The organism is Nonomuraea sp. NPDC048882, assembly GCF_040649755.1.
GTDB classification, from domain to species: Bacteria; Actinomycetota; Actinomycetes; order Streptosporangiales; family Streptosporangiaceae; genus Nonomuraea; species Nonomuraea maheshkhaliensis.
In genome coordinates, this window is sequence record NZ_JBEZGB010000001.1 from 1 (window position 1) to 56,599 (window position 56,599).

Annotated in this window: 55 protein-coding genes (1 of these 55 cut by a window edge); 20 read left to right on the plus strand and 35 right to left on the minus strand. The window is 70.2% G+C overall.

Going from position 1 to position 56,599, the window contains the following annotated elements; translation table 11 throughout:
* Positions 1-221: hypothetical protein (locus tag AB0C27_RS00005; RefSeq protein ID WP_357835251.1), on the plus strand; the 221-nt coding region annotated here is incomplete at its 5' end.
* Positions 222-237: 16 nt separating this feature from the next.
* On the opposite strand, the gene AB0C27_RS00010 is transcribed toward AB0C27_RS00005, so the two are convergent.
* Entirely contained in the window at positions 238-1,335 is a 1,098-nt protein-coding gene (locus tag AB0C27_RS00010; protein ID WP_357835254.1) for an AI-2E family transporter, read from the minus strand.
* Positions 1,336-1,536: 201 nt separating this feature from the next.
* Positions 1,537-2,382, minus strand: a complete 846-nt coding sequence (locus tag AB0C27_RS00015) for an alpha/beta fold hydrolase (protein ID WP_357835257.1) — start codon at positions 2,380-2,382, stop codon at positions 1,537-1,539.
* 192 nt (positions 2,383-2,574) lie between these two features.
* On the opposite strand from AB0C27_RS00015, the gene AB0C27_RS00020 reads away from it, so the two are divergent.
* On the plus strand, positions 2,575-2,877 hold the full coding sequence (locus tag AB0C27_RS00020) for a hypothetical protein (protein ID WP_357835260.1): 303 nt from the start codon (positions 2,575-2,577) through the stop codon (positions 2,875-2,877).
* Between the two features lie 31 nt (positions 2,878-2,908).
* Here AB0C27_RS00020 and AB0C27_RS00025 read toward each other — a convergent pair whose 3' ends face one another.
* The 4 genes from AB0C27_RS00025 to AB0C27_RS00040 form a co-directional block, all read right to left on the minus strand.
* Complete coding sequence (locus AB0C27_RS00025) at positions 2,909-3,883, minus strand: LysR family transcriptional regulator (protein WP_357835263.1); 975 nt, start codon at positions 3,881-3,883, stop codon at positions 2,909-2,911.
* 100 nt (positions 3,884-3,983) lie between these two features.
* On the minus strand, positions 3,984-4,985 hold the full coding sequence (locus tag AB0C27_RS00030; RefSeq protein WP_357835266.1) for a fatty acid desaturase: 1,002 nt from the start codon (positions 4,983-4,985) through the stop codon (positions 3,984-3,986).
* Positions 4,986-5,003: 18 nt separating this feature from the next.
* Entirely contained in the window at positions 5,004-5,315 is a 312-nt protein-coding gene (locus AB0C27_RS00035; protein ID WP_357835269.1) for a UBP-type zinc finger domain-containing protein, read from the minus strand.
* A 168-nt stretch (positions 5,316-5,483) separates the two neighbouring features.
* A complete protein-coding gene (locus AB0C27_RS00040; RefSeq protein WP_357835272.1) occupies positions 5,484-5,840 on the minus strand; it encodes a hypothetical protein in 357 nt (118 codons plus the stop codon).
* 364 nt (positions 5,841-6,204) lie between these two features.
* On the opposite strand from AB0C27_RS00040, the gene AB0C27_RS00045 reads away from it, so the two are divergent.
* From AB0C27_RS00045 to AB0C27_RS00060, 4 genes are all read left to right on the plus strand, one after another.
* A complete protein-coding gene (locus tag AB0C27_RS00045) occupies positions 6,205-7,212 on the plus strand; it encodes a glycosyltransferase family 4 protein (RefSeq protein ID WP_357835275.1) in 1,008 nt (335 codons plus the stop codon).
* Between the two features lie 198 nt (positions 7,213-7,410).
* Complete coding sequence (locus AB0C27_RS00050) at positions 7,411-8,541, plus strand: glycosyltransferase (RefSeq protein WP_357835278.1); 1,131 nt, start codon at positions 7,411-7,413, stop codon at positions 8,539-8,541.
* A gap of 35 nt (positions 8,542-8,576) precedes the next feature.
* Positions 8,577-9,542, plus strand: a complete 966-nt coding sequence (locus tag AB0C27_RS00055; protein WP_357835281.1) for a glycosyltransferase — start codon at positions 8,577-8,579, stop codon at positions 9,540-9,542.
* On the plus strand, positions 9,539-11,014 hold the full coding sequence (locus tag AB0C27_RS00060) for a glycoside hydrolase family 130 protein (RefSeq protein WP_357835284.1): 1,476 nt from the start codon (positions 9,539-9,541) through the stop codon (positions 11,012-11,014). The genes AB0C27_RS00055 and AB0C27_RS00060 overlap by 4 nt, the downstream gene beginning before the upstream one ends.
* A 34-nt stretch (positions 11,015-11,048) precedes the next feature.
* Here AB0C27_RS00060 and AB0C27_RS00065 read toward each other — a convergent pair whose 3' ends face one another.
* From AB0C27_RS00065 to AB0C27_RS00100, 8 genes are read right to left on the minus strand one after another with little or no spacing between them, the layout of a single operon-like run.
* A complete protein-coding gene (locus tag AB0C27_RS00065) occupies positions 11,049-12,131 on the minus strand; it encodes a hypothetical protein (RefSeq protein ID WP_357835287.1) in 1,083 nt (360 codons plus the stop codon).
* Positions 12,128-12,973, minus strand: coding sequence for an acetylxylan esterase (locus tag AB0C27_RS00070; RefSeq protein WP_357835290.1), 846 nt, complete (start codon positions 12,971-12,973; stop codon positions 12,128-12,130). The genes AB0C27_RS00065 and AB0C27_RS00070 overlap by 4 nt, the downstream gene beginning before the upstream one ends.
* Positions 12,974-12,977: 4 nt before the next feature.
* Positions 12,978-13,904 carry an acetylxylan esterase gene (locus AB0C27_RS00075; RefSeq protein WP_357835293.1) on the minus strand — a complete coding sequence of 309 codons (927 nt, stop codon included), beginning with the start codon at positions 13,902-13,904 and terminating at the stop codon, positions 12,978-12,980.
* An 18-nt stretch (positions 13,905-13,922) separates the two neighbouring features.
* Complete coding sequence (locus AB0C27_RS00080; protein ID WP_357835296.1) at positions 13,923-15,014, minus strand: ABC transporter ATP-binding protein; 1,092 nt, start codon at positions 15,012-15,014, stop codon at positions 13,923-13,925.
* 3 nt (positions 15,015-15,017) lie between these two features.
* Positions 15,018-15,911, minus strand: a complete 894-nt coding sequence (locus tag AB0C27_RS00085; RefSeq protein ID WP_346106721.1) for a carbohydrate ABC transporter permease — start codon at positions 15,909-15,911, stop codon at positions 15,018-15,020.
* On the minus strand, positions 15,908-16,813 hold the full coding sequence (locus AB0C27_RS00090; RefSeq protein WP_357835300.1) for a sugar ABC transporter permease: 906 nt from the start codon (positions 16,811-16,813) through the stop codon (positions 15,908-15,910). The genes AB0C27_RS00085 and AB0C27_RS00090 overlap by 4 nt, the downstream gene beginning before the upstream one ends.
* 2 nt (positions 16,814-16,815) lie before the next feature.
* Positions 16,816-18,153 (minus strand): extracellular solute-binding protein, encoded by a 1,338-nt coding sequence (locus AB0C27_RS00095; RefSeq protein WP_357835303.1) that lies wholly within the window; start codon positions 18,151-18,153, stop codon positions 16,816-16,818.
* Between the two features lie 10 nt (positions 18,154-18,163).
* Positions 18,164-19,468, minus strand: a complete 1,305-nt coding sequence (locus AB0C27_RS00100; RefSeq protein WP_346106716.1) for a hypothetical protein — start codon at positions 19,466-19,468, stop codon at positions 18,164-18,166.
* Between the two features lie 258 nt (positions 19,469-19,726).
* On the opposite strand from AB0C27_RS00100, the gene AB0C27_RS00105 reads away from it, so the two are divergent.
* Together AB0C27_RS00105 and AB0C27_RS00110 are read left to right on the plus strand one after the other, a co-directional pair.
* On the plus strand, positions 19,727-20,689 hold the full coding sequence (locus AB0C27_RS00105; RefSeq protein WP_357835306.1) for a peptidoglycan DD-metalloendopeptidase family protein: 963 nt from the start codon (positions 19,727-19,729) through the stop codon (positions 20,687-20,689).
* A gap of 157 nt (positions 20,690-20,846) precedes the next feature.
* Positions 20,847-23,240, plus strand: coding sequence for an NACHT domain-containing protein (locus AB0C27_RS00110; RefSeq protein ID WP_357835309.1), 2,394 nt, complete (start codon positions 20,847-20,849; stop codon positions 23,238-23,240).
* A 42-nt stretch (positions 23,241-23,282) separates the two neighbouring features.
* On the opposite strand, the gene AB0C27_RS00115 is transcribed toward AB0C27_RS00110, so the two are convergent.
* The gene (locus tag AB0C27_RS00115; protein ID WP_357835312.1) at positions 23,283-24,101 is read right to left on the minus strand and encodes an aminoglycoside phosphotransferase family protein; all 819 of its coding nucleotides are present in this window, start codon (positions 24,099-24,101) and stop codon (positions 23,283-23,285) included.
* A gap of 32 nt (positions 24,102-24,133) precedes the next feature.
* Complete coding sequence (locus tag AB0C27_RS00120) at positions 24,134-24,874, minus strand: DJ-1/PfpI family protein (RefSeq protein WP_357835315.1); 741 nt, start codon at positions 24,872-24,874, stop codon at positions 24,134-24,136.
* A gap of 72 nt (positions 24,875-24,946) precedes the next feature.
* On the opposite strand from AB0C27_RS00120, the gene AB0C27_RS00125 reads away from it, so the two are divergent.
* The 3 genes from AB0C27_RS00125 to AB0C27_RS00135 all read left to right on the plus strand — a co-directional run bounded on the left by AB0C27_RS00125 (position 24,947) and on the right by AB0C27_RS00135 (position 28,936).
* A complete protein-coding gene (locus AB0C27_RS00125; protein WP_357835318.1) occupies positions 24,947-25,915 on the plus strand; it encodes a helix-turn-helix domain-containing protein in 969 nt (322 codons plus the stop codon).
* Between the two features lie 406 nt (positions 25,916-26,321).
* The gene (locus AB0C27_RS00130) at positions 26,322-27,431 is read left to right on the plus strand and encodes a hypothetical protein (protein WP_357835321.1); all 1,110 of its coding nucleotides are present in this window, start codon (positions 26,322-26,324) and stop codon (positions 27,429-27,431) included.
* A gap of 107 nt (positions 27,432-27,538) precedes the next feature.
* Complete coding sequence (locus AB0C27_RS00135) at positions 27,539-28,936, plus strand: hypothetical protein (RefSeq protein WP_357835324.1); 1,398 nt, start codon at positions 27,539-27,541, stop codon at positions 28,934-28,936.
* Between the two features lie 205 nt (positions 28,937-29,141).
* Here AB0C27_RS00135 and AB0C27_RS00140 read toward each other — a convergent pair whose 3' ends face one another.
* Complete coding sequence (locus AB0C27_RS00140) at positions 29,142-29,519, minus strand: hypothetical protein (RefSeq protein ID WP_357835327.1); 378 nt, start codon at positions 29,517-29,519, stop codon at positions 29,142-29,144.
* Positions 29,516-29,758 (minus strand): hypothetical protein, encoded by a 243-nt coding sequence (locus tag AB0C27_RS00145; RefSeq protein WP_357835330.1) that lies wholly within the window; start codon positions 29,756-29,758, stop codon positions 29,516-29,518. Before AB0C27_RS00145 ends, AB0C27_RS00140 begins: the two co-directional genes overlap by 4 nt.
* Before the next feature lie 224 nt (positions 29,759-29,982).
* Between AB0C27_RS00145 and AB0C27_RS00150 the strand changes: the two genes are divergently transcribed.
* From AB0C27_RS00150 to AB0C27_RS00160, 3 genes are all read left to right on the plus strand, one after another.
* On the plus strand, positions 29,983-30,231 hold the full coding sequence (locus AB0C27_RS00150; RefSeq protein WP_357835333.1) for a type II toxin-antitoxin system CcdA family antitoxin: 249 nt from the start codon (positions 29,983-29,985) through the stop codon (positions 30,229-30,231).
* A complete protein-coding gene (locus tag AB0C27_RS00155; RefSeq protein ID WP_357835335.1) occupies positions 30,228-30,629 on the plus strand; it encodes a DNA-binding protein in 402 nt (133 codons plus the stop codon). Before AB0C27_RS00150 ends, AB0C27_RS00155 begins: the two co-directional genes overlap by 4 nt.
* A 205-nt stretch (positions 30,630-30,834) precedes the next feature.
* A complete protein-coding gene (locus AB0C27_RS00160; RefSeq protein ID WP_357835338.1) occupies positions 30,835-31,671 on the plus strand; it encodes an SAM-dependent methyltransferase in 837 nt (278 codons plus the stop codon).
* Between the two features lie 16 nt (positions 31,672-31,687).
* Here AB0C27_RS00160 and AB0C27_RS00165 read toward each other — a convergent pair whose 3' ends face one another.
* The 7 genes from AB0C27_RS00165 to AB0C27_RS00195 all read right to left on the minus strand — a co-directional run bounded on the left by AB0C27_RS00165 (position 31,688) and on the right by AB0C27_RS00195 (position 41,344).
* Positions 31,688-32,584 (minus strand): helix-turn-helix transcriptional regulator, encoded by an 897-nt coding sequence (locus AB0C27_RS00165; RefSeq protein WP_357835342.1) that lies wholly within the window; start codon positions 32,582-32,584, stop codon positions 31,688-31,690.
* Between the two features lie 138 nt (positions 32,585-32,722).
* Positions 32,723-33,604 (minus strand): aminoglycoside phosphotransferase family protein, encoded by an 882-nt coding sequence (locus tag AB0C27_RS00170; RefSeq protein ID WP_357835345.1) that lies wholly within the window; start codon positions 33,602-33,604, stop codon positions 32,723-32,725.
* A 205-nt stretch (positions 33,605-33,809) separates the two neighbouring features.
* Positions 33,810-35,861 carry a right-handed parallel beta-helix repeat-containing protein gene (locus AB0C27_RS00175; RefSeq protein ID WP_357835348.1) on the minus strand — a complete coding sequence of 684 codons (2,052 nt, stop codon included), beginning with the start codon at positions 35,859-35,861 and terminating at the stop codon, positions 33,810-33,812.
* A 190-nt stretch (positions 35,862-36,051) separates the two neighbouring features.
* The gene (locus AB0C27_RS00180) at positions 36,052-36,528 is read right to left on the minus strand and encodes a (2Fe-2S)-binding protein (RefSeq protein ID WP_357835351.1); all 477 of its coding nucleotides are present in this window, start codon (positions 36,526-36,528) and stop codon (positions 36,052-36,054) included.
* Positions 36,529-36,543: 15 nt separating this feature from the next.
* Positions 36,544-38,832: a molybdopterin cofactor-binding domain-containing protein gene (locus tag AB0C27_RS00185; protein ID WP_357835354.1), complete on the minus strand. Its 2,289-nt coding sequence runs from the start codon at positions 38,830-38,832 to the stop codon at positions 36,544-36,546.
* Between the two features lie 8 nt (positions 38,833-38,840).
* Positions 38,841-40,052: an oxygenase MpaB family protein gene (locus AB0C27_RS00190; protein ID WP_357835357.1), complete on the minus strand. Its 1,212-nt coding sequence runs from the start codon at positions 40,050-40,052 to the stop codon at positions 38,841-38,843.
* Between the two features lie 44 nt (positions 40,053-40,096).
* A complete protein-coding gene (locus tag AB0C27_RS00195; protein WP_357835360.1) occupies positions 40,097-41,344 on the minus strand; it encodes an oxygenase MpaB family protein in 1,248 nt (415 codons plus the stop codon).
* 181 nt (positions 41,345-41,525) lie between these two features.
* Between AB0C27_RS00195 and AB0C27_RS00200 the strand changes: the two genes are divergently transcribed.
* On the plus strand, positions 41,526-42,215 hold the full coding sequence (locus AB0C27_RS00200) for a helix-turn-helix domain-containing protein (protein WP_357837977.1): 690 nt from the start codon (positions 41,526-41,528) through the stop codon (positions 42,213-42,215).
* Here the strand turns inward: AB0C27_RS00200 and AB0C27_RS00205 are convergent.
* The gene (locus AB0C27_RS00205; protein WP_357835364.1) at positions 42,184-43,137 is read right to left on the minus strand and encodes a LacI family DNA-binding transcriptional regulator; all 954 of its coding nucleotides are present in this window, start codon (positions 43,135-43,137) and stop codon (positions 42,184-42,186) included. The two genes, AB0C27_RS00200 and AB0C27_RS00205, sit on opposite strands and share 32 nt — an antisense overlap.
* 166 nt (positions 43,138-43,303) lie before the next feature.
* On the opposite strand from AB0C27_RS00205, the gene AB0C27_RS00210 reads away from it, so the two are divergent.
* Genes AB0C27_RS00210 through AB0C27_RS00230 form a run of 5 tightly spaced genes read left to right on the plus strand, consistent with a single transcriptional unit; the run spans position 43,304 to position 48,040 of the window.
* Positions 43,304-44,095, plus strand: coding sequence for an ABC transporter permease (locus AB0C27_RS00210; RefSeq protein WP_357835367.1), 792 nt, complete (start codon positions 43,304-43,306; stop codon positions 44,093-44,095).
* Positions 44,092-44,883 carry an ABC transporter permease gene (locus AB0C27_RS00215; RefSeq protein ID WP_357835370.1) on the plus strand — a complete coding sequence of 264 codons (792 nt, stop codon included), beginning with the start codon at positions 44,092-44,094 and terminating at the stop codon, positions 44,881-44,883. The genes AB0C27_RS00210 and AB0C27_RS00215 overlap by 4 nt, the downstream gene beginning before the upstream one ends.
* Positions 44,880-45,857, plus strand: coding sequence for an ABC transporter ATP-binding protein (locus tag AB0C27_RS00220; protein ID WP_357835373.1), 978 nt, complete (start codon positions 44,880-44,882; stop codon positions 45,855-45,857). Before AB0C27_RS00215 ends, AB0C27_RS00220 begins: the two co-directional genes overlap by 4 nt.
* Positions 45,858-45,917: 60 nt before the next feature.
* Positions 45,918-46,970 (plus strand): polyamine ABC transporter substrate-binding protein, encoded by a 1,053-nt coding sequence (locus AB0C27_RS00225; RefSeq protein WP_357835376.1) that lies wholly within the window; start codon positions 45,918-45,920, stop codon positions 46,968-46,970.
* Positions 46,967-48,040, plus strand: coding sequence for a hypothetical protein (locus AB0C27_RS00230; RefSeq protein ID WP_357835379.1), 1,074 nt, complete (start codon positions 46,967-46,969; stop codon positions 48,038-48,040). Before AB0C27_RS00225 ends, AB0C27_RS00230 begins: the two co-directional genes overlap by 4 nt.
* A 64-nt stretch (positions 48,041-48,104) precedes the next feature.
* Here AB0C27_RS00230 and AB0C27_RS00235 read toward each other — a convergent pair whose 3' ends face one another.
* The 9 genes from AB0C27_RS00235 to AB0C27_RS00275 form a co-directional block, all read right to left on the minus strand.
* Positions 48,105-49,025, minus strand: coding sequence for an acetamidase/formamidase family protein (locus AB0C27_RS00235; protein ID WP_357835382.1), 921 nt, complete (start codon positions 49,023-49,025; stop codon positions 48,105-48,107).
* Entirely contained in the window at positions 49,022-49,978 is a 957-nt protein-coding gene (locus AB0C27_RS00240; RefSeq protein WP_357835385.1) for a PDR/VanB family oxidoreductase, read from the minus strand. The genes AB0C27_RS00235 and AB0C27_RS00240 overlap by 4 nt, the downstream gene beginning before the upstream one ends.
* Entirely contained in the window at positions 49,962-50,744 is a 783-nt protein-coding gene (locus tag AB0C27_RS00245) for an MOSC N-terminal beta barrel domain-containing protein (RefSeq protein WP_357835388.1), read from the minus strand. The genes AB0C27_RS00240 and AB0C27_RS00245 overlap by 17 nt, the downstream gene beginning before the upstream one ends.
* Positions 50,745-50,754: 10 nt before the next feature.
* Positions 50,755-51,375, minus strand: a complete 621-nt coding sequence (locus AB0C27_RS00250; RefSeq protein ID WP_357835391.1) for a DedA family protein — start codon at positions 51,373-51,375, stop codon at positions 50,755-50,757.
* Between the two features lie 40 nt (positions 51,376-51,415).
* Entirely contained in the window at positions 51,416-53,176 is a 1,761-nt protein-coding gene (locus tag AB0C27_RS00255; RefSeq protein ID WP_357835394.1) for an AMP-binding protein, read from the minus strand.
* 93 nt (positions 53,177-53,269) lie between these two features.
* Entirely contained in the window at positions 53,270-53,584 is a 315-nt protein-coding gene (locus tag AB0C27_RS00260; RefSeq protein ID WP_357835397.1) for an NIPSNAP family protein, read from the minus strand.
* A 6-nt stretch (positions 53,585-53,590) separates the two neighbouring features.
* On the minus strand, positions 53,591-54,094 hold the full coding sequence (locus AB0C27_RS00265; protein ID WP_357835400.1) for a nuclear transport factor 2 family protein: 504 nt from the start codon (positions 54,092-54,094) through the stop codon (positions 53,591-53,593).
* Complete coding sequence (locus tag AB0C27_RS00270) at positions 54,091-56,151, minus strand: CocE/NonD family hydrolase (RefSeq protein WP_357835403.1); 2,061 nt, start codon at positions 56,149-56,151, stop codon at positions 54,091-54,093. The genes AB0C27_RS00265 and AB0C27_RS00270 overlap by 4 nt, the downstream gene beginning before the upstream one ends.
* Positions 56,148-56,599: the 3' portion of an FAD-dependent monooxygenase gene (locus tag AB0C27_RS00275; protein WP_357835406.1), read on the minus strand. Its footprint extends 655 nt past the window's final position; 452 of the gene's 1,107 nt are visible here — the last part of the coding sequence; the start codon falls outside the window, past its right edge; its stop codon occupies positions 56,148-56,150. Before AB0C27_RS00275 ends, AB0C27_RS00270 begins: the two co-directional genes overlap by 4 nt.

A 56,599-nucleotide genomic window follows, 5' to 3' on the forward strand; every position in this document is an offset into this window, starting at 1 on the left:
AGCAGCTGCTGGCCGACCGCGGCTACGACCCCGTCATGGGCGCCCGGCCGCTGCGCCGGACGATCCAGCGCGAGCTGGAGGACTCCCTGTCGGAGCAGATCCTCTACGGCGATCTCCGGCCCGGTCACATCGCCAAGGTCACCGTTGACGCACTCGGGTTCGTCTTCACCACCGAGGACGAGCCCAGCAGGCCGGATCGGAAGGTGACGGCCCCCGCTTGAGATCGCGGCGGGCCCGTCAGCCCTTCTGCTCGGGTTCCTTCCCCTGAGGCACGGCCCGCGCCGGCGGTTCTGGGGGTGGTCCTGGGGGCGGTCCTGCCGGAAGGGGGATCGGATCGTCCTTGAAGAGCTCGGGCACGGCGCGGTAGAGGATGGCGGTGATCGGCACGGCCACGACGGCGCCCGCGATCCCGGCGAGGATGCCGCCGACGGCCAGCACGATGATGATCGCCAGCGGGTGGAAGTGCAGCACCCGGCCCACGATCAGCGGCTGGAGCACGTGGTTCTCCAGTTGCTGCTCGACGATCAGGATGCCGATGAAGATCAGCGCGTAGATCGGGCCCTTCGCGCCGAGCGTGACCAGCGTCGCGACCGCGCCGGCGAACAGGATGCCGACGATCGGGATGAAGCTGGCCAGGAAGATCAGCACGGCGAGTGCCGCCCAGAGCGGGACGCCCATGACGGCCAGCACCACGCCCATGAGCACGCCGTGCACCGCGGCCACGGCCACCGTGCCCTGCACGTAGTGCGACAGCGTGGTCCAGGCGGTCCGCCCGGCCCGGTCGACCCGCGGCGCCATCCGGCCGAACGCCTTGAGGAACCAGGACCAGATCTGGTCACCGTCCTTGAGCAGGAAGAACGTCACGAACAGCAGGAGCACGATCGAGGCCAGCACCTCCACCACGACCACGGTGCCCGCCAGGACCGTCGAGGTGATCTGCTGCTGCCGCTCGGTGACGAACTTGGCGATCTCGTCCACCCAGCCGCTGAGCTGGATCGGCTCCAGGTGCAAAGGACCGGTGTAGAGCCAGCCCTCCACCGTCTTGGCCGTCTGCCTGACCTGTGTCACCAGGCCGGGGAACTCCTCGTTGGCCCGGACGCCGACGATCCAGCCCGTCCCGCCCAGCACGGCGAAGGCGACGAGCATGGTCACCCAGGTGGCGTAGATCGGCCGCAGGCCCGACGCGTGCAGGCGCCGGGTGAGCGGGAACAGCAACGCGGTCAGCAACAGGGCGACCGCCACCGGCAGGGCGACGATGCGCATCGTCGCCACGAAACCGAACACGTAGTTGGCCACGATGCCGATGACGATCAGGCACGCGCACCACGCGGCCATCCTCGCCAAGGTCGCAGGAACCAACCGCAACAGGCGCTCCTGACGTGGATCCATATCCGTGAACTTCCCCACCGGCCGGAGATAGGCACTCTTTCAAGCTTCAAACAAGGGAAATGCCGGAGAGCAGCCCGGCAGGGGCCGCGCTCGCCGGGGCCGCCCTTCCGGCGGTCGGCGCGTGCCTCGCCGGCCGCCGGGGCCGCATCATCCGTCGTGCTTCGCCGGGTTGTTTCTGGCCTGTCGCGTGATGTGCCGTTGCGCCCAGTAGACGACGTGGTCGGCGACCTTCTCCCATTGGGGGGCACCGAGGGAGAAGTGCGGCATGCGGGCGAACTCCTGGTAGTCGGTGACCGCACGGGACTTGCGGTAGAGCTGGTAGATCGCCCGTACCAGCGTGACGGGGACGGTGTGGTCGGCGCCGCCGGCGATCAGGAGGAGCGGGGCACGCGTGTCGTTGCGCACATCGACCCGGGTGGCGGCATGCCGCCGCAGGTTGGCGGTGGCGGCCTGGAACAGCGGCCGGCCGGGGGCCGGCACGTGGTAGCGCTGGTAGATCGCCTCGGACTCCTGCGCGGTCAGGGTGTTGGTGAACGCGTAGTGGAACTGTTCGGCGCTGAGCGCCACGGTCCTGGACCGGTTACGGGGGTTGGCCAGGACCGGGAGGGCCGAACGCAGGCTGCTGAGCGGCAACCGCAGCACGCCCTTGATCGGGGCGGAGGAGATCGCGACGCCGGCGACGCCGAGGCCGCGATCCAGCAGGATCTGCGTGATCAGGCCGCCGAAGGAGTGGCCGACGATGATGGGTGGCCGCGTCTGCTCGCGGACGACCTTCTCGTAGAAGTCGGCCACTTCGGTCACGCCCAGGCCGTTCATGACGGAAGGATTCTTGCGCAGGGCTTCGACCTCGATCTCCATGCCCGGCCAGGCCGGAGCGGACACCTGGTGGCCGAGCGCGGTGTAGCGGGCTATCCAGTGTTCCCAGGCACGCGGGGTCAGCCACAGCCCATGAATGAGGACGATGGGACACTTGCTGTCTGTGCTCTCGTTCATGGGGTTTCTCCTGCCAGGTCATCGATAGGACAGCCGGTAGAGATCGGGATCCGCGCTGTCCCCTTCAGCGCACAGGAATGGACGGCCGAAGGAAACGGGCAATTCATGCACTGCTCATCTCCTGAGCTGATAACCGGAGCCTCGGATGACGAGACCGGACCTGCTCAGAGTTCAAGGACGGCAAGGTGAATGATGTCGAACACGCGACCTCCGCGGTGGGCGGATCCCGCCAACGGCGCGGACCAGGCCCTGGCCGGCGTCCTGAAGGCGATCGGCGAAGCCTCGCGAGCCCTCACCCTGCGGAACGCGATCGGCCTGGCCCGCACCGCCGACCGGCAGCGGCTCGCCGTCTACCTGGAGACGATGACGACTGACCAGCTCGCCGGAATGGCCGACGCCGCACAACTGCTCAGCGTCGAGGCCGGCCGGGCGCTGGCCAGGAGGGCCCGGGACGGGGGCGCGTCACCGGCCGGCGCGGCCTCCGGCGACCTCTGACCGCCTGCCCCTTCGTGACCGGGCGGCGGCGTCAGGCGGGAGCGTCCGTGGGGCCGATGGCGGCGCCCGGAGCGCCTTCGACGGATGCGGGCCCGGTGGCCGGGCTGACGGGTTCGAGCCAGCCGAGCCGCCCGGCCAGGTTCCGGGCGCTCTCGATGACGGCGGCGATGTGAGGTGAGGGGTTGTCCTGGTGCCACAGCAGTGACCAGGGATAGTGCGTGGCGGGCTCGATCAGGGGCCGCCAGGTGGTGCCCGGCCGGTTGGAGGTGCGGAAGGAGGAGGGGACGCAGTGCACGCAGCGATGCTGGAGGACGAGATCGGCGGCGGCGCGGCTGCTCTGCACCGTGCCCTCGTAGAGGGTGGGGGCGAACCCGGCCGAGCGGCACAGCGTGAAGACGAACTGGTTGAGCTCCGGCGTCTGTGACTCCTCACCGAGCAGCAGAAGCTCATCGGCCAGAGCGGCCACGGGTACGCCGTCGGACTCGGCGAAGCGGTGCTCGTCGGGCACCAGCACACCGAGCGGATCGAGCCTGATCAGCTTGGAGGTCACCTCGCCCGGAGCCTGGGATGCCTGCCCGATGGCGATGTCCAGGCGGCCGTCGGCCAGTTGCCGGTACTGCTCGGGGGTACCCGCTTCGACCTGGTGGATCGTGATGCCGAGATGGGTGCGCTGCAGTTCGCGCAGGATCTGCGGCATGGTGTCGTAACCCGCGTCGATGATGCCGGCGCGCAGCGTGGGTACGGGCGCGGCGGCGTTGCGAGCCACCTGCGCGGCCCTGCCCATGCGATCGAGGATCTGCCGGGCTTCGACGAGGAAGGCGGCACCGGCCGGGGTCAGGTCGACGTGGTGTGTGCTGCGGTCCAGCAGCCGCACCCCCAGCTCGCGTTCCAGCCGCTGGATCTGCTGGCTCAGCGCGGACTGCACGATGTGCTCGCGCTCGGCTGCCCGGCCGAAGTGCAACTCCTCGGCTAGCGTGACAAAATAGCGCAACTGCCGAAATTCCATACACACCACCCCTTCCCGGCCGGGCGGCGACTATCCGGGCCTTCTCCTCCCACTCTAAGTGCCACGGGAGGGCGTGGCCCGTGCGGACAGAGGCCGTCCGTCAGTCTCCAGCCGGGGCGCGAGCCTGATCCCGCCGGGCGACGCGGCGGCGTTCGAGGCGCTCCTGATCGGGCCAGTGCACGTTGCTCACCCAGCCCAGCCGTTCGAACAGGCCGATCACGGCGGCGGACGGGTCGAGCTGGCCGCGATCCACGCCGTGGCGGGCGCAGGAGGGCTCGCTGTGATGACCGTTGTGCCAGCTCTCCCCGAAGGACAGCAGCGCCAGCGGCCACAGGTTGGTGGAGCGGTCGTGCCGGCGCGTCTTGAACGGCCGGTTGCCGAGCACGTGGCACAGCGAGTTCACGCTCCAGGTGACGTGCTGCAGGAGCGCGACCCTGATCAGGCCGGCCCAGAGGAAGGCGGTCAGGGCGCCGTACAACGTGCCGGTGATCGCCCAGCCGGCCAGGAACGGCAGCGCCAGCGACAACGCGCACAGCGCGGGGAAGGCGCGCGCCACCCGCGTCATGGCCGGATCGTCCAGCAGATCAGGGACGTAGCGCTGGGCCGGGGTCTGGTCGTCGATGAACAACCAGCCCAGATGGGCGTGGGCAAGCCCCCGAAGCTGCCCGCGCAGGCCCGTGCCGTACCGGTAGGGAGAGTGCGGGTCGCCCGGCCGGTCGGTGAAGGCGTGATGACGGCGGTGCACCGCCACCCAGTCGATCACGTTCCCCTGAAAGCCCATCGATCCGGCGACCGCCAGCGCCACGCGCAACCATGGCCGGGCCGTGAAGGAGGCATGGGTCAGCAGCCGATGGAAACCGACCGTCACCCCCAGGCCGGTCACCGTATAGAGCACCACGGCGAGCAGGAGGTCGGTGAGCGTCAATCCCCGCCCCCACGCCAGGAAGATCGCGACGCCGAGCGCGAGGAACGGCGCCACCACGATCGCCCCTGTCAGTCCCACCTGGAGCCTGCCTGCCGGAACGTGCTCTTCCGCCTCGGGGAAGGGCGATGCGCCGTCGTAGTCCTGACGGCGTTCCACCGCCTGTTCGGAAATGGTCATAAGTCTCTCTCGTCTCGTCTACACGGTGCGGCGGTGCACGTAGCACCAGCGCCAGTTCGATCGCGATGCCAGGGTGGCGACGACCGGATGGTCGGTCTCCTCGTAGTGGGCGCGGGAGTGACCGCCTCGTGCATCGTCGGAACAGGCCACCCACCCGCAGGTCAGGCACACCAGCAACCGCGCCCACGCGCGGCCCAGCTCAAGGCATCCCTTGCATTCGGGCGGCCCGGGCTCCACTGTCGGAAGCTGGTCGATGTGATCACAGCGCGGGGCCTGACCGTTCAGGCCGGCGCGGTCGGTCGCGTTCGCTCCTTGTGCGTCCAGGGCCATGACGACCCCCTCACGATGACAGCGACGCAAGCTGCGCCGTCTGTTCATCCACCAGTCAAGGCGACCGGCGAACAGGCGGAAACGCGCAATCGCAGCAAGGCTCATCATCTGCCGCGATAAAGGGCCTCCCGGTGGACGTCGTCCGGTCCGGCCCCAGCACCGCCCGGCTCAGTCCTCCGGCTTCTCCTCGGGCGATTTCCCGTCGGCTCCGGAGTCGAGGAGATGGGCCCCGGCGTCGTGCAGGGTGATGCCGTGACCCAGCACGTGGCCGGAACCCGGCCCTTCGGATGTCACGCCGGTCGCCTTGAAGCGGGTGTCGCGGGTCGGGCCGTCGCCGACGAGGTGACCGCGCAGCCGATGGGCGCGGTCGTACACGGCCCACCGACCTGCGCCCACCTGAGGCATGGAGTCCGGATTGTCCTTGAGCCACTGCGCGTTGGCCGCGTGATCGGGCCGCTCGTCAGCTTCTTCCTGCTGGGAGGGGGCCTCTGTGGCATGATCTTCGATCCTGCGAGCACTGCTCATGTCGCGTCTCGCTCTCTGGTGATGGCTGTCGCCTCCGAGACGTCGAAGGAGCGTTCTCAGCCTTGCACCACAGGGTATGGCACTCGCCCGCCCCGCACAGGTGATCACGGGTGATGCGTGGCCGTGGAGCCTCTTGCCGCAGCTCCCCGGTCATCAGCCGTGGTGATGACCGCTTGCCGCATCAGCGGTTACCGGCCGGCGCACCGTGGCGTTGACTCGGCTGGGACAGGGCAGGAAGCCGAAGCGTGGGACGCGTCCGCGGTGGTCCTGCTGTCACTGCCATCGAGGGTTCTCGCGGAACCGCACCCCAGGGAGAGAAGGCGCCAAAAATGCCGGACATACGCCGGAGCGAAACCTCCGTCACGTGAGGATAGCGCTGCTGGGACCGATCGCCTGGCGCACGCCTCCACGTCATTACGGCCCATGGGAGCAGGTGACGAGCCTGCTCGCCGAGGGGCTCAGCGCCGCCGGGGCCGATGTGACGCTGTTCGCCACCTTGGACTCCGTCACCTCCGGGGCACTGGACGGTGTGTGCCCGCGCGGGTACGCCGACGATCCGTCGCTCGACGGGCGGGTGTGGGAGGCGATGCACGTCGCGCACGCGTTGGGCCGTTCCGGCGAGTTCGACGTCGTCCACAGCCATCTCGACTGGCTGCCGCTGGCCTTCGCCGAGCACTGCCGGGCGCCTCTGCTCACCACGGTCCACGGATTCTCCGGCATGGGCATCCTGCCCGCCTACGCCCGCGCCCGGTCCGCCTACGTGTCCATCTCGGACGCGGACCGTGCCCCTGAGCTGGACTACGTCGCCACCGTGCACCACGGCATCGAGCTGGACGCGTTCCCCTTCGACCCCGTGGGCGGCCGGCGACTGGTCGCGTTCGGCCGCGTTCATCCCGACAAGGGAACGCACACGGCCATCGAGATCGCCCGGCGGTCCGGGATGCCGCTGACGATCTGCGGCATCGTCCAGGACGAGCGGTACTTCGAGGAGGAGATCGTGCCGAAGATCGACGGCGAGCGGGTCAGCTTCCTCGGCTCCGTCGGGCCGGAGTCGCGTGGCCGGATCCTCGGCGGCGCCGCCGCGCTGCTGCATCCCATCGCGTTCGACGAGCCTTTCGGCCTGTCGGTGGTCGAGGCAATGGCCTGCGGCACTCCCGTCGTCGCCTACCGGCGCGGGTCGATGGCCGAAGTCGTGGATCCGGGCGTGACGGGTTTCCTGGTGGACTCACTCGACGAGGCGGTCACCGCCGTGGCACGCGTCGCGACGATCGACCGTGCGAGCTGCCGCGCGCAGGCGCGACGCAGGTTCAGTGCCGATCGAATGGTGGGGAGTTATCTGAGCATTTATCGCGAAATGTTAGGACAAAGTTAGCGACTGATAGTGTCGGGCGTACGCGAACCACGCCATCAGCTGATCGGTCGCGTCGGCCGGGCCCCCGAATGAGGACGGGCCCCCGGTGAAGTCTCCAGGTTCCCCCGCAGACGCGCAGGCAGACGGGTAGCCGTCTTCACCGAGCGAGCAGCACCCGAGTCCATCTTGGTGCGGCCGGATGACCGAAAGGCGAGACAGTTGGCCCTCACATACGGGTTTCTCAGCACCCACCCGCCCACCCAGTGCGGGCTCGCGACCTTCAACTCCGCCCTGGCCGCGCAGCTGGCCAGGGGCGAAAGGTCCGGCGGGATCGTCCGGGTCACCACGGAAGGTGACGACGAACGGCCGCAGCCCGGAGTCGTGCACACCTGGACTCCCGGCGGGCTCGGCGGCTGGCAGGGGGCGGCGACCGCTCTCGAGGACTTCGACGTGGCCATCGTGCAGCACGAGTACGGCATCTACCCCGGACCGGACGGTCAGGACGTCCTGCCGTTGCTGCGCTCCCTCACCGTGCCGAGCATCGTGGTCCTGCACACCGTCCTGGTCCGGCCCACTCCCCCGCAGAAGGCCCTGCTCGAAGAGATCGCGGACGCCGCCGGCGCGATCGTGACCATGACCGGCACCGCTCGTGACCGGTTGACGGCCGGTTACCGGGTGGATGCCGGCAAGGTGTTCGTCATTCCGCACGGGGCCGCCGACCACTTGCGAGTCCCGGCGCGGCGGCGCGCCCGTCCGCACCTGCTCACCTGGGGGCTGCTCGGCCCCGGCAAAGGGATCGAATGGGCGGTGCGCGCACTCGCGCTCCTGGCCGGCCTCGACCCCGCACCGAGCTACACGATCGCCGGCAAGACCCATCCCAAGGTGCTGGAGTTCCAGGGCGAGGCCTATCGCGAAGGCCTGCACGATCTCGCCGCCCGGCTGGGAGTGTCCGCGGCCGTGCGGCACGACCCCGTCTACCGGGATCAGGACTCGCTGAGCCGGCTGATCCGCTCGGCGGACGTCGTCGTCCTGCCTTATGACTCGGCGGAGCAGGTGACGTCCGGTGTCCTCATCGAGGCCGTGGCCGCCGGCGTGCCGGTCGTCGCCACCTCCTTCCCGCACGCCGTGGAACTGCTCACCAACGGGCCGGGGTTGCTCGTTCCCCACGGCGACCCCGCCGCGCTCGCCTCCGCCATCCGCCGCGTCCTCACCCAGCCCCGGCTGGCCCAGCACCTCACCGGGCGTACCCGCGCCCTGCTCCCGACGCTGCTGTGGCCGTCGGTCGCGGCCCGGTACGACGGGCTCGGCCGCTCGCTCGTCGCCGCGCGACCGGCCGCGATGCTGCCGTGAGCGCCGGCCCACCGGGTTTCGGGCATCTGCTCAGGATGAGCGACGACACCGGCCTGTTCGAGCACGCCCGGCACGCCGTCGTGCGCCGGGAGCACGGCTACTGCACCGACGACGTCGCCCGCGGCCTCGTCGTCGCCAGCCGCGAGCCCCACCCCGGCCGGCCACTGGCCCGGCTGGCCGAGTGCTACCTCGCGTTCCTCACCCACGCGCAGGATCGTTCCGGCGCGTTCCGCAACCGGCTCACCTTCGGCCGTCGCTGGATCGAGCCTCCGGGTGTGGGCGACTGGTGGGGACGGGCGATGTGGGGTCTGGGCACCGCGGCGGCCCGCAACGCCATGCCCTGGATCAGGGAGGAGGCGCTGCACACCTTCGTGCGCGGCGCCGAACAGCGCTCCCCGCATCCGCGCGCCATGGCCTTCGCCGGGCTCGGCGCGGCGGAGGTCCTGCGCACCACCCCGGACAGCACGGTGGCCGCCTCCCTGCTGATGGACGCCGTGGCGGCGATCGGCACACCCTCGGAGCAGCCCACCTGGCCGTGGCCGCAACCCCAGCTGACCTACGCCAACGCCGCCCTCGCGGAAGTGATCATCGCCGCCGGGGAGCTGAGCGATGACCGGCAACTGCTCACCACCGGCCTGCGCATGCTGACCTGGCTGTCGGACCTCCAGACCGAGGACGGCCGGCTCGCCGTCGTGCCCGCCACCGGCTGGCGGCAGGACGCGCCTCGGGCCCGCTACGACCAGCAGCCGATCGAGGTGGCCGCGCTCGCCGACGCCTGCGCCACCGCGGCCTGCGTGACCGGCGACGACGCGTGGCACGAGCGGGTACGACGGTCGGTCGCCTGGTTCGAGGGAGCCAACGACGCCCACGTCCCGATGTGGGACCCGGCGACCGGCGGCGGCTACGACGGCCTGACCGAGCACGGTCCGAACCTCAACCAGGGAGCGGAGTCCACCATCGCGCTGATCTCCACCATGCAGCATGCCAGGCGGCTCCCGTGACCATCAGGGATCTGGCCACCCGGCTCGGCCCGGCCCTCACTCCCGACCCGCGCCGAGTGATCATCAAGCTCTTCGTGCCCGGCGAGGACGCCGCGCTCACCCGTACCAGGGCCGCCGCGCTGATCGACCGCATCATGCTCCTCGACGAGGACCAGACCGCCGACATGCTCCAGGAGACGCTGCGCCGGTTCGGCGATCGGCACCACGACCTCGAAACGACCTTCGCCCATCACCACGACCTGGTCCGCCATCGCGTCCCGCGCGACGTCGGCCTGTCCCTGCCGGCCCGCCTCCTCGTGGGCGCCTACTTCAGTCACGAGTACGCCGTGGAGGGCGCGGCGGTGTGCAACCCCTCCATGGTCCCTCATCCCGACCAGTCCGGCCTGCGCCCCGGTCAGCTCCGTGTGGCGATCAGCCTGCGGCAGATCGGGGAGGGGCACCTGTCCTCGATCGGCTTCGCCACGGCGGTGCTCGGCCCCGGCTCCGAGCTGGCGATCGCCGACCGCTCGGGGACGCTGTCCGTCGGATGCCGGCGCCGCATCCGCCATCGGCGCGACCTGCTCGCCGCCGGGCTCAGCGACGGCGCCCGGGACAACGAGGTGACGGCCGCCGTCCTGCGGTCCCTGCCGGAACGCTTCGACGACGACGACTTCGAGCACGCGATCGCCCGGCTTCCCGGCGACCTGCTCACCCGCACCTCCACGCAACCGACCCTGGAAGAGATGCGCCGCGCTACGCACTCCGACTACGCCGTGGTCTTCCCTGCCGACCTCCCCCTGCACCGGCGCGTGCTCTGGCCCTCGACCGCGGCCGAGTCCAACGGCATGGAGGACGCGCGATTCGTCCGGATCGTCGACCGGGACGGCGCACCTTCGTACCGGGCCACCTACACCGCCTACGACGGGCGGCACATCCGCTCGCACCTGATCGCCAGCGACGACCTGCGTCACTTCGCGATCACTCCCATGCGCGGCCCGGCCGCCGTCAACAAGGGCATGGCGCTCTTCCCGCGACCGGTCGGCGGGCGGACGCTGGCGCTGTGCCGCTCCGACGGCGAGACCATCGGGCTCACCGCCCTCGACCGGCACAACAGCTGGCAGCCGCCGACGCCCCTGCACAGTCCCCGCCGGGACTGGGAACTCATCCAGGTGGGCAACTGCGGATCCCCCATCGAGACCGGCGCCGGCTGGCTCGTCCTGACCCATGGCGTCGGCCCCATGCGCGACTACTCCATCGGCGCCCTGCTGCTCGACCTGGACGAGCCGCACCGTGTCATCGCCGAGCTTCCCGGAACGCTCCTCACCGCCGACGGCACCGAGCGCGACGGCTATGTGCCCAACGTCGTGTACTCCTGCGGCGGCCTGCTGCACGATGACGCCGTGTGGTTGCCCTACGGGGCGAGCGACACCCGCGTCGGATTCGCCCGGGTGCCGCTCGGCACCCTCGTCAACGCGATGCGTCCACCGTGGTGAGCCACTGCGGTGATTCCACTGCGGTGAGCCACCGTCATGAGCGCAGGTGCCGGAGCAGGGTGTCGAGGACGACCGCGTCCTCCCCCGGCTCCAGCGTCTGCGGGTTCAGCGCGATCGCGTCGTCGGGGACGCCGGACACGCCGACCGCGATCCGCGGGTCCCCGTCCCACAGGGCTCGCACCAGCGCGTCCCTGGTCCAGCCGCTGGCCGGCCGCAGCCGGACGATCGCTCGCCCGTGCGGCTGGCCCGCCTCGCTCGGGTAGCCGCGCTCGGCGACGACGCCCGGCAGGCCGCGCAGGCCGGCGATCCACCGGTCGACGATCTGCTCGTAACCCGCCAGCAGGGCCCGCTCGTCCTGCTCCAGGGTCCATTCGACGGCGGCGTACAGTGCGAGCAGCTCTTCCTTGCCGACCTTCATGCCGCGCCCGATCTCCTGGTTCGGCGAGGCGTGGGCCCGGCACCGGTCGACGATCCAGCGCCTTCCCAGCACCAGCCCGCTGGCCTGGGGGCCGCGGAGTCCTTTGCCGCCGCTGAAGATCACGGCGTCGGCGCCGAGGTCCGTGGTGAAGTGCCACAGCGAGGAGACGGGCGGGATCTGGGCCGCCGCGTCCACGATCACCGGTACGGCCGGGTCGAGCTCCCGCGCGGCTCGGAGCACGTCCGCGATCGGCAGCGCGCCCGCCGCGTAGTGGGCGCCGGCGAACCACAGGACGCAGGCGGGGCGGCGGGCCAGGGCCGCCCTGAGCTCCGCGATCGACGGGCCGATCTCGACGACGCGGGCGCCGGTCAGGCGGGCCGCGTAGTCGTAGCCGTTGCGCTGACCGGTGAACATGACGACCTCGGCCTCGGCCGGGAACGCCTGCGCCGGGCCCCCGACGCAGGAGGCGACCGTGAGCGTGATCCCCGCCGCCGCGCCGGACGTCACGCAGGCCGCCTCGTTGCGGGTGAGCGCGGCCAGGCGCTCGCCGACCCGGTCGTGCAGTTCGGGCAGGTCGACGAAGCAGGCCGCGGCCTGCGTCATCGCCTTCAGCGCCGGGGGCGGCATCAGCGAGCCGCCCAGCGCGGTGAGCGTCGCGGAGGCGTTGACGACGGGCCGGACGCCGAAGGGGTTGCTCATCTGACGAACTTCGACATCGCCGGGACGCCGCAGAGCTCGGCCATCCAGGCGTCCAGGTAGTCGTTGTCGGTGCCGTCGAGATGGGTCAGCCGGTAGACGGTCGCGGCGGGCAGGGCGTCGATGAGGTCCGCGCACCAGCCGGGGTCGTCCACGGCGAGCAGCGTGCGGGCGGTCACGGCGGGGGCGTGCCGTACCGGGTCGAAGTAGGACAGGGTCTCGCCGATGGTCCGCTCCGACGAGCCGGCCCGCAGGTGGTCGTTGAGCTCCTCCAGCGGGTAGTGGCTCGACTTCAGCCGGGCCTCCATCGCCCGGTGGAACAGCAGCTCCGACAGCCGGACCGCGCTGAACCCCGGCCGCCTGGCGGCCGTCAGCAGGGCCAGGTCGTCGCCGCGCACGGCCACCCGCGCCGGATCGACCTCGGCCAGGCTCATCAGGAACTCCGCGGCCCGCAGGCAGTCCGCGGCGATCGCGCGATAGACGTACGATGCCGGGTCGTCGATGCCCATCGTGAGCAGCCCCGGGTACGCCGCCGCGAAGCCTTCGTCGGCCAGCCGCTGGCCCCGGTGCATCAGGCCGAACAGCACGTACCGGCTCCGGTCGTTCGGATGTGGCATGTCGTTGACGCTGCCGTGGCGCGGTATCTGCAGCAGCGCGGGGAACGGCCCGTCACCGGCCGGGATGCTCAGCCAGCCGGTGACGCGGTACGGCCCGACGCTGGTGAGCCGGACGGTGTAGCTGGTCGCCTCGTCCGTCGTCCGAGCAGGCACCGGGTCGAGCACGGGCCGGGCCGGGATCGCGGCCAGTTCCTCGTCCACGGCGGACCAGTAGGCGTCGAAGGTCATCGGTTCACCGTCCCGGGGTGAGGTGTGCGGCAAGGAAGTCCTCCACGATGCGCATCACGCCGGGCAGCCCGGCGTGATGCGCGCAGTGCGGGTAGGCGTGCAGGGTGGTCTCGCAGGTCAGCGCCCGGCGCAGCGCGAACCCGGTCTCCGGCGGGCACACGTCGTCCTCCATCCCGACGTAGAGCAGCGTCGGCGCCTGGACCTTGGGCGCGAAGTTGAGCCCGTCGTAGTACGCGACCGTCTCCCGCACCCGGCCGGCGTCCTCCGGGTGCAGCCGCAGGTACTCGTTGATCTCCTCGTACGGGTACGACCGGGTCAGCGTCGTCGCGGCCATGATCCCGCACAGGTACGGCGCCCCCGCCGCGACACACCGGATCACGTCCGGCATGAGCGCGGCCGTCGAGATCCCGAGGCCGCCGCCCTGGCTCGACCCCTGCAGCCCGATCCGCGAGCCGTCGACCTCGGGGCGTTCCAGCAGCACCTCGACCGCCCGCACCACGTCGAGGTAGAACCCGCGGTACCCGTAGGTCTGGGGGTCGGCGATGTTGTGCGTGAGCAGGCCCGGATAACCCGGGTTGAACAGGTCGTTCGAGCGCAGTTTCCCGCGCGGCGCCACCGCGAGCGCCGCGTACCCCAGCTCGGACCACTCCTTCGGGATCGTCGGCTCGGAGATGTAGCCGGGGATCGTGACCAGTGCCGGATACGGGCCGGAAGATCCGCGCGGCACGGTGTACCAGCCGGCCACCCGCAGCCCGCCGTAACTGGTGTACCGCAGGTCGTAGACGGTCACCTTGTCCGTGGACAACGCGGGCAGCTCGGTGAGGACGGGGTCCAGCGGGTACGACGCGCAGTCCGCCAGCCCGGCCGCCCAGAAGTCGTCGAAGTCGTCCGGCAGCTCGACCTCGACGACCGCGTTCTCAGGGTCTCTCAAAGTGGTCCTTTCCATCAGTCAAACGCGCTGCGGCGCATGCAGCGCGGTGCCGTCGGAAGCCTTGAACAGGTGCAGGCGCTCCTGGTTGAAGCCGACGTACACCGTGCTGTCATGACCCAGCCGGAACGGCACCGGCACCCGGGCCTTCAGCAGCTCGCCACCGATCCGGACGGTGACGAGAACGTCCGGGCCGAGCGGCTCGGACACGAACACCTTCCCGGGCTGGTACCCCTCGACCGGCGTCGGCGACAGCGTCACGTCCTCCGGCCGCACGCCCAGGACGACGGCCGGGTCGTCCGGCGCGGCCTCGTACGGTCCCAGCTCCTGGGTCAGCGCGCCGCTGCGGAAGACCCGGACGCCCTCGACGTCGGCCAGCTCACCGGTGACGAAGTTCATCGGCGGCGAGCCCATGAACGAGGCCACGAACCGGTTGGCGGGGCGTTCGTAGATGTCCCCCGGCGTCGCGCACTGCTGGACCACGCCGTCGCGCATCACCGCGATCCGGTCCGACATCGTCATCGCCTCGACCTGGTCGTGGGTGACGTAGATGAACGTGCGGGCGACGTCCACGTGCAGCCGCTTGATCTCCGCCCGCATCAGCACGCGCAGCTGCGCGTCCAGGTTGGACAGCGGCTCGTCGAGCAGGTACGCCCCGGCGTCCCGCACGATCGCGCGGCCGAGCGCGACCCGCTGCCGCTGCCCGCCCGACAGCTCGCGCGGCTTGCGGTCCAGCAGGTCCTCGATGTCCAGCGTCCTGGCCGCCTGCAGCACCTGCTCGTCGATCGTCGCCTTGGGCACCCGCATCATCTTCAGCGCGAACCCGATGTTCTGCCGCACCGTCTTGTGCGGGTAGAGCGCGTAGCTCTGGAACACCATCGCGACGTCGCGCTTGTTGGCCGGCAGCCAGCTCACCGGCTTGCCGTCGAAGAAGACGTTCCCCTTCGTGGGCCGTTCCAGGCCGCAGATCATCCGCAGGGTCGTCGACTTGCCGCAGCCGGACGGGCCGACCAAGGTAAGGAACTCCTGGTCCTCGATGGTCAGATTCAGGTCGTCCACCACGGTCTTGCCGCCGAACGCCTTGGTGATGCCTTCGAGTCGTACCTCTGCCATCTGTCAGCCCTTCACGGATCCGGCGGCCATGCCCTGGACCAGCTTGCGCTGGAAGAGCAGGGCCAGCACCAGGGGTGGGACGACCGCGAGCACGCCGGCCGCGGCCATCACGGTGAACTGGGTGTTGAAGTCGGTGGCGAAGTTCGCCGCCACAACCGGGATCGTCTTCGCCGCCTCGGTGCTGGTCAGGAACAACGCGAACATGAACTCGTTCCAGGCGGTCATGAACGCGAACACGGCGGCCGCGACCAGCCCAGGCGCCGCGACCGGCAGGAACACCGACCACATGGTGCGGAACCAGCCGCACCGGTCCACCCTGGCCGCCTCCTCCAGCTCGCGCGGCACCGAGCGGAAGAAGTCCTTCAGGATCCAGATCGTGATCGGCAGCGCGAACGTCGTGTACGACAGGATCAGCGCCAGATAGGTGTCCAGCAGCCCGAACGTCCGCATCAGCAGGTAGAACGGGATGATGATCGCGATGCCCGGCACCATCCTGGTGAGCAGGTAGAGCACCAGCAGCACCTGGCTGCCGCGGAACTTCAGCCGCGAGAACGAGTACGCCGCGAACGTGGCCAGCACCAGGTTCAGCACCGCCGTCGAGGTGGCCACGATCAGGCTGTTGCGCAGCGAGTACGGCGTCTCGTCGATCGCCCGGCCGCCGACGAGCTGCTGCGCCTCGTTCGGATTGACGAAGCCGAGATAGTTCTCCAGCGTCGCGGGATTCGGGATCCAGTGCGGCGGGACGGAGATCGCGTCCACCTCGCGCATGAAGCTCATCGCGACGATCCAGTAGAACGGCAGCACCAGGTACAGCCCGAACGCGACCGCCAGCACGTACAGGACGATCTTCTTCCAGGGGATGCGGTACCGCAGGGGGACCTTGACCACGGTGCTCATACCTCGAAGTTCCCCTTCCGGTAGAGCAGGCCGATGTAACCGATCGAGATCAGCAGGGTGATCGCGGTGATGACCCAGGCGTAGGCGCTGCCCAGGCCGAAGTCGGTGAAGGTGAGCACGGTCTGCACGTCGAGCAGGGCGATGGTGGTGGTCGCGTCGCCGGGGCCGCCGCCGGTCAGCACGTAGATGGTGTCGAAGGCGCGGAACGCGTTCATCGTCTCCAGGATCAGCACGATGAGCAGGGGGTGCAGCAGCCACGGCAGGGTCACGTGGACGAAGCGCCGCAGCCCGCCCGCGCGGTCGACGGTGGCGGCGTCGTACAGCTCCGCGGGGATGGTCGACAGCCCGGCGAGCAGGATGATGACCGAGAACGGGAGCGTGTTCCACACCTGGGCCAGCGCGGTGAACAGGAACGCGCCGGTCCCGGAGGTCAGCCAGGCGTGATAACTGTCGATCAGCCCGAGCTGGGTCAGCAGGCCGTTCAGCGCGCCGGTCTTGGCGTCGAAGATGGTCCGCCACATCAGGCCGTTCACCACGCCGGGCATCGCCCACGGCAGCAGCGCCAGGCTGAGCAGCAGGCCGCGGCCGCGGAACCGCTCGTTCAGCACCAGCGCGAGGATGAGCGCGAGGACCACGGTCATCCCGAGCACGAGGAGCACGAACAGGGCCGACACCTTGAGCGCGGACAGGAACGCCTGGTCGCTGAGCAGGCCCGTGTAGTTGTCGAGGCCGACGAACTTGGTCGCCCGCGGGCGCTTGAGATTGTGCCGCTGCAGGCTGACCCAGAACGAGTACGCGATGGGGTAGGCGATCAGCAGCGAGATGACGATGATGGCCGGCGCGTTCAGGGCCCACGCCTTGGCGTTGTCGCCCAGAGGCCGGCGTTCGGCGAGTGCGGCCATCCTCAGTTGTACTTCTTCTTCAGCGTCTCGACGGTCTGCGCCAGGCCCGCCACCGCCGCGGCCGGCTGCACCTGGTTGCTGAGCACGCCCTGCACGACCTTGTGCATCTCGATCTCGAACTCGGTGTACCAGGGCACGCCGAGCACGTTGCGCGGGGTGGCGATCTCGCCGAGGTGGGCGTAGACCTTCGGGTCGGCGAACTTCTCCAGCGCCGCGGTGACCTCCGGGTCGGTCGCCATCGACTTGTAAGCGAACCCGAGGCCGCGCTGCAGGAACCAGAACTTCGCGGTGTACGGCTGCTTGTTCGCGTCCAGCCCGCCCAGGTAGGTGAGCAGCTTGAACGCGTTGTCCTTGACCTCGGTGTCCTTGGCCAGCGCGTAGAGCCGGGTGTTGCTGACCGTCCCGTGTTCCTTTCCGTCGAGGCTCGGCACGAGCGCCAGCCGGATCTTGCCCGCGGCCTTGGACTTGGCGGCGTCGTTGTAGTCGCGGCTGGCGTAGCGGGCGCCGATCGTGTACGCGTACCGGTTGGCCTTCATCGCGTTGTCGACCGGGATCGCGAGCAGTTGCAGGCAGGCCGGGTCGATCACCTTCGACTTGGTCGCCGCCTGCTGCAGCCAGGCGAAGACGTCCTTCACCACGGTGTCGGTGGTGTTCATGATCGGCGCCTGCCGCTCGTCGAACATGTTGCCGCCGCTGCCGAAGATCAGCGCCCACACCCAGGCCCACCAGGTGTCGGACAGCTGCGCCGGCACGCCGATGGGGTATTCGAGCAGGCCCGCCTCCTTGATCTTGACGGCCTGCGCCTCCAGCTCCTCCAGGCTGGCCGGAGGCTTCTTGATGCCGGCCTTCTCCAGGATCTCGGTGTTGTAGAGCAGGCAGTTGGAGTCGGTGTAGTACGGCAGGCCGTAACGCTTGCCCTGGTACGTCATCGCGGCCGCGTTGCCCGGGTAGATGGCGTCGTACACCTCGTCCACGCCGGGCAGGCCGTCGAGCGGCTGCAGGTAGTCGCCGTCGACCCAGGCCGCCAGGGAGTCGTCGTAAACATAGAGGGCGTCGGGGCCGCCGCCCGCGGTGAATTCGGCCACTACCTTCTGCACGTACTGCGCGCTGGTGATGGGGGTGTAGTCGACCTTGATGTTGGTGGTCTTGGTGAAGTTGTCCAGGTTCTGCTGGACGAGGGCGGCCTCGTAGTCCCAGCCCTCGAACTTCACGGTGCCGTCGCCCGACCCGCCCGAGCCGCCTGAGCCGCCGCCGGAGCAGGCGGCCAGCAGGGGCGATACGGCGGGCAGGGCCAGCCCGAGTCCTGCGTACTTCAGGATCTGGCGGCGGTTGAGCTCCATGGTTGTCCCTTCAACGCGATGAGCGCAGTAACGCTTGGGCGATGCGTAGCCGGTACAGACGCGTCGGCCGTCCCTTGGGGTGGTGCTGGGCGGTGCCTTCGACGCTCACCAGGCCGCCGGCGTCGAGGGTGCGGATCAGCCGCCGGCCGCTCTGATCCGTGATGCCGAGATGCCCGGCGAGCTCGCCGGGGGAGATCGCGCGGCCTTCCAGTTCGTGGTCCAGCGCCGCCAGGCGGGAGACGGTGGCGGCGCTGAGGCCGACGGACTTCGCCAGCCGTTCGACGTGGTCGCCGTGCTCGCGGTAGGAGTAACTGAGCGCGGCCCGGACCGGGCCCATCGGCCCGATGATCACCCCGCTGTCCTCGATCAGGTAGCCGCACGGCTCGCTCTCCCGCTCCGCGCGGGCGGCGGCCTGCTCGGCCAGGGCCACGCAGTTGCGGGCGGACGCGCCGACGCCGAACCCGGCCGAGACCTGCGCGCCGAGCGCCGCGGCCGCCTCGGCCAGTGCGGGCACGGCCACCCAGTTGCGGGTGATGCGCTCGAACAGGGCCTTGTGGGCGAAGACGACGACGCCGCGCCGGCCGCGGTCCTCGATCCAGGCGCCGGCGAACTCGGGGGTGTTGAGCAGCAGATTCATCAGGCCGATCCGGGCCCGTTCCTCGTCCTGCGAGTGCGAGATGAGGAAGACTCCGGCGGCGAAGCGTTGTGCGCTCGCGCGCTCGGACTCGATCCTGAGCGCGAGCTCGTGCAGCTCGGTCCTGATCGTGGCCGGCACCGGCATGCCACTCATGATCGGCAGCTCGCCGGACAGCAGCTCGCGGGCGGCGGCGCGGACGCTGATCACGTAGCCGCGGCCGCCGAAACGGCGGTGGGCGGAGCGGTGGAACTCGACGATGTCCTCCACGGATTGCGTGGGGGCGTACGGCAGGAATTCGATGGCGCCGGTGTCGAGTTCGAGCGCGGTGGCGACCGCCTCGACCGCCTCGGCGGGAAAGGTGTCGATGCTGACCGGGGTCCGGCCCCAGCCGCGTTCCTGGGCGCGGTAGAGCGCGAGGGTCAGGTCGAGCGCCGACGAACGGATCACGCCGACGGGAAGGCCGGGCGGGAGCAGCTCGCGGCTGGCCGTGTACGGGACCGGGCCCGCCAGGAAGCCGTCCAGCCGGGTGGTGCTGAGGAACTCGGCGACCTTGGCGTGGATCTCGTCCTCGTGGTCGTAACTGACCCATTCCAGGTCGACTCCACCGAGTGTGTTCGCGGCTTCCCGGAACAACTCACCGTGCAGCGAGTGGGTCACCACTCCGATCACAATGGCCACGACACCCCTTTACGAACCATGTTCGTAAATGACTCGTAAATCCGATGCTGACAAACTTCCCCCTCCCGGGGGCCCAGGTCAAGAGCGCGGCCGAAGAAATTCGCCGGTAACAAACCGGGAGGTCCAGGAAAACGGCGCCACCGAACCGGCTTATCGGGCCATCCAGTCCGATTTATGTAGATATCTTTCATTGGCGCTCGCGTCTTGGTTAGATACTTTCGTCCGTGCTTCCCCTCGACCCCCAGGAGGGATCAGCTCGTGAACGTCATCACTCGCTTATCGGCCGCCGTCGTGGCGGCCTGTCTGGCCCTGCTCGGCACGACGGCCCCCGTTTCTGCCGCGACCACCACGGTCGACAACGCCACCGCCGGCCGGTTCACCGCCGGCCCCGACTGGGGCACCTCGGCCTGGTCGGCGCAGCGGTACGAGGCGGACTACCGCTTCGCGAACCCCAACACCACCGCGAGCGACGCCGCCTGGTTCAAGGCCGCCATCGCGGCGGCCGGACCCCACCTGGTCGAGGTCTGGTATCCAGCCGATCCCGGCTACAACAGCGCCACCCCGTTCCTGGTGGCGAGCGCCGACGGCACCCGCAGCGTGGTCGTCGACCAGCGCGCCAACGGGGGCCGCTGGGTCAGCCTGGGCACATTCACCCTGGCCGCGGGCGACTACAACGTGGTCGGCGTCAGCCGCTGGACCAGCCAGCCGGGCTACGTCGTCGCCGACGCCGTCCGGATCACCTCGTCCACCGGATCGCCCGCCTTCTCGCTGCCCCTTCCGCGCACCGCGCTGCCGCGCGGTGAGTACGACGACCCGCACCACGACTATCCCGCGATCGACCTGCCGGTCGGCACCGGCACCCCGGCCTACGCGGTGCGCCCCGGCACGGTGACGATCATCGACGACAGCCTGTGCGGGCGCGGCATCAACCTGACCGGGAACGACGGCGCCATCTACACCTACTGTCACTTCTCGTCGTGGTCGGTCGCCAACGGCGCGTCGGTCGGCACCGGGCAGCAGATCGGGCTGACCGGCAACACCGGCAACTCGACAGGCCCGCACCTGCACTTCGGCATCCGCACCGGCAGCACCCGCCGGTGCCCGCAGAACTTCCTGCTCGCCCTGTACGACGGCGTCAACCCGCCGGCGGCGAGCAGCCTGCCCACCTCGGGCTGCTCCTACGTCAGCCGGTCGGCCGAGCCGGTCATCCCGCTCGGCTGAGGCCGGGGCTCGGCCCTGGGCTCTTCGCCCGCCGGCGTCGTACGGCGCCGGCGGGTCCGATCCGCCCCCCGCCGGTTGCGCTTTCCGCGCCGGTCGAAGGTCGCGTACAGGAAGATCTGCCTCCTGGAGATGACGCGAAGTTGCCATGATATGACGTGTGGCGAAGAGCGATGGGCCGCAGCGGCGCAGGCGCCTGGGCGCGCTGGCGCTGACCGTGCTCCTGTTGGGCGTCGGGTTCGGCCTGGCCGCCATCCTGCAGCGGCAGGGACTCCAGACCGCGGCGAACTGGGCCCAGCTCGCCTCGATCGTGTTCGCCGCCGCGCCGTCACTCCCGCTGATCATCCGGGCCTGGCGACCGCCCGGCGTCCACGAGCAGGCGGTGTGCTCGCGCGAGCAGCTCGACCAGGCCCAGCAGATCCTCGCCCGGCTGGTGCTGAAACAGTGGCGTGAGGAGATCGGCATCCGCCGGCTCGACGACCCCGCTCCGCTCGCGGTGCGCTGGCGCCTCACCGAACTGCCCGTCATGGACCATCCCGGTCACCTCGTCCGGCCCATGACCCTGCAGTCGCTGCTCGCCCGGGGCCGGCCGCGCTTCACCGGGCGTACCGACCGCATCTCCGACCTGGCCGCCGCCTTCCGCGGCCTCACCCGCCGGCGGCTGGTCATCGCCGGTGATCCCGGCATGGGCAAGACCACCCTGGCGGTCCTGCTGCTGCGTCAGCTCCTGCAACATCCGCTGCCGGGCGAGCCCGTTCCCGTCATGGTCCCGCTGACGGGATGGGATCCCGCGACCGAGCGCTTCCGCGACTGGCTGGCCCGCGGCCTCGCGAAGACCTACCCTGCGCTGTGCTCCCCCGCCCTGGGCCCCGACCTGCCCCTGGCCCTGGTCACCGAACGCCGCGTCCTGCCCATCCTCGACGGCCTCGACGAACTCCCGGAACCCTTACGCCCGCAGGTCCTCAGCGCGCTGAACGACACGTTCATGGACCCCCTCATCCTCACCTGCCGCATGACCGAGTACCGCGCGGCGGTGCACTCCCCCGGCGGTGACGTCCTCACCGCCGCGGCCGTCATCGAACCCCGGCCGCTTCGTCCGGCCGACGCCGCCGCGTACCTCACCCGAGTGCTGCCGCCGCGGCCCGCGGGCGCCTGGCCCGCCCTGCTCGACGTCCTCGCCCGGGACACGACCGCGCCGCTCACCCGGGCCCTGGCCACGCCGCTGACCCTGTGGCTGGTGCGGCGCGTCTACGTCGACACCGGTACGGATCCCGCGCCGCTCCTGTCGCCCGGCCGCTTCACCACCCCTGGCGAGATCACCGACCACCTCTTCGACCACCTCGTCCAGGCCGTCATCACCACGAACCGGCCGCAGCACCTCGCCGACGCCCAGCCGCACCACCCCTTCCGGCCGCACCGGAGCTGGGCGCCCGAGGACGCCCGGCGCTGGCTGTCCTTCCTCGCCGACCACCTCGACACCGGTGACACGACCGACCTCGCCTGGTGGCGGGTGCACCAGACGCTGCCTCGCCGGACGCTCAGGCTCCTCATCGCGATCACCGGCGGGCTCACGTACGGGTTCGCCTTCGGGCTCGTGTTCGGGTCGGAGGGCGGGGCCGCGTACGGGATCACGTTCGGGGTCGCGGGCGGGCTCACGGTCGCGCTGCTGCACTGGCCGGCGACGTCCACCCCCACCGGGCCGAATGCCGAGCCCGCCTATGCGGACCTGCGGTTGCGGGGCCGGATCCGCTCGCTGATCGGCCATCTCGCCGCGCGGCTCGCCTTCGGCCTCGTCTTCGGGCTCATGGGCGGGCTGGTGGGCGGGCTGGTGGGCTGGCTCGCGGGCGGACTCGTCCCCGGCTCGGCGGGCGGACGAGGCCTTTCGGGTGGGCTCGTCCCCGGCCTCACGGGTGGGCTCGTCGTCGCGCTCGCGGGCGGGCTCGCCTTCGGACTGTCGGAATGGGCGAAGAACTCCCAGGCCAGCGAGACCGCGCAGACCCCGCCCGACTCCCTGCACCGCGACCTGCGCACAGCGCTGCTCAACGCGCTCGCGTTCGGGCTCACCGGCGGGCTGGCGGGCGGGCTCGTCGTCGGCGTCACCTCGGGGCCCGCGGTCGGCCTGGCCGTCGGGCTGGCGTTCGGGCTCACCGTGGGGCTCTCGTTCGGCCGTACGGTCTGGCTCGTGTCCGGCCTCGCGGGCGCGTGCGCCGGCGGGCTCGCCGGGGGACTCACCTCGAAGCTCTCGGTGGGCCTCGCGGTCGGGCTGATGTCGGGGCTCGCCAGCGGCCTCGCCGGTGGCCTGGCGAGCTCCAGCGTCATCTATCTCATCACCCTGACCTGTCTGTCCGTCCGCCGCAGAACGCCGGTGCGGCTGATGGCGTTCTTGCAGGACGCCCACCGGCTCGGGCTGCTCCGGCAGACCGGGGCCGTGTATCAGTTCCGGCACATCGACCTGCAGAAACGCCTCGCCACCCTGAACACGTCGCCGCCGAAACGTCATGCCGTACGAGAGCCGTACGCGACCGATCGAGCCGCGGACGACACGACTAACTGATCACCCCAAACCAGAACCGACCCCGACACTCCTCCTCCGACCTCACAACCGGGACCTCAGCACATCCACCTCACAACCCGGTGCGAACGGGTCGAAACCATGCTCGACCAGCCAGCGAATCGCCAGCAGGCTCCGCATCGACCACCACCCGCGAATCACGTCGAGATCGTCGTCGCCGCCATAGCCGGCCACGAGGTCACCGAGGTGCCTCTCATGCCCAAGCGTCAGAATGGCCAGGTCGAACAGGCCATCGCCCCGGCCCGCCTCGGACCAGTCGATGATGCCCGTGACCTCGTCGTCGCCGTCGACGAACACGTGCGAGATCTGCAGGTCGCCGTGCGTGAACACCGGAGTCCACGGCCGGAGCGCGGCCTCGGCGACCTGCCGGTTGCGGGTGACCAGGTCGGCGGGCAGGACGCCGTTCGTCACGAGCCACCCGCACTCCTCGTCGAGCTCCGCCGCCAGCTCCTCGACACTCCGGCCGGCCCGGCCGAGCCGGGGCGGCAACGGCGCGTCATGCAGCTTCCGGACGGCGGCGCCCGCCGCGGCCCACGCCGCCGGGGACGCGGGCTCCGGCTGCCCGAGGCGACCGAGCGCCGTCCCCGGGACCGCGGCGATGGCCAGTACGGGCGGCCGGTGCCACAGGACCTCCGGGGTCGGGACCGGCGCCAGGGCCATCGCCTCGACCTCGGCCTCGATACGCGCCCGATCGGCGTCGACCTTCAGGAACACGTCGCCGACGCGCAGGGTCGCCCGCTCGGAATGCGCGACGATCACTTCGACCTCATCCATGGCCGACCAGTATTCCCGGGGACGATCGCCGACGTCACCGGGTTTTTCGCAGGTGGCGCCCAGCCACAACGCCCCGGATTCAGCACACTCGCGCACACCGCTCAGCGGCTTCGGTAGACCAGGCCGCGGCGTTCGTACTCCAGGACCATTTCCACGTTCATCGACATCTCGGGCCCGTAGGTGCGTTCGACGAACCACAGGGCCAGCTCCAGCCCGCTGGTGATGCCGGCCGAGGTGAGCAGGTCGCCGTCGTCGACCACCCGCGGTCCCGGCGTGCTGGGGCCCGGCGCGTTGATGACCTTCCCGCCCTGCTCGGCCAGTTGCTCCTTGGCGCCGTGGTGCGTGGTGCACGGGCGGCCACGGACCAGCCCGGCGGCGCCGAGCAGCAGCGCGCCGGTGCACACCGACGCCATGATCAGTCCCGGCCGGCGGGCGGCCCGCAGCGCGGCGGGGATCGTTCCCCGCCGGATCTCCGCCGCGACGCCGGGCTTGTCGGGGTCCCTGCCGGTCCCGCCGCCGGGCACCAGGATCAGGTCGGCCGCGTCGGGGGCCCAGGCGCCGTCCGCCTTGATCTCGGTGCCGTGGCTGGCCCGTACGCTGCGCGGCCCGTCCACGGCGACCAGGGTGATCTCGATCGGCGCGCCGAATCGGCCCGCGATGCCCAGGGACTGCAGGGGCGCCGCGAAGTCCAGTTCCTCGACGCCGTCGAAGAGCACGATGTGCACGCGTCGCCTTCCACCGGGCGCCGTCCGTCCGGCCGCCTGTGCGGACGCGTCGTCGGACAGGGCGATGGCTCCGGCCGCCGCCGCGGCGGTCGCCTGAATGAGGTGTCTGCGTTTCATGATCGGAAGTGTCGGCCCACGGCGACGCCCCGGACCAGCGGCGGCCGTGCCGATCTCCGCTACATTCTGGTCATGCTGCACAGCGTGGCCGTCCTCGCCTTCGACGGGGTGGTGGCCTTCGATCTGGTGGTGCCGTGTCAGGTCTTCTCCGCGGCCAGGCCGGGTGGAGAACCCCGGTACGAGATCAAGGTGTGTGGTCAGCAGGAGGTCAACGCCCACGCCGTGCAGGCATCCTGTTTCCGGATAAGCTGCGATTTTCCCCTCGAAAGCGCCCTCGATGCCGACAGCATCGTGATCCCCGGCCTCTCCCCGCCCACCCAGCCGCCACCGCCACCGGTGCTGGACCTGCTGCGCGACGCGGCCGCCCGGGGCGTCCGCATCGCCTCCATCTGCACGGGCGCGTTCGTCCTCGGCGCCGCCGGCCTGCTGGACGGCCGCCGGGTCACCACCCACTGGAGTTTCGCGGACCAGCTCGCGCGGGCTTTCCCCCTTGCGACGGTCGACCCGTCCGTCCTGTACGTCGACAGCGGCCAGGTGCTGACCTCCGCGGGCGTCGCGGCGGGCCTCGACCTGTGCCTGCACATGATCCGCGCCGACCACGGCGCCGCCGTCGCGGCCGAGGCCGCCCGCGCCGTGGTCATGGCACCCCATCGGCAGGGCGGCCAGGCCCAGTTCATCCACCACCCCGCCCCCGAGCCCGACGGCGCCGCGCTCCAGCCGCTGCTCCAGTGGATGCAGCACAACCTGCACCACCCGCTGACCCTGGCCGACCTGGCCGGCCGGGCCCGGGTGAGCGTCCGCACCCTCAACCGCCAGTTCCGCGCCCAGACCGGCACGACCCCGCTGCAGTGGCTGCTGGCGGCGCGCCTGGACCGCGCCCGGGAGATCCTGGAAACCTCAGACGCTCCGATCGACCGCGTCGCCGACCTGACCGGCTTCGGCTCCCCGGTCACTCTGCGCCGCCACTTCACCGAACGCCTCGGCGTAAGCCCCAGCGCCTACCGCGCCGCACACCGGCAACAGCACCACCCACTCCACTGAGCCCCCGCACTCCATGCGCCATCACCGCTCGCGGCAGCTCCGCAGCAGAAAGGCCCGCTCCGCGTATCACCCCGCTCGGCCGGTCATGCCGTCCCGTGAGTGGCCAAGCCCATGTGGTCGAGTTTGCCTACCTCGACCACTCGCGGACGTGAAATACGGCCTTAGTCAGGACAATGGCGGAAAATGACCGAATTGCCGACTAAGCAGACCCCTCCCGCAAGCCGACTCCACGACCCCAACCCGAAGGAATTATGCCGCGTCTCTGAGCAAAACCGCTGATCAGGCACCGGCAACAACGTCAAAAAGGCTCCACCTGAGCGGCGAATCCAGCATCCTGGGCACAACCAGAAACTGGCCCGAGCAGAGTTCTCCCTCTCCGGTTCCCCCTTTCTTTGAAGAGGTCTCCGTGACTCGGTATGCCATCGACCGTGCCCACAACACGCTCCTCGCCCAGTGGAGCACCGGCATCGGCGACACCGCCATCGTCGTGGCGAGGCTCACCCACGACCAGCTGCACCGCAACACCTGCCGGCTCGCCGCCGAGCTCACCCGCCTGTCGCACATCTGCTGGCGCTCCTACACCCACCCCCCGAGCGCCGCCGACCGGCACGGCCCCAACAGCCTCGGCTGGCACCGCCAGCAAGAACGCGACGCGTTCGACAAGATCCTCCCCGCCCTCACCGAGTCCAGCAACAAACTCCTCAACACCAAGGTCGAACAGAGCGCCCACGCCGTCGCCCGTACCCTGCGCACGCTCGACAGCTCCCAGCTCACCACCCACATCACCACCGACGTCGCCGCCGAACTGGCCGCCATCGAACGGGCCGAACGCGGCGACCTGTCCGAACGCGCCCAGCAGGCCACGGCCCTCAGCCGCGAAGACGCCTCACCCCTGCAAATCTCCCAAGCCGACCGCCTCCTCCGCGACAGCCCTTTCGGCAGCCACGACCTCTTCACCCAAGTGGACCCCACAGCAGCCGCCATCGCCGCCGCCCACTGGTATTACGCCGCCGTCACCATCACCGCCCAGCGCACCGGCATCCACCCCGTCCACATCGTCGCCAGCGCCGAACAACACGACAAACCTCTCACCCTCGAAAGCCTCACCGACATCACCACCGCCATGGACGCCGGCATGCGAGCCCGCCACGTCGTCATGCCCCTCATCCGCAACGCCCTCCACGTCGCCGACGGCCACCTCCATGGCATCCAGGAAATCGAGCAACGCCTCACCGCCGCCCACGAAATCATCTCCAGAGCCCACGCCGACCACCCAGAAATCGACATCACCCCCGACACCATCTACCTCCCCCTCACCTCCCTCGACCCCACCCGCCCCGCCCCCGACCTCCTCGACGCCCTCCTCCACGGCATCCACATCTGCTGGAACCTCTACTACCACCACCACACCAGCCCCACCCTCGAGCATCCTCGAACACCACACCAACAACTACGCCAAGAATTCCTCACCGCCACCCGCCACGAAACATCCGCCAGAAGCGAACGACTGCTCTAGCAGCCCATTCGCCGAAAACCGCCGCATGACAGAGATCAACCCGGTGACCGACGAGTTGATCCCCCAGGCCGCTCATTTCCTCGGCATGACCAAAAGAGATCAACCCGGTGACCGACGAGTTGATCCCCCAGGCCGCTCATTTCCTCGGCATGACCAAAAAGGCCCTCGTGTCCGAAGCCGTCAGAGATCACCTGGAGCAGCGCCGTGAGGAGATCCGCAAAGGCATGATCGAGTCGATGAGGGTACTGGACGGCTCGCTCAGTTCAAGTGTCGCCGCACTCACCGGACTGTCACGCGAGAAGATCGAAGAACTCGGCGGCGTCGGCGAGTGGGAGGACCGATCTCACGACTCGCTGCAGGGTGCCGGCATGGTCAGCATCCTCAGCCAGCTGCGCGACGGGCACAACGCCCGGCATGAAGGCCGTCCGTTCCCCGCGTCCGTGGTGCTGTGCGGGGTGCGCGACATGCCCGACTACAGGGTCACCTCCGGAGGCAACCCCGATTGGTCGGATCCGGCCAGCCCGTTCACCGTCATCACCAAGTCGCTGCGCCAGAATGATTTCACCGCCGATCAGATCGCCGAACTGTACGACCAGCACACCCAAGCAACCGGCCAGGAATTCACCAAAGACGCGGTCGACCGAGTCCACGAGCTGACCCAAGGACAACCCTGGCTGGTCAACGCCCTCGCCTACGAAATCACCTTCAAGATGCGAGTGACCGACACCATCACCGTCGAGTCGGTGGACGTTGCCAAGGAACGGCTGATCCGAGCTCGCAGCACCCACCTCGACTCCCTGGCGGCCCGGCTGCAGGACCCCCGAGTCATGCGGGTCATCGAACCGATCGTGGCCGGCATGTCGCCGGACACGGACATGTCCTTCGACCACGCCGTCTCCTACGTCCACGATCTGGGCCTCATCCGAGACACCCGAACCCTGGACATCGCCAACCCCATCTACCGGGAGGTCCTGCTCCGGGTAGTGGGCGATCGCACGGAGCGGTTCATACGCGCCGACCCGCGCAGTTTCGTCCCGCCCGACGGCCGGTTCGACCTGACGCGCGTACTTGAAGAGTTCGTCGTGTTCTGGCGCGAACACGACGAAGTCCTCATCCAGCAAGAGGGCTACCACGAAGCCGCCTGCCAGATCATCCTCATGGCCTTCATGCACCGCCTCGTCAACGGCGGCGGCCAACTCGACCGCGAATACGCCGCCGGCAGCAAACGCCTCCACATGCTGATCCGCTGGTTCTACCCCGGCCCCAACGGCGAACGGCTCGTACAACGCCAGGCCATGGAACTCAAAGTCTGGCGACCGGGCGAGAACGACCCGACCCCCGAGGGCCTCACCCAACTCGACAACTACCTCGACCGCCTCACCCTCGACACCGGCGTACCGGTGATGTTCAACCGACGCTCCAAAGCCCCGCCCTGGGCCGAACGAGGCGCCTTCGAGCAGGCCACCACACCGTCCGGCCGCCAGGTCACCGTCCTGCGCGTGTGATGGTGTCCGATCTTCAATGGAAACTGGCCCTGTCGGCTTGGACGATGTGCTGATTTCCCGCCCGCAGGATTGGATCACGCCGTCGCAAGCGTCTGCATGAAAGGGGCGACCGGCACAGAAGGGATCCGATGCCCGAGGGCTTGTCCAGTCGATCTGAACGAGACGATTTCGAGCAGGCGACCACGTCGGCCGGTCGCCACGTTGATCAGGCGCTCACCTTCAATTGATGGACTCGCTGCTTGGACAAACCCATGACACGTGCCGTGTCCGGTTCCGACCAATGGCTCGTGAGTACTTTCGCGGCTTTTACGGCGAGTTCCGCGGCACGCTGAGTGTGAGCTTCCGCCAGTTTCCTTTCACGGCTGTATTCCGCCACCACCCCTGCGATCCCCTCGGGAAGATCGAAGACGAACTCCACGCCGGGGGTTTCCGCAGGCCAGGCCCAGGCATGGATCTCCGCCAAATCGCGCTCCAGTTGGGACAAGGAGCTTGCCACACCGACTCCTTCGACCTCGCCTGTCGGGCAGCGCGCCACCCACCGCTTGTTCTCGAAGGTGACGACATACGTGATCATCTTGCTCATCGGCTCATCCTTTCTACGACCGCCTCCAGACGCTTGAGGGCTTCGCGAAAGAGCTCCGGGTCGCGATCCGGGTCGGCAGGGATCATGACAGGTACCGAGATGATGCCGTCCTTGATCACACGCAGCGCACACATGTCGCCCTTGAGGTGGTACAGCCAGTCGGCCGTGGCACCTGCGGCCGCCACGATCGTGGCTACCTCAGCAAGTTGACGCATGTGTGGAGGAAGGACCTCGGCCATAATGAGAAGCATATCTCATTAGGAGCTGTCCTCCTAGTCCAGTAGGAGGATCAGGAGGTAGATGTTCTGATCACGCCTACGCACGAGCACGGCATCTCTTCCGCGACCCGCTGATATCTGACCTGGATCAGGACCAGCGAATCCGACGACGCCTTCGACGGCCTGGTCCAGCGTTGCGGTGGAGATCCGCAACATCACGCATACCGCAGTATGATTATTACTGCATGGCGGACACGACGCGCATCACGGTAACCCTGCCGAATGACCAGGTCGCCGAGCTCAGAAAGCTCACCGATAACATCTCCGGCTACGTCGCCGAGGCAGTGGCACGCCAGCTGCGGCACCAGCTTCTCGGAGCCGAGCTGATGCGCTACCAAGAGGAGCATGGCGAGTTCACCGACGAGGAACTCATCGAGGCCCACACTCGAATCTTCGGCGAGGCGGACCCTGGTGGTTCGGTGGGCGCGGCGTGATCGACCATGTCGAAACCGTCGTTCTCGATTCCCAAGGGCTTTCCGCCTTTATTGCGCAAGACCGAAAGGTCATTGCGATGTTCCATGTCTTCCACACCATGGGCGCCGATCTGGTGATCGGCGCCAACACCATCGTGGAGGTCACCCACACGCGAGTGAACATGCCTCGGCTGCGGTGGGTGCTCTCCCGCGTCAAGGTCGAACCGGTCACCGAACGTACGGCGAAGGCGTCCGCGGATCTGCTCAGGACGGCCGGTTTGCACGGTCACGAACACGCGGTCGACGCGACAGTCGCCGAAATGGCGCTCCGGCAGCCCGGTCCCGTCGCCATGCTCACCTCGGACATCGATGACATGGCTCGACTGTGCGGCCGTCATGTCAGGCTCATCGGCGTCTGAAAGGGCGACTCGCTGTCCTGCCCGACGAGACGAGCGGCCGGACGACATACCGGGGCCCTTCGACGCGCACGACGGAGCTTCTCCATGTCAAGTCGCGAATAGGGAGAGATCGGCCGGAGCGCTCCTTTCGTACGGGAAGATCAGGTAACGGTCTGGCCTGTGGGCCGACTTGATAGAACGGGCTTATTTCGCGGTAAATCGTGACATGACAGGAATGGAGCAGCTCGTGGCCGATCCCTCCCCTTCCGATGCCTTCGATCGGATCGACACCACCCGCCCCAGCCAGGCCAGGGCGTGGAACTACTGGCTGGGTGGCAAGGACTACTACCCGGTCGACAAAGAGCTCGCCGACATGCTGGAGCAGACCTATCCCGGGATGCAGGAGATCGCGCTGCACACGCGGGCCTTCCTGCGGCGTACCGTGCGTCATCTGGCCGAGCGGGAGGGCATCCGGCAGTTCCTGGACATCGGGACCGGTCTGCCCACCGTGGACAACACGCACGAGGTGGCGCAGCGGGTCGATCCTGCCAGCCGGATCGTCTACGTCGACAACGACCCGGTCGTGCTGGTGCACGCCCGCGCGCTGCTGACCAGCCATCCGGACGGGGCCTGCGACTACCTGGACGCCGACGTACGCGATCCCGACGACATCCTGGGCCGGGCGGCGCGCACGCTGGACTTCGCCGAGCCGATCGCGGTGCTGATGCTCGGCGTCATGGGCACCGTGCGGGACGACGACGAGGCCTGCGCGCTCATCGGCCGCTACCTGAACGCCGTGCCGGCCGGCAGTTTCCTGGTCGTCGAGGACGGCACCAACGTGGTCAAGCCGCAGGCGGCCGCGCAGGCCGAGCAGTTGCGCGACGAGGGCCAGGTCTACTCGTACGAACTGCGCACGCCGGAACGCATCGCCCGTTTCTTCGACGGCCTGGAGCTGCTCGAACCGGGCGTCGTGTCGGTGTCGCGCTGGCGTTACGAGGGCGAGGCCATCGACGGTGTGCCGGACGAGGTGGACGCCTTCGGCGGCGTGGCGCGAAAGAGCTGACCCTCGCCCATCCTCCTCAGCCGCCGATGAGGTCGCGGGCCAGCGCCGCCGTCGCCGAGGCCGGCAGCGCGGCCACGCTGAGCTGGTCCATCAGGACGTGGTAGGGCAGCACGTCCGTGCTCTTGGTGAGGTATTGCGCCGTCGTCAGGTGTTCCATGCAGACGACGTCGGACAGCTCCTGCTGCGGGAAGCGCAGGATCGTGACGGGGCCGATGCCGCCGACGATGCCGCCGGAGGTGAACGGCAGCACCTGCACGCTCACATGCGGCTGCTCGGCCATCCGCGCCAGGTGCTCCCACTGGGCGTCCATCACGTCGTCGTCGGCCACGCGGCGGTGCAGGACGGCCTCGTCCATGACCACCCACAGCCGGTGCGCGTCCGGCCGGGCGAGCAGGCGCTGACGGCGCGCGCGCAGCGCGAGCCGCCGCTCTACCTGCCTGGGGGACGGCTTCGGCGAGCTCTGGCTGATCACCGCGCGGGCGTAGTCCTCGGTCTGCAGCAGGGCGGGCACCACGTGGACCGCGTAGGTGCGGATCAGGCAGGTGTCCTGCTCCAGCCCGAGGTACGACTCGAACCAGTCGGGGATCACGTCCCGGTATTCCTGCCACCATCGAGGCGCGTTGGCCTGCTCGACCATGGCGAGCAGGGTGCCTCGCTCGGCCTCGTCGCTGACGCCGTACAGGGTGAGCAGGTCGGCGATGTCGCGCGCCTTGAAGCCGGTGCGGCCGGCCTCCATCCGGCTGAGCTTCGACGCCGAGGCCCTGATGGCGTATCCGGCCTGCTCGCGGTCCATGCCACAGGCTTCGCGATGCTTACGGAGCTGTACGCCGATCAGAAGGCGGACGGCCGTGGACCCCGACCACGCGGGGGCCTCACGGGTGACGTCGCTGAGATCGTCGTCAGTCGTCGGCATGCAGTCTCCTCTATCGGGCGTGCCCCACCGCAGTTCATCCCTGAAACCCATCCTGCCACGCGAAAAACGTGTGTCGATCTCTTCGGCGGAAGTCGGCCTGTGACGCCGGGCCGGGCGCGCCGGGCGGACGGCCCGGCGTCAGCGCAACCGCGCGATCGCGGCCCTGAGGAAGTGGTCACGCCGGAGGGTGGCGTGGTGGCTGTACATCTCGGTCGGGGTGTTGAGCGCGGCCACGGCGTCCCAGTACGCGATGTCGTCGGCGCTCGTTCCGCGGGCCCGTCGCCAGCCCTCCAGTACATGGCCGGGGGCGTCGTCGTCGTAGCGGATCGCTACCTGTTTGCGCAGTTCGCCGAGGTCAACGCCGGGGTTGCCGACGCCGGCGGTCTTCCAGTCGATCAGGCCGCGCATCCCGTTGCCGGCGACCACCGTGTTGCCGGGCCACACGTCGCCGTGCACGAAGACGGCCGGCGTGCCGGGAGGCTCGATCGCCCGGACTCGGTCGTCGGCCAGGTCGAGCAGGGCGGTGGTCGGCATCCGTCCGGCTCGGCGGTCCTGGGCGAAATCGTCGACCGCGATGGGACGGGGGCGGAACGGGAGGTGCGGCGTCGGGTCGAGCGTGCCGGCGTGGACCCGGGCGAGCGCGGCGCCCGCCGCGAGGAGAAGTTCGGTGGAAGGCGCGGCAGGCCAGATGCTCGTCCCTGGCACGATGGTCTCCAGGCTCGCCGGCGTACCGGCCGCGCGGCCGTCGAGGTCGGCCGCGAGCAGGCGGGGCGCCGGCAGGCCGCGCTGCTCGGCAACGGCGAGTGCGGCTACGTTCGTCGCGATCTGGTCTGATGAGATGCGACTGCTCGGGGATCGGAGGACCACCGAGCGGGCCGAGCCCGAACAAAAAACCGCCGAACCGGTCGTGCCACCTCGCATCGTCAGGTCGATCCACCACGGGCTTTCGCCGCCGTGGAGGGAGCGGATGGCGCTGATCGCCGTCCGGCTGTCCAGTTGCTCCGCCAGCCAGGCGCGCAACTGCTCCGTCGGGCCTGGACCGTGTCTTCTACCCTTCCCGCACTGGACGACTGTGATCCGGATGCGGGTGTCTGTCAAGACCGTCCCGGACCCGGCGCGGCAAAGGGGCGCACACTTCGTGGGTCCGTGCGTCGATCTGCACACGGCACGCGGGCCCGCGTCGATTCGTGTACGTCGCGGGCCCGCGCTTCCGTGTCGGGGTCCGTTACCGCTGGTCGGCGATGACGATGTCGTCGAGGTGGAGGGAGTTGCCGGTGGCGCCGGTGCCGCTGGTCAGTTCCAGTGCGACGGTGGCGGTCCCCGCGGGTGCGGTGAACGAGGCCGTGAACTCCTGCCAGCTCGTGCTCAGCCCGCCGAGCGTGATCTCGTCGCTCCCCAGCGGCTGCTGACCGGAGTCGTACCAGCGCAACCGCAGCGTCGCCGTGGAGATCCCGGGAGTGCCCTGCCGGGCCCACACGCTGACCCGCTTGGCGCCGGGGATGGCGTCGAAGCCGGGCCAGTTGCCCAGTTGCACGCCCCATCCCCCGCCCTCGGTGACGTCGATCCGCAGGCCGTAAGCGCCCCCGTGGGCGGCTTCCGCGGCTCGCTGCACGGCGGAGCCGTACCAGGCGTCCCACTGGCCGATCGAGCCTTCGAGGGTCGCGGTGTCGGCGTCGAGGGCGTTGGGCACGGGCGGCGGCTCGGTCACGCCGTTGAGGGTGCTGTTGGCCTCCTGGTTGTACGGGGCCGAGCGCCAGGCGTTCCAGGAGATGGTCTCGCCCCAGCCCTTGGCGAACTTCCAGTTGCCCACGTAGGTGTTGTCGTGGAAGCTGTTGCCGCTGGTGTGCATGACGCTCTGCTGAATCTCCGCGACCGTGTACGGCATCCAGGGCAGATTGTCGGCCCCCTGGGCGTAAAGAGCCTGCACGCCGCAGTACGTTCCGGCGCAGGGCACGTTCGCCTGGTCGAAGCGGAACTCGTTGCCGAACACCTTGACGTTCTGCGAATGCCAGCGGCAGTCGCTGCGGAACGGCTCGTTCGCGATGGACGTGTAGCAGGGGTGAGTCGCGTTGATCGGGTCGAGATAGTCGCCGTCGTGCGGCGTGGGAATCACCGTGGGGGTGACGAACGGCGTGCAGTAACCCGTGCTGGTGTTTCCGTTGGAATTGCAGAAACGATTGGTGTTCTCGAAGATCGTGATGCCGGAGAAGTTGTCCTCGAAATAGTTGTCGTTGATGTTCAGGTCCGAGCTGCCGCTCGTTTCCGACGCGAGCCGGGCGTCACCGCCTGATTCCGAGATGTAGATGGCCGGGGCCGGCGAGCCCAGGTTCTCGTTGCCGGTCACCCAGGCGTTCCGCTTGAAGACGTTGCGGGTGATGGTGGCGTTGTAGCTGATCTCGTACCAGAGGCCGATGCTCTCGTTGTGCTCGATCCAGTTGCGGTCGAAGCGGAAGTCGATGTTGTTCGTGTCGGCCCAGAGGCCGACGCTCAGGTTGTCGTGGACGTAGTTCTCCGTGACGGTGGCACCGTTGACGTCCCAGAACTTCGCGCCGCCGGTGCAGCCGCACCCCTCGATCTCGCTCTCCCAGTCGTGCTGGTTGTTGGCGGCGATCTCGTTGTGGTGCACGACGAGGTTTTTGAGCGCGGAATCGCCTTCGACCGGGTCCTTGTACATGCTGATGCCGTACTGGCCGTTGTCTTTCAGGCAACTATTGCGGATCGTGTTGGCGCTGCCGAGGAACACCGCCGCGCCGTCGTTGTGGTGGGCGTAGAGGTTCTCCATCACCCAGCCGGTGCCGGAGTCGTGGTTGACGACGCCTTCGTTGTGGTTCCTGGTTTCGCCGCCGAAGTTGCGGATTTCCAGGTACGCGATGCGCACGTCGGAGGCGACGCCGCCGAAGGCGTATTTGTTGAGTCTCCTGCCGTCGAGGACGGCGCCCGGAGCTCCGATGAAGGCGCTGTTGTCACCGGGCATGATCTGGCTGAACTCGCCGTCGCCCAGCGTGTGCGTGCCCGGGGCGAACCAGTAGGTCTTGCCGGCCTGGCCGAAGTCGAGGCCGAGGTTGTCGCCCGCCGGGACCACGATGGCGCCTGACGGTGCGCTGGACGGGCCGTCCTGCCAGGTGGCGTTGTCACAGACTTTCATGGAGGCGGGTAACTCGGTGTACCAGCCGCCGGACGCCCGTTCCGCCTGAGCGGCGGGGGCGGCACTGGCCGGGGTGGCCCACAGGCCGGCGACCACCATGAGTAACGCGCCCACGACAACAGGGTGTCGCATGAATGCTCCCGTTCTACCGCTGACGTTCCTGCCGGCGGAGAGCTGACGATGTTGCCAGCGAAGATTAGCGCCAAGATCGCCTACGGGCTGGCGATTAACGTCAAGTCACACGGTCAAGAACCGTGACGACCGCCCTTGGCCTCGGGAAACAGGATTGACCATGATCAAGCCGCCCGGGTGCCCACCGTGGTCAATCCATCGCGGCGCCCGCTCTGATCGCCTCGCGGATGCGGAAATACGTACCGCAGCGGCAGATGTTACGCAGCCCGTCGAGATCGGCGTCGGTGATCTCGCGGCCTTCCTCGGCGACGCGGCGGACCAGCGCCACAGCGGCCATGATCTGGCCGGGCTGGCAGTAGCCGCACTGGGCGACGTCGTGGTCGAGCCAGGCCCGCTGCATGGGGTGCAGGTCCGCGCCGGCCGTGGCCGCGAGTCCTTCGATGGTCGTCACCTCGTCCGTCGGACGCAGCTCCTGCACGGGGATCGCGCAGGGGTTGATCGCCTTGCCGTTGAGGTGGCTGGTGCACGCCTTGCAGACGTTGATGCCGCAGCCGTACTTCGGGCCGGTGATGCCGAGAATGTCGCGCAGCACCCACAGCAGGCGCACGTCACCGGGGACGTCCACGGTGACCTGCTCGCCGTTGACGCGGAAGGTGTACTCGGGCACGTGGCGCTCCTCGCTTCAGCGGGCGTGGTCCAGGCCGTCGGCCGGGGACGGGGGGATGGGCGGGACGGTGGGTTTGGGGGTGAAAGAGAGCGTGCCGTGGCTGATCGGGAAGCTGGTCGGCATCGTTCCCGTGGCGCGGCCGTACGCGCACGCGACGGCGGCGGTGGAGGCGGCCACGGCCAGTTCGCCGGCGCCGCCGGGCTGCTCCGAGGTGCTGGGCATGACGATGATCCGCAGGTCGGGCGGGCTGTTCCACTGCCGGGTGTAGAAGTAGTTGTCCCAGCTCGCCTCGAGGAAGTGGCCGTCGCGCAGGTGCAGGCCGGCGGTCAGGGCCAGCGCGATGCCGTCCATGACGCCGCCCATCATCTGCGCCTCCAGGCCGCGCGGGTTGACGGCGAGGCCGACGTCCACGGCGAAGACGGCCTTGGTGACGCGCGGCCCGGACACGCCGTCGCGGATCGGGCGGTTGACGGTCTCCGGCCGGCAGTCGATCTCCACCAGGGCGGCGCTGACCGACTTGTACTCGGCGTGGAACGCGATGCCCTGCGCGGTGCCGGCCGGCATCGGCCGCCCCCATTCGCCGGCCTCGGCCACCCTCGCCAGCACCGCCCGCGCGCGGTCGTCGCGCAGGAAGTCGCGCCGGAACCGGTACGCGTCCTTGCCCGTCTTCGCGGCGAGCCGGTCCATGACGAGCTCACGGGCGCAGGCGACGTCGGGCGAGTAGACGTTGCGCATGCTGCCGGTGTTGAAGCCCTTGCCCGTCTCGCTGAGGAGTTGGCCGACGACGCCGAACGCGTACGGCATCTCCTGACTGAGCTGGAAGAACGTCTGCGCGAACCCGATGTCGCCCACCGGCAGCCGCGCGGCCATCGCGGTGATGATCTCGCCGAGGCCGTGGCCGAGGTCGGTGGAGACGCTGGTGTGGCGCTGCTCGTAGCCGAGCACGACGCCGCCGAGGTAGGCGACACGGACCCGCGAGGTGGCCATCGGATGAGTACGGCCCTGGCGGGAGTCGTCGGCGCGGTGCCACATGAGTTTGACGGGTTTGCCGACCTTCTGCGACACCTCGGCGGCTTCGAGCGCGGCGTCGAAGAAGAGCTTGCGCCCGAAGGAGCCGCCGCCTTCGACGACGTGCACGGTGACCTGGCCGGGCGGCATTCCGAGCCGCGCGGCGATGGCCTGGCGGGCCACGATGGGCGACTTCAGCGCGGACCAGATCTCGGCGCGATCGGCCCGTACGTCGGCGATGGCGCAGTTGGGCTCCAGCGCGCTGTTGCTGCGGAAGGCGAAGGTGAACGTGCCTTCGACGACCGGGGTGGGCGGTCTGGGGCCGAGCGGCAGTTCCGCGGCCTTCAGCTCCCGCAGCACGCTTTCGTCGGACTTGCCGTCCACGGTGCCGGGCCTCCAGGAGACCCGCAGAGCGCGTACGGCGTCGATGCACTGGCCGAACGTTTCGGCGCGGACCGCCACCCCCGTGGAGATCACCACGGCGTCGGTGACGCCCGGCATGGCCAGGACCTCGGCGAGGTTGGCCACCGAGCCGACCTTGCCGTTGATGGTCGGCGGCCGGCACACCATCGTGGGTTTCGCGCCCGGGACGTCCAGGTCCATGGTGAACTTCTTGCGCCCGGTCACCGCGTCCAGCGCGTCGATCCGGTTGTGCGGTGCGCCGATGACGGTGAAGTTCCGGCGTGGCGTGAGCTCCACCGCCACCCGCTCGGTGCGCGTGCCGGCGGCCTTCTCCGCGAGGGCGCCGATGCCGACGCGGTTGCCGGAGCGGTCGGTGATCGTCCCGGCCCGCAGGGTGAGATCGGTGACCGGCGAGCCGAGCTCGGCCGCCGCCGCTGCCAGCAGCCGGAGCCGGGCCACGGCGGCGGCGACGCGGATCGGGGTGTAGGTCGCGAAGGTCGTGTTCGATCCGCCGGTGAGCTGGTTGAAGACCAGTTCGGGGCGGGCGTCGGCGAGCGTGACCCGGACCCTTTCCACCGGTACGGACAGCTCCTCCGCGATCAGCATGGCCGTGGAGGTGGTGATGCCCTGCCCCACCTCGGCGCGCGGCAGCGCGAACGACACGGTGCCGTCCCCGTTCACCTCGACCGAGATGAGGCCCGAGGTCGGCAACGCCGCCGCGGTCATCAGGTCGTTGAGATCGAGCAGGTCCGTCAACTGCACTGAAGCCGCCGAATCAGGTCCTGAGGCAGGCGCCAGGTCGAGTCCGGCGGCCGTCACCAGCGTCGGCGCCGCCAGCACGTACCCGAGGAAGCGCCGCCGCCCGATGCCGTCGTCCGCGTGCGGTCCCGTCATCGCGCCGCTCACCCGGGCCGGTTGGCGGTGGGGATGTCGATCCTGGTCTCCTCGCCCTTGGTGAGGAAGAACAGGATGTACTGCCGTACGGCCTCGTCGATGACCCAGGCGACCTCCGGCACCAGCGGCAGTGGAATGAGCCCTTCGCGGAACCGGACGAGCTTCGGCCAGGTGGCGGCGATCAGCGGGTCCCACACCGGCTCGCGCCTGATGCCGTCCCAGTCGGCCACCTGGTTGCCGACCAGATAGCGGGCGAGCGCGTTGCACAGGGGCCGGCTGACGCTGAGCGGGCTGGTCTGCTCGGCGAGCTGGCCGAGCAGGATGTCGGTGAGGATGACGCCCTCGGGCGTCGGCCCCATGTTGCGGGGCAGGATCTGGTCGGACTGGGCGTTGGCGGCGTCCCAGGTGGCGGGGGTGTATTCGTCCTTGATGCCGAGCATGTGCGCGGTCACCTGCCACACGTGCAGGTACGCCTCCGACTCGGCGGCGCTGATCGGCACCTTCCATTCGCGCATCTTGCGCATCGCGAAGGTGGGCAGCGTGTGCCAGGTGACCAGCATGTCCTCCTGGCTGATCGGGATGTCGCCGTTCCAGTGGGGCGACTGCTGCAGCAGGTGCCGTACGGCCGCGTGCACCAGGCGGGTCTTCACCGCCTGGACCGCGCAGGAGCCGCCCGGCCGGTACGCGTTGAGCGACCCGACGGCGAACCCGAGGATGCTCGTCTTGGCGACCCGGTCCTCCATGTCGGCGCCGCCCTTGGAGTAGTAGACCGCGCGCGCCTCCTTGGGAATGGCGGTGCTGAGCATGCCGCCGCCCACGCCGTTGAGCAGGTTGAGGTAGAGCCCTCTGGACTTGTTGAACTCGGCCGCGGCCTCCAGTTTGCCCTGGTCCGCCCACGAGGGCAGCTGACGGGCCCGCTCCATGAACGCGCGCAGGTCCTCCGGCAGCCCGGCGGGTAACGGCTGGTCGTTGCGGTTCCAGTCCCACAGCAGCCGGTTGACCTCGGGCACGGCGCCGCGGTCGAGCAGCGAGGCGACCAGCGGGTCGGCCTCCTCGTCCCACACCCAGCGCGGGTCGGCGCCGGCGCCGGACCCGGCGACCGAGCCGGCCGGCGACCAGGTCCAGGGACGCGCGTGCGCCGGTGACGCCATGCCCAGCGCTCCGAGGGCTCCCAGGGCTCCGCCCGTCATCAGCATCTTGCGTCTGCTCAGCTCCGCCATGCTCTCGAACTCCTTTCGCGATCCCCCATGGACAGGCCCCCACGTCAGGACGGGCGGTTCGTCTCCGGAATCTCGATCCGGATCGGCCGCGCCTCCGACAGGAAGAGCAGCGCGGCCTTGCGCAGGAACTCGTCGAACAGCCAGTACGCCTCCGGCGCCAGCGGGAACGGCAGCAGCCCCTCGCGCACGGCGACGAACGGCCGCCAGGACAGCCTGAGCAGCGGGTCCCAGATCGGCTCCCTCGGGATTCTCAGCCAGCCGGCGATCTGGTCGCCGAGCATGAAGCGGGTGAACGCGCCGAGGATGGGCTTGGACAGGATGCCGGCGTCGACCGGGGTGCCGAGACCGAGCAGGATGTCGGCCAGCTTGATCCCCTCGGGCGTCGGCGCGAGCACCGGGTCCAGGACCTCCCGGGCCTGGGCGTCGGCCTCGGCCCACGACGCGGGGATGTACTCGTCCTTGATGCCGAGCATGTGCGCGGCCAGCTGCCACGAGTGCAGGAACGCCTCCGACTCGGCGGCCGGGATCGGCACCCTCCACGCGGTCAGCTTCTGCATGACGGTCGTGGGCAGGCTGTGCCAGGTGACCATCATGTCCCGCTGGCTGATCGGGATCTCCTCGTCGGCGACCTGCGGCCAGTGCGGCGACTGTGGCAGCAGGTGCCGTACGGCCGCGTGCACCAGCCGGGTCTTGACGCAGGTCACGATCATCTCGCCGTCGGGCGCGTAGGCGTTGCGCGACCCGACGTCGTAGCCGAGCTTGGCGGTCTTGGAGATGCGGTCCTTCATGTCCGCGCCGCCCTGGGAGTAGTAGACCGCGCGCGCCTCCTTGGGGATGACGGTGCTCATCATGCCGCTGGCCAGCCCGTACAGGACGCCGAGGTAGAGCCCGCGCTTCTCGTTGAACGTGAACGCGGTCGCGAGCTTGCCGTGGTCGGCCCACGCGGGCAGTTGCCTGGCCCGCTCCATGAAGTCACGCAGGTCCGCCGGCAGTCCGGCGGGCAGCGGCTGGCCGTTCTTGGTCCAGGTGCGTAACAGCTCGTTGACCCTGGGCACGTCGCCCCGGTCGAGCAGCGAGGCGACCAGTGGATCGGCCTCCTCGTCCCACACCCAGCGCGGATCGGTACCCGCCCCGGCGCCCGCCACCGAGCCTTCGGCCGACCACGTCCACGGGCCCTGCGCGTACGCCGGCACCGCCGCGCTCAGCGCGCCGAGCGCGCCCAGCGCACCACCGGCCATCAGCATGTCGCGCCTGCTGACCCTACCGTCGCGGCCGCCGCTCTCTCTGTCCATGCCCTGGTTCCTCCTCGCCGGAGTGGAGCACCCGTTGATACGATGAAACAAGAACCGCTTCTGTGTATCATGCTCATGACAGCACACTGTGAGGGGGATCACAAGAGCGCGCCGGCGACGGTGCGGAATGATGCAGAATCAACCGCAGGAGGTGATCGTGGAATCCGCGTGGTCAGGGCTCATGACGCCGTCGGACTCGGAGTCGCTGCTGGAACGTGCCTACCTCGACGCCGTCGAACAGGTCGATGACAGCGACGAGCTCCGCGCCCGCATCCTCGACGCCGCCTACGAGCAGTTCTGCCGGATGGGCATCAGGCGCTCCACGATGGAGGACGTCGCCCGCCGGGCCAAGGTCTCGCGCATCACCGTCTACCGGCGCTTCGCCACGAAGGACGCCCTGGTCGAGCACGTCGTGCGCCGGGAGTTCCGCCGCTACTTCGACCGCTTCCTCATCGACATCGAGCGGGCCGGCACCGCCGCCGACCGCGTGGTCCTGGGCTTCGTCAGCTCACTACGCGCCATCAGGAGCAACCCGCTGATCGGCGGCCTGATCACCGCCGAGCCCGACCTGCTCGTGCCCTCCATGATCGCCGACGGGGGCCGCACCCTCGCCACCGTGCGCCAGTTCGTGGCCGGCCAGCTCCGCCACGAGCAACGGGCGGGCCACGTCTCCGCCGACCTCGACACCGACCTCGTGGCCGAGATAATGGTCCGGATCTCCGCCTCGTTCCTGGCCACACCCAGCCAGGTCATCGACCTCGACGACGACGCCCAGCTCGCCGCCGTCGCCCGCCAGTTCCTGGTCCCCATGCTGCAACCCGCGACCGTGTCGACCCGCCCTAGCCGGAGGCCGACTCGATCGGGACGGTGAGCCGGCGTCTGACGGGTGCGGGCTCCCTGCGTTCGCCGAGCAGGTCCATGAGCTGGTCCATGGCGACCTCACCGAGCCGTTCGCCGTCCACGTCGATCGAGGGCACGTCGTGCAGGCCGAGGCTCTCGACGACCATGCGTTCCGAGCTGACCACCACGTCGCGGATCCCCCGGTTGAGCAGGGCGAACATGAGGCCGAGGCCGATCGAGGTGGCGTAGGGGACGACGGCGGTGGCTCGGGCGGCCACCACGGCGTCGGCGGCGTCCACGCCGGCGGCGAACGTCGAGGGGCAGGGGCCGAGCATGGTCAGCGTCGCGCCGCTCGGCTCGGCCGCGGCACGGATGGCGGCCTGGCGCTGGCGGTCCTGCCAGGAGCCTGCCGGGCCGCCGATGTAGACGATGCGCTCGTGGCCCTTGCCGGTGAACCAGGTGACGAGCGCGCCGAAGGCGGTGGCGGTGTCGGCGACGGCCGAGGTCATGCCGTCGATCTCGCGGTCGATGAGCACGGTCGGCTTGTACGACGCGGCGGCGCGGACGATCTCGTCCGACCCCCGGGGCGCGGTGAACAGGAAGCCGTCGACCTGGTGCGCGAGGTGTTCGACCGCGGCGAGCTGGGCCGGGTGCTCCAGGGAGTGCACCGCGATGGTCAGCTGCACGCCCGAGCCGGCCGCGCGAGCCTGGGCGCCGCCGATGATCGGGTTGAAGAAGGTGTTGTCGAGCGTCGGCACCACGACGGCGACCACCCCGGTCTTGCCCCGGGCCAGCTGGGTGGCGGCCCGGTTGGGGACGAATCCGAGCTGCTCGGCGGCGGCGCGGACGCGGGCCACCGTCTCGGGGGCGGCCAGGTCGGGCCGGCCCAGGGCGCGGGAGGCCGTCGCCTTGGAAACCCCGGCCAGCGCGGCGACGTCCGCGAGTGTGGGCACTGATGCTCCCTTGAGTCGTTACCTGGATTTCACACAGGGGTTTGTGCGCGAGGCCCCCCATAATCTATGGTCAGGCTCCTGGAACCGGTTCCGCAACCGGTTCCGCCCTACCGTACGCCATGCCAGAAAGGACGCCGACATCTCACGCTCATCGGCCCTTCTCCTGGTGCCCGGTCTCGTCCTGCTCGTCGTGGGTTTCCTCATCCCCTCGGCCGCGATGCTCTTCGCGCCGCCGGACGTGCCGACCGGCGAGATCTTCACGCGCCTGGGCGAGATGCTCACGGATCCGTACGACCTGGAGGTGATCGGGCGCACGGTCGGGCTCGCCCTGGCGGTCACGGTCATCTGCGTCGTCCTCGGTTTCCCCATCGCCTACTGGCTGGCCCGCTCGCCGTCGCGCTGGAGCGGCGTCCTGCTGGCAGTGGCGATCTTCCCACTGATGCTGAGCAACGTGGTGCGCACGTTCGGCTGGCTCGTGATCCTCGGCTCGAAAGGGGCGCTCGGGCGGCTGCTCGTGCAGCTCGGCGTCGTGGACGTGGCGCCGCAGCTGCTCTACACCAAGCCGGCGATCATCCTCGGCCTCACCCAGCTGTTCCTGCCGCTGGCGATCATCTCCTGCTACTCGGCCGTGGCCCAGGTCGATCCTGGCCTGGACGACGCCTCGCGCGGGCTCGGCGGGAGCCGGACGCGGACGATGTGGAGCATCGTCATCCCGCTCACCATGCCGGGCATCGTGGTGGCCGCGACCCTCGTCTTCGCGGGCTCCGTCACCGCCTACACCACGCCGTACCTGCTCGGCGGGTCGAGTCAGCGCATGCTCTCCACGCAGCTGTACTCGTACGCGACCACCACCGTCGACTGGGCGTCTGCCTCGGCGACGGCGCTCATCATGACGGTGCTGGTCTTCCTGGTCTCCGGGCTGTCGTCGCTGATCGGGCGGAAGGGGGCCACCTCGTGAAGCGGCCGATCACGGCGGCGCTGGCGGTCGTCGGTTACGTCATCATGATCGTGCCGATCGTCTTCGTGGTCGCCACCGCCTTCACCTCCGGCAGCACGCTGCGGTTCCCGCCCGACGGGTTCTCGCTGCGCTGGTTCGGCGAGGCGTTCGCGTACGAGCCGTTCGTCGAGGCCACGATCTCCAGCGTGCAGCTGGCCGTGCTCGCCGCCGCGCTCGCGCTGCTGATCGGCGTGCCCGCCACGCTCGCCATCCACCGGGGCAAGATCCCCGGCAAGGGGCTGGTGGAGGGGCTGTTCCTGTCGCCGCTCATCGTCCCGGAGCTGGTCGTCGGCCTCGCGCTGTTCCAGCAGCTCATGGTCGGCCTGGACCTGGACAACTTCACCGCCCTGCTGGTCGGGCACACGGCGCTGATGCTGCCGTACGCGGTGCGCGTCACCGGCGCCTCGCTCGCGCTGGCCGATCCCGCGCTGGAGGAGGCCGCCAGAGGTCTCGGCGCCTCGCCGCTGCGCGCGTTCCTCAACGTGACGCTGCCCGTCCTGCGGCCGGGGATCTTCTCCGCCGGGCTGCTCAGCGTGGTCACGTCGTTCAACAACGTGCCGCTGTCGCTGCTGCTGCAGGGACGCGACTTCCGGACGCTGCCGGTGACGATGCTCGACTACGTGCAGCAGTCCTACGACCCGATGGTCGCCGCCGCGTCCACCCTCATCCTGGCCGCGACTGTGGTCATCGCCGTGATCGCCGAGCGCACGGTCGGATTCGCCAAGATCTTCGGAGGGATCAGCAAATGACCGCCGCCGCCGAGTTGATCGGGGTCACGCAGAGGTTCGGCTCCTTCACCGCCGTGGACGCCGTCGATCTCGCCGTCCCGCCGGGCAAGCTGACGACGCTGCTGGGGCCGAGCGGCTGCGGCAAGACCACCACGCTCAGGATGATCGCGGGCTACTCGGCGCCGACGTCGGGGACGATCCGCATCGACGGGATCGACAGCACCCGCACGCCGCCGGAGAAGCGGAACCTCGGGATGGTCTTCCAGTCGTACGCGCTGTTCCCGCACATGACGGTGGCCGACAACGTCGGGTACGGGCTCAGGCTGCGCAAGGTGCCGGCCGCGGAGCGACGGGCGCGGGTGATGGAGACGCTCGAACTCGTCGGGCTCGCGCACCTGGCCGGCCGCAAGCCGAAGAAGCTGTCCGGTGGCCAGCAGCAGCGGGTGGCGCTGGCCAGGGCCATCGCGATCAGGCCCAAGCTGCTGCTGCTCGACGAGCCGCTGTCCAACCTCGACGCCCGCCTGCGGGTCCAGATGCGGACCGAGATCAGGCGCATCCAGGCCGAGACCGAGCTGACCGTCATCCTCGTCACCCATGACCAGGACGAGGCACTGGAGATGTCCGACGAGATGGTCATCATGAACGAGGGCAGGATCGTCCAGCAGGGCGCCCCTCAGCAGGTCTTCCCGCGCCCGGCCGACCGCTTCGTGGCCGAGTTCCTCGGTTACGAGAACTTCCTCACCGCGGCGGACGGCACTCCGCTGACCATCCGGCCCGAGCACCTGCGCATCGCCGAGCAGGGGCCCGGCCTGGCCGCGACGGTGGCCGACGTGGCCTTCCGCGGCGTCGACCTGCTGGTCTCGCTCGACGTCGTCGATCCGTCGGGGGCGACCGTCAGGCTGCTCGCCGACGTCCGTGGCGGCGCGGCTCCCGCCCCTGGGTCGAGCGTCACGGTGACCATGCCGGACGAGCACCTGATCCCGCTCCCTCGCTGAACCCCGACGAACCCGCCGAACCTCGCGAACCTCGCTGAACCCGCCGAAAGAAGGAATCCCATGCCCACGCGCCGCGCCGTACTGGCCGCCGCCCTGATGGTGCTCGCCGCGGCCGGATGCTCCGGCTCGAACTCCGGCGAGCAGCAGGCGGAGGCGAACACCGTCGTCGTCAGCACCTTCCCCTTCGGGGTGAAGGAGTTCGAGCAGGCGGTCATCACCCCGTTCACCAAGCAGACCGGGATCAAGGTCGAGCTGGACACCGGGTCGAACGCCGACCGGCTGTCGAAGCTGAAGCTGGCCAAGGGCGAGCCGGAGGCGGACGTGGTGCTGATCTCCGACTACTTCGCCGCGCTCGGGCAGAAGGACGGCCTGTTCCAGAAGGTCGACGTGCCCAACATCAAGGAGCTGGCGCCGTTCGCGACCGAGGGCGGTTACGAGGGGCCGGCCTACACCCACCAGCTCAACGGGATTATCTACAACACCGACCAGCTCGACCAGAAGCAGGCCGCCGACTGGAACCTCTTCGCGGACGCCGCGAACAAGGGCAAGGTGGCGCTGCCCGACATCTCGGTGACCGCCGGGCAGCTGATGATCTCCGGGGTCGGCGAGGCGTACGGCAAGGGCCCGTACGACATCGACACCTCGCTGCGCACGCTGGCCGGCTGGGCCCCGAACGTGCTGCAGTTCTACACCTCCTCCACCGAGGTCACGAACCTGCTCACCCAGGGCGAGATCGTCGCCGCCGACGCGCTGAGCGGCTTCGCCACCAAGCTCGTCTCCTCCGGCGAGCCGATCGCCTGGACGGCGCCCGCCAAGGGCCGCTACATGGCCACGAACCGGGCGATGATCCCCAAGGGCGCGCGCAACCCCGAGGGGGCGGCGAAGCTGATCGACTACATGCTGTCGGCCGAGGCGCAGAGCGCGATGGCGAAGACCGTCGGCGACCTGCCCACGAACCCGAAGGCGGAGATCCCGCCCGAGATCGCCAAGGTGACCGGTGAGGCGGCGAAGGACCCGGTGGCCGCCGGGTTCAAGACCCTCGACCCCGCGCAGCTCGTCGACACCCGCGCCACGTGGGTGGACCGCTTCACCCGGGAGGTGGCCGGCAAGTGAGGCTCGACCTGATGCCCAAGGTCGATCTGCACTGTCACCTCATCGGCACCGTGCGCGCCTCGACCTTCGCCGAGCTGGCCAGGCGGGAGCGGCTCGGCCTGCCCGCCCCGCCGGAGCGGATCTACGCGGACGTGAACTCGCTGCCGCCGGACCCGGCGCTCTACCTGGACACCAGGATCCCGGTGCCGCAGGGCAGGAGCGCGGACGAGCCGGAGGTGTCGTACTCGCTGTTCCAGGTGTCGTCGTGGGTGCTCGAGGTGCTGCGCGACGCCGACGACCTGACCAGGATCACGTACGAGGCGTTCGAGGACGCGCACAGGACGAGTGCCACCCGGCATCTGGAGGTGTCGTTCGACGCGCTGACCGAGCATCAGGAGAAGCTCGGTTACGCGACGGTGGTCGAGGCGTACGCCGAGGGCATCAGGATGGCCGAGCGCGACTTCGGCATGTCGGGCCGGCTCATCGCGGCCGTCGACCGGAGCAGGACGGGCGAGGAAGCGCTCTCCTGGGTGCGCACGGTCGTGGAGCATCCGCACGACTACGTGGCCGGCATCGGGCTGGACAACCTGGAGACGGCCGGTCCTCCCGAGCGGTTCGAGGCCGCTTTCCGGCTGGCCGGGGCGGCCGGGCTGCGCCGTACCGCGCACTCCTCCGAGCACGCGCCGGTCGCCGTCAACACGATCACCTGCCTGGACGTGCTCGGCTGCGACCGGATCGACCACGGCTACTTCGTCCTGGAGGACGACGAGGTCGTGGCCAGGCTGAGGGACGAGCAGGTGCCGTTCACCGTCATCTCGACCACCTCGCGGCGCTCGTGGCGGCCGTGGCGGCGGGCGTCGATCGCGGCGATGCTCGCGGCCGGGCTGAACGTCATCCCGGCCTCCGACGATCCCGGGATGTTCCCGACGTCGCTGGCGCAGGAGTACCGGATCCTGGCCGACGAGCTCGCCGTGCCCGAGGAGCGGTTGCGGGCGATGGCGCTGGCCGGGGTGGAGGCGTGCTGGCTGCCCGAGCCCGAGAAGGCCGCGCTGCGCGAGCGCTTCGAGCGCGAGCTGGCCGTCTCGGAGTGACCCGCCCCCGCGCCGGCCGACGTGGGGGCGGCCGGCGCGGGGGCCTGCGGTGCTTTCTCCCGGCTCAGGTGATCGCGTCGTGGGGCAGGACGGCGTGCACGCCCCACGTCTCGTTCGCCACCTGAGTGACGCGCAGGTCCACGACCGTGCTGGCCAGGGCCGTGGCGGTGCCCCTGTCCAGGTCGTACAGGTGCTGCATCCAGGTGAGCATCGCGGCGAGCGCCTCCATCATCGCCGCGTTGAGGTCGGCGTCGAACCCGAACGTGACCCGCCCGCCCGGCGTCACCGCGTGCGGGCCGGGCACGGGAGGGGCGGTGACGACGTCGAGCGTCACCTCCGTCGTCATCGGGCACTCGATCGCGGTGCCGCACACCTCACCGTCGCCCTGCGCGGCGTGCCCGTCGCCGAGGTGCAGCAGCGCGCCGGGCACGGTGACCGGCAGGAACAGCGTCGCCCCCGCGGTCAGCTCACGGCAGTCGATGTTGCCGCCGCCGGCCGCGCGCGGCGGGATCGTGGAGTGCGGTCCTGGCTCGGCGGGCGGCAGGCCGATCACGCCGAGGAACGGCGCGGTCCGTACGGTGTGGCCTCGGTCGCTGGTGGCGGTCCCGGCGTCGGCGTCGATCTCCCACAGCAGCCAGGACGGCTCCCCGGTGAGCCCGAGCGCCCGGTTCAGCGCGTTGTCCTTGGCGCCCGCGATGGTCCAGCCCCACTCCCCCGGCCTGACCGAGTCGATGCGGACGGCCAGCACGTCGCCCGGTGCCGCGCCGCGCACCTCGACGGGACCGGTGAGGCAGTGGCCGCGCCGGTCCGTGAACATGGTCGGCCGCCGCTCCCCCGGCGTGCGCTGGCGTTCGAGGTGGCCGGAGGCGTCGAGCGAGCCGACGACGACGGTGTCACCCGGGTCCACGCTGAGCGCGGGCGGCGTGTCGCGGTCGAACACGTCGATCGTGGTTCCCGACCCGGGATGCAGTTCGTGAATGGTCAAGCCGGCTCCTCGTTCTCGTGGGGGCCGACGACGATCTCCGGCGACGCGGCCCGCGACACACAGGCCACCATGGTCCCAAGCCGCTCTTCCGCGCTGGACACCGCGTCACGGTGATCCACCTCGCCGTCGAGGACCGCGAGCCGGCACGTACCGCAGCTGCCCGCCTCGCAGGACGATTCGACGCGCACGCCGTCACGGCGCAGCGCGGCCAGCAGCGACAGGTGCGCGGGCACGTGCACCCGGCGCCCGTCGGGAGCCCAGACGGCGGTGAACGGCAGCGACATCCCGGTGCCGGCGGCCGTGAACTCCTCCATGTGGATCCGGCTCGCCCGCCAGTGCGCGGTCAGCGTCCGCACGGCCCGCATGAGCGGAGCGGGCCCGCAGCAGTAGACGCGCACGTCGTCGTCCGGCACGGCGAGGTGGGGCCACAGGTCGAGCGGCCCGTGGTCGTCGCTGTGGTGCACGGTGTCCTCGGGGCCGCGGAACTCGTGCAGGAACGGGGTCTCCGCCGCCGACCGCGTCAGGTACAGCAGCCGTACGCCGGTGCGGCCCCCGGCGCGCAGCCGGCGCAGCATCGCCCTGATCGGCGTGATGCCGATGCCGCCGGCGATGAACAGGTAGCGGAGCGACGGTTCGAGCGGGAACCCGTTGGCCGGGGCGGAGACCACGAGTTCGCTCCCCGCCGTCACGTCGTGGTGCATGCTCGCGGACCCGCCCCGGCCGGCGTCGTCGCGGCGCACGCACACGACGTACTCCCTGGGCCGGGGGCCGCCCGGTTCGACCAGGCTGTAGCCGCGTCTGTGCCCGGCCGGGGTGGTCACCACGACATGTGCGCCCGGCTCGTACGCCGGCAGCACGCCTCCGTCCGGGTCCCGCAGGACGAAACGGCGCACGGTCGGCGTGAGGTCGATCGCCTCGCAGACCCGAAGGCGCAGCTCAGAGGACGAGCGCACTGTCCCGCTCCACGCGTCCGGCGGTGAGAACCTCCAGGTGCACGCCCATGAGCTGGTGCCCGTACGTTCTGTCGATCATGGTGACCACCGGCAGGTCGCGGCGGCCGGTGTCCGGATCGACCTCGGTCGCGGCGCAGCGCCTGGTCCGGTGCACGGCTCGGACGCGCACACCGCCCAAGGCGAACTCCCGGCCGATCAGCTCCAGCTCGGACCAGGCGGGCAGGCCGTCCACGAGGACGTTGGCCCGGAACCTGCGCGGATCGATCACGCTGCCCGTACGTGACTCCAGGTCGCGCACCGAGGCCAGGTTGACCAGCGAGATCCAGCCCATCGGCCCGTCCCCGGCCGCGGCCGCGTCGGTGAAGCGCCGGCCCGGCTCCCGCGCGAGCAGCGGCGTCACCCCGGCGGGCAGGTCGAGGACGCGGGCGAAGAAGCGCTCCGCGCCGTCGCGCCCCCGCTCGGTGCGCAGGTCGGCCCTGAGCACTTCGTGGCCGGCGACGCGGGCGGTGAGGACGTCGGTCGCGGTGTCGAGGTGGGTGCCGAGCCCGGCCAGGCGGTGGTCCGAGACCAGGGCGAAGAACTCCCGCTTCGACAGCCCCTCTTGGATTCCCGGCCGGTACGCGCCGTCCGGGCGGGCGAGGGCGTACCTCCGGTCGTACCGAAACCCTTCGCCCGGCCGCAGCTCGGCGCGCTCCAGCGGTTGCGCGCTGAGCCCCTTCACCGGGTAGACGAACAGCTCGCGCACCCGGCCCCGGGTCCCGGTCATGACCTGCTCCTCAGCCGGTGGTCGTCTCAGCGACGGCGCCGCCGCGCCGGCGCAGATGGCGGACGGCCTCGATGACGCCGGTGACCAGGAACGCGAGCGCAAGCCCGACGGCGATGGCGAGCAGCGTGTTGTCCTGGAAGATGACGCCGCCGAGATAGCCGGTGAGCACGGTGTAGGCGCTCCAGGTGGCGGTGGCGAACCCGACGAAGGCCATGTACGCGCCCAGCGGGTAACCGACAATCCCTGTGGACAAGGTGGCCAGATAGCGCCCGACCGGGATGAACCGGGTGGTCACCAGGACGAAGCCGCCACGGGCGTCGAGCTGCCGGGTGAACCAGTCGTGTGCCCGCCGCCGCTTGGTGCCGGGCGGCAGCCGTTTGAGCACGCGCGGCCCGAGCAGCCGGCCGACGACGTACGGGACCATGTCGCCGAGGAACGCGCCGAGCGTTGTGGCGGCGATGACGAGCAGGAGGTCGGTCTTGCCGGTGGCGGCGTAGACGCCGGCGACGACCACGACGGCCTCGCTCGGGATCAGCGGGAGGAAGGAGTCGAGGCAGGACACGGCGATGAGCACCGCGTACAGCCAGGGTGAGGTGATGAGCGATTCGGCGAGCTCCAGCCAGTCGATCATGGGGTGCCGCCTGTCGTCGTCGGGGAGTGCGGATGGATCGTCACGGGGAGTCCCTCCGGAAGGTCCGGTGCGTCGCACCGGCGGATCGTGTCGGTGCGTCAGGGGGAGTGAGGCCGGGGAGCTGGTCGTCGCGCCATTCGGCGCTCGCCCCTGCGCCGTCGGCCAGCTCCCGCTCCCGGTTCCTGAGCTCGACGCGCCGGATCTTGCCGGAGATGGTCTTGGGCAGGTCGTAGAACTCGATCCGCCGGACCCGCTGGTAAGGGGCGAGGTGCTCACGGGCGTACCGCAGGATCGACAGCGCCGTCTCCCGCGTCGGCTCGTGACCGGGCGCCAGCGCGACGTACGCCTTGGGCACGGCCAGCCGGACCGGGTCCGGCGCGGGCACGATCGCGGCCTCGGCGACCGCCGGATGCTCGATGAGCACCGATTCGAGCTCGAACGGGCTGATCTTGTAGTCGCTCGCCTTGAACACGTCGTCGGTGCGGCCGATGTAGGTGATGTAGCCGTCGGCGTCGCGGGCGGCCACGTCACCGGTGTGGTAGTAGCCGCCGCTCATCGCGCCGGCGGCGCGGCCGGCGTCGTCCCGGTAGCCGGTCATGAGCGGCAGTGGCCGGGCCGACAGGTCGAGGCACAGCTCCCCTTCGCCCGCTCCCGTGACCAGGCCGCCGGCGACCGGGTCCACCAGGACGACCGGGACGCCGGGCAGCGGCCGTCCCATCGATCCGGCCCGGACCGCGGCGCCTGGAGGGTTGCCCACCTGGGCGGTGGTCTCGGTCTGGCCGAACCCGTCGCGCACGGTCAGGCCCCAGGCGCGGCGTACCCGTTCGATGACCTCGGGGTTGAGCGGCTCCCCCGCACTGATCACCTCGCGCAGCGCGGCCGGGCGCGCGCCGAGGTCGGCGTTGATCAGCATCCGCCAGACGGTCGGCGGGGCGCAGAACGAGCTGACCTCACGATCGCGCAGCTGCTCCAGCAGCGTCACCGGGTCGAAGCGGCGGTAGTCGCAGACGACGACGGTCGCCTCGGCGATCCACGGCGCGAAGAAGCTGGACCAGGCGTGCTTGGCCCAGCCGGGTGAGGAGAGGTTCAGGTGCACATCGCCGGGGCGCAGGCCCAGCCAGTACATCGTGGACAGGTGGCCGACCGGGTAGGACACCTGCGTGTGCTCGACCAGCTTGGGCCGTGACGTGGTGCCGGAGGTGAAGTAGAGCAGCAGCGGGTCGTCCGGCGCGGTGCCCGGGTGCGCGACCCTCGTGTGCTCCAGCTCCGCGGCCGCCCGCAGGTCGGACCAGCCCTCGGCGGCGCCGGCGCTGATCCGCGTGTAGCCGCCGGGCACCCGGTCGAACGCGCCGGTGTGCGCGGCGTCGCAGATCACGTGCCGGACGCGGCCACGGGAGATCCGGTCCGTGAGGTCCTCGGGACCCATCGCGGTCGTGGTGGGCAGGATGACCGCGCCCAGCTTCATGACGGCCAGCATCGACTCCCACAGCTCGACCTGGTTGCCGAGCATCAGCAGGACCGGGTCGCCCTTGCGGACGCCGGCCGTGGCCAGCCAGGTCGCCAGGCGGTCGGAGGCGCGGGACATTTCGGCGAAGGTGCGTTCTGTCGCGGAGCCGTCCTCCCGTACGACGACGAGGGCCGGGCGGTCGTCGCCGCTCGCGACGGCGTCGAACCAGTCCACCGCCCAGTTGAACCGCGTCCCGAGCTCCGGCCAGCGGAACTCGGCCACGGCGCGGTCGTGCTCCTCGCGCAGGCGCAGCAGCTGGTCCCGGCTCTGCCGGTACGCGGCGGTCACGTTCACGGTGTGTCCTCCTCGGTACGGGTACGGGGCACGGCGTTCGGCGGGGTCGGGCGTGCCCGGGTCAGGTGTTCGGCGGGTCACGTGTTCGGCGGGTCAGCGGAGTGCGGAGCCGGGGGCGGGTTCCAGCCTGGTCATGGACTCGCTTCCGTCCGTCAGCTCGGCGACGGTCTCGGCCACGGCCGCGCACCGGGGATCACCGTGGACGGCCTCCAGGACGCGTTCGCGGTCGGCGGTGTCTTCGAAGCGGCGGATCCAGACGAACGCGTCCTCGTCGCCGATCACGGTGAACGCGCCTGCCACGCGCATCCCCAGCTCCTGGTGCAGCGGGATGACGACCTCGTCCATGTAGCTCGCCAGCTCGGCGCCGCGGCCGGGGCGGGCGTGCTCGGTGCGGATCTCGTAGAACATCGGTGCTCATCCTTCGGGGCGGTCGTCGGAGCGGGGAGTGACACGGGCGGCGGCGAGCGCGTAGGCGTCGGGAGATCCCTCCCACGGGCCCGTGCGCACCACCGCCCAGTGGGTGATCAGCCAGCGTCCGCCGAGCTTGCGCAGCCTGAGCTGCCAGTAGCCGCGCATCGTGCAGTGGTCGACGACACCGGGGTCCGCGGGGACGTGGTGGTAGGCGACCATGTGCGTACGGCACTCCGCCTCGCCGTCCGAGAGCCGTACGACGAGGTTGGAGGCGGCGTGGTGGGTGCAGTCGAAGCCGTCCAGCGTCTTTCTGGCCAGCTCGACCAGGTCGGGGGCCGTCACGGTCGTCGGCGGCCGGCCGTGGTGGTGGGTCGACAGGTCCAGCAGCACCTCGTCGGCGAACAGCCGGCGCAGAGCCGTCCAGTCGCGGTCGTCCTGGGCGTGGGCGAGACCGGCGACGACGTCGGCCACGGCCGCCCGGTCGGCCAGCTCCTCCAGCGTGGTCATGGCCGTGCCTCCGCTTCCGCGATCTTCGTTGTGGGTTCCGAGTCCGCCCGTTCCAGGGCCGCGTGTTCTGGGTCCGGGCGTTCTGGCTCGGGGCGTTCCGGGCTGGGGCGTTCGATCAGGGGCAGGACCAGGCGGCTGGGATGGCGCGGGCCGTGGTGGACCCGGTTGACCGCCACGACCAGGTCGTCCGGGCCGTCGGTGGCGATCGTCGTGCCCGTGTTGGTGTTGCGGTCGTAGCGGGGGAAGTTGCTGCTGGAGACCTCCAGCAGGATGCGGTGCCCGGGCAGGAAGACGTTCGAGGTGACGCCCAGGTCGATGCTCAGCTCGTAAACGGTCCCCGGCTCCATCAGCGCGGGCTCGGTGAGCGACCCCCGGTAGCGGGCGCGCTGGATGCCCTCGCACAGCAGGATCGCCCTGCCGTCGGGGTGCACGTCCACGAGCTTGCCGGTGAAGTCGGTGTCCGGGGCGGAGGAGGAGACGTGCAGGACCAGGCTGACGTGGCCGGTGACCTCGACGGGACGATCCAGGACGGGGGTGGCGAAGCACAGCACGTCCTCGCGCGCCTCGGCCGCCGCCTGGTCGGCCGGTCCCGGGTAGGAGCCGGGTACGGCGGCCAGCACGGTGCCGCCCAGTGTCGGAACCGGGTGGCGCGGGTCGTACCGGAAGGTGTCGGCCGCCTCCGTCTCCGGGACGTCGTGCGTCAGGAGGCCGTCTCCGGCGGCGGTGTTGGCGCGACCGGCTCCGTCGAGGAAGAAGGGGGTGTGGCGGGTGCCGGGCAACGGCCAGTCCACCTCGTCACGCCACCGGTCGACGCCCATGACGAAGATGCGCACCCTGTGCGTGTCGTCGGAGGCACCGGCACCGGCGCCGCCGGCGCTGGCGGGGTTGGCGGGGTTGGCGTCGTCGGGGGTGTCCGTTCGGTCGCGGACCCAGCGGTCGAAGAAGCGCAGGTGTGCGCCCGTGACGTCGGCGGTCTTGATGCTCCCTTCGAGCCCGAACGACCGGTCGGGGAAGGTGCCGAGGTCCATGCCGTCGGCGTGGCACCAGGGGCCGATGACCATCCGCTGGCCGTCCCGGGCGTCCGCGCTGCCGCCGTGGCGGCGCATCATCGTGTACGACCGGACGGTCTCGCGGATGAACACGTCGTACCAGCCGCCCACGTGCAGCGCGGGGACGGTGATGTCGGCGCAGCGGTCGATCGCGGCGATCTCCTGCCAGAACGCGTCCCGTTCCGGATGCCCGAGCACCTGGCCGGCCCAGGGCAGGTGCCGGGTCAGCGCGACACGGTCGGCGAGCGGCAGCGGGTCGTGCAGCAGCCCAGGATCGGACAACCCCGACATGAGCCTGCCGACATCGGCGACGTCATCGTGCCCGTGACCATCACCGTCGCCGTGACCCTGCCCGCCATCCTGCCCGCCATCTTGCCCGCCATCTTGCCCGTCACCCTGCCCGCCATGACCGTCGCCGGCACCGTGACCCGCATCGTCGCCGTGCCCGTCAGCGCCGCCGTCGCCTTTCTTGTCGGCGAGGGTGCGGCGCAGGTTGCGCAGGGCCGAGAGGGTGGCCCAGGTCAGGACGGCGTCCTGTGACAGCGCACCGCCCGGCGAATACCACGGCGCCGCGTACGGATCGGCGGAGCTCATCACGGGCGCGATGGCCCGCAGCGCCGGCGCCCCGAGCACGGCCGCCTCCCACTGCGCGAACCCCATGTACGACCCGCCCCACATCCCGACCGCCCCGTCGCACCACGGCTGCGCGGCCAGCCAGGCGAGCGTGTCGGCGCCGTCGCGGCCCTCGTTCGCGTGCGGCACGAAGATCCCCGGCGAGCGCGAGGTCCCCCGGACGTCCTGCGCCACCACCGCGTAACCGGCGGCCACGAAGGCGAACACGTCCGGCAGTTTCGGGTTGCCGTACAGTCCGGCGTCGTCCTTTCCGTAGGGGGTGCGGACCAGCAGCGCGGGAAACGGTCCCGGGCCCGCGGGCCGCCAGACGTTGGTGGCGAGGGCGATGCCGTCACGCATCGGCACCGGCACGTCCACCTCGACGGTGAACGTCATGCCGTCTCCACCCGCTGGGGAGTGATCATCCAGTGGCTGAAGGCGGCGTAGTTCCGCGCGAAGTCCCGCGGCGTGGGCGCGTGCTCGACCGCCGCCGACAGTCGCGCGACGTGCGCGTACCTCGGGATCTGGGCGGCCTCGTAGGCGGCGAGCGCGGCGGGTACGTCGCAGCCGGGGCTGAGCAGGCGCCCGAGCAGGGCGGCGTCCTCGATGCCCAGTGTCGCGCCGGCGGTGATGTGCGGCGACATCGCGTGGGCCGAGTCGCCGGCCAGCACGACCCGCCCGGAGACCCAGTGCGGCAGCGGCGGCACGAGCATGATCTGGTTGTGCAGGATCACCTCGTCCGGCGTGGCGGCGATCAGCCGGCTCAGGGTCCCGTCGCGCCCGTCCTCCTCCAGGTGGGCGGCCCGTTCCAGGGCCTGCTGCTTCGGGGTGCCGGTCAGCGGGG

Excerpts from the sequence above, each read along its gene's own strand:
- AB0C27_RS00010 (WP_357835254.1), bottom strand. The coding sequence starts at position 1,335 with ATGGCCGCGTGGTGCGCGTGCCTGATCGTCATCGGCATCGTGGCCAAC.
- AB0C27_RS00015 (WP_357835257.1), bottom strand. The coding sequence starts at position 2,382 with ATGAACGAGAGCACAGACAGCAAGTGTCCCATCGTCCTCATTCATGGG.
- AB0C27_RS00020 (WP_357835260.1), top strand. The coding sequence starts at position 2,575 with ATGTCGAACACGCGACCTCCGCGGTGGGCGGATCCCGCCAACGGCGCG.
- AB0C27_RS00025 (WP_357835263.1), bottom strand. The coding sequence starts at position 3,883 with ATGGAATTTCGGCAGTTGCGCTATTTTGTCACGCTAGCCGAGGAGTTG.
- AB0C27_RS00030 (WP_357835266.1), bottom strand. The coding sequence starts at position 4,985 with ATGACCATTTCCGAACAGGCGGTGGAACGCCGTCAGGACTACGACGGC.
- AB0C27_RS00035 (WP_357835269.1), bottom strand. The coding sequence starts at position 5,315 with ATGGCCCTGGACGCACAAGGAGCGAACGCGACCGACCGCGCCGGCCTG.
- AB0C27_RS00040 (WP_357835272.1), bottom strand. The coding sequence starts at position 5,840 with ATGAGCAGTGCTCGCAGGATCGAAGATCATGCCACAGAGGCCCCCTCC.
- AB0C27_RS00055 (WP_357835281.1), top strand. The coding sequence starts at position 8,577 with ATGAGCGACGACACCGGCCTGTTCGAGCACGCCCGGCACGCCGTCGTG.
- AB0C27_RS00065 (WP_357835287.1), bottom strand. The coding sequence starts at position 12,131 with ATGAGCAACCCCTTCGGCGTCCGGCCCGTCGTCAACGCCTCCGCGACG.
- AB0C27_RS00070 (WP_357835290.1), bottom strand. The coding sequence starts at position 12,973 with ATGACCTTCGACGCCTACTGGTCCGCCGTGGACGAGGAACTGGCCGCG.
- AB0C27_RS00080 (WP_357835296.1), bottom strand. The coding sequence starts at position 15,014 with ATGGCAGAGGTACGACTCGAAGGCATCACCAAGGCGTTCGGCGGCAAG.
- AB0C27_RS00085 (WP_346106721.1), bottom strand. The coding sequence starts at position 15,911 with ATGAGCACCGTGGTCAAGGTCCCCCTGCGGTACCGCATCCCCTGGAAG.
- AB0C27_RS00090 (WP_357835300.1), bottom strand. The coding sequence starts at position 16,813 with ATGGCCGCACTCGCCGAACGCCGGCCTCTGGGCGACAACGCCAAGGCG.
- AB0C27_RS00095 (WP_357835303.1), bottom strand. The coding sequence starts at position 18,153 with ATGGAGCTCAACCGCCGCCAGATCCTGAAGTACGCAGGACTCGGGCTG.
- AB0C27_RS00120 (WP_357835315.1), bottom strand. The coding sequence starts at position 24,874 with ATGAAACGCAGACACCTCATTCAGGCGACCGCCGCGGCGGCGGCCGGA.
- AB0C27_RS00125 (WP_357835318.1), top strand. The coding sequence starts at position 24,947 with ATGCTGCACAGCGTGGCCGTCCTCGCCTTCGACGGGGTGGTGGCCTTC.
- AB0C27_RS00140 (WP_357835327.1), bottom strand. The coding sequence starts at position 29,519 with ATGAGCAAGATGATCACGTATGTCGTCACCTTCGAGAACAAGCGGTGG.
- AB0C27_RS00145 (WP_357835330.1), bottom strand. The coding sequence starts at position 29,758 with ATGGCCGAGGTCCTTCCTCCACACATGCGTCAACTTGCTGAGGTAGCC.
- AB0C27_RS00150 (WP_357835333.1), top strand. The coding sequence starts at position 29,983 with ATGGCGGACACGACGCGCATCACGGTAACCCTGCCGAATGACCAGGTC.
- AB0C27_RS00160 (WP_357835338.1), top strand. The coding sequence starts at position 30,835 with ATGACAGGAATGGAGCAGCTCGTGGCCGATCCCTCCCCTTCCGATGCC.
- AB0C27_RS00165 (WP_357835342.1), bottom strand. The coding sequence starts at position 32,584 with ATGCCGACGACTGACGACGATCTCAGCGACGTCACCCGTGAGGCCCCC.
- AB0C27_RS00175 (WP_357835348.1), bottom strand. The coding sequence starts at position 35,861 with ATGCGACACCCTGTTGTCGTGGGCGCGTTACTCATGGTGGTCGCCGGC.
- AB0C27_RS00185 (WP_357835354.1), bottom strand. The coding sequence starts at position 38,832 with ATGACGGGACCGCACGCGGACGACGGCATCGGGCGGCGGCGCTTCCTC.
- AB0C27_RS00190 (WP_357835357.1), bottom strand. The coding sequence starts at position 40,052 with ATGGCGGAGCTGAGCAGACGCAAGATGCTGATGACGGGCGGAGCCCTG.
- AB0C27_RS00195 (WP_357835360.1), bottom strand. The coding sequence starts at position 41,344 with ATGGACAGAGAGAGCGGCGGCCGCGACGGTAGGGTCAGCAGGCGCGAC.
- AB0C27_RS00200 (WP_357837977.1), top strand. The coding sequence starts at position 41,526 with ATGACGCCGTCGGACTCGGAGTCGCTGCTGGAACGTGCCTACCTCGAC.
- AB0C27_RS00220 (WP_357835373.1), top strand. The coding sequence starts at position 44,880 with ATGACCGCCGCCGCCGAGTTGATCGGGGTCACGCAGAGGTTCGGCTCC.
- AB0C27_RS00225 (WP_357835376.1), top strand. The coding sequence starts at position 45,918 with ATGCCCACGCGCCGCGCCGTACTGGCCGCCGCCCTGATGGTGCTCGCC.
- AB0C27_RS00245 (WP_357835388.1), bottom strand. The coding sequence starts at position 50,744 with ATGACCGGGACCCGGGGCCGGGTGCGCGAGCTGTTCGTCTACCCGGTG.
- AB0C27_RS00250 (WP_357835391.1), bottom strand. The coding sequence starts at position 51,375 with ATGATCGACTGGCTGGAGCTCGCCGAATCGCTCATCACCTCACCCTGG.
- AB0C27_RS00260 (WP_357835397.1), bottom strand. The coding sequence starts at position 53,584 with ATGTTCTACGAGATCCGCACCGAGCACGCCCGCCCCGGCCGCGGCGCC.
- AB0C27_RS00265 (WP_357835400.1), bottom strand. The coding sequence starts at position 54,094 with ATGACCACGCTGGAGGAGCTGGCCGACCGGGCGGCCGTGGCCGACGTC.
- AB0C27_RS00270 (WP_357835403.1), bottom strand. The coding sequence starts at position 56,151 with ATGACGTTCACCGTCGAGGTGGACGTGCCGGTGCCGATGCGTGACGGC.